This window comes from Archaeoglobaceae archaeon, from assembly GCA_038734275.1.
In the GTDB taxonomy this organism is placed as follows: Archaea; Halobacteriota; Archaeoglobi; order Archaeoglobales; family Archaeoglobaceae; genus WYZ-LMO2.
In genome coordinates this window covers 55,596-109,664 of record JAVYOO010000003.1, presented here as the reverse complement: position 1 = coordinate 109,664, position 54,069 = coordinate 55,596, and the positions used below count along the sequence as shown (strand labels likewise).

68 protein-coding genes, 3 tRNA genes and 1 pseudogene (2 of these 72 running past the window's edge) are annotated in these 54,069 nt (G+C 41.1%); 25 read left to right on the top strand and 47 right to left on the bottom strand.

What is annotated here, in order from left to right:
• The 6 genes from QXI54_05280 to QXI54_05255 all read right to left on the bottom strand — a co-directional run.
• Positions 1–627, bottom strand: the 5' end (the start) of a protein-coding gene (locus QXI54_05280) for a CoA transferase (protein ID MEM0302563.1). Its footprint begins 690 nt before the window's first position; only the first 627 of its 1,317 coding nucleotides appear in the window; the start codon lies at positions 625–627; its stop codon lies off the left edge, out of view.
• Entirely contained in the window at positions 624–1,328 is a 705-nt protein-coding gene (locus QXI54_05275) for an ABC transporter ATP-binding protein (GenBank protein ID MEM0302562.1), read from the bottom strand. Before QXI54_05275 ends, QXI54_05280 begins: the two co-directional genes overlap by 4 nt.
• On the bottom strand, positions 1,328–2,056 hold the full coding sequence (locus tag QXI54_05270; GenBank protein ID MEM0302561.1) for an ABC transporter ATP-binding protein: 729 nt from the start codon (positions 2,054–2,056) through the stop codon (positions 1,328–1,330). Before QXI54_05270 ends, QXI54_05275 begins: the two co-directional genes overlap by 1 nt.
• Positions 2,057–2,065: 9 nt before the next feature.
• A complete protein-coding gene (locus QXI54_05265) occupies positions 2,066–3,139 on the bottom strand; it encodes a branched-chain amino acid ABC transporter permease (GenBank protein ID MEM0302560.1) in 1,074 nt (357 codons plus the stop codon).
• A gap of 6 nt (positions 3,140–3,145) precedes the next feature.
• A complete protein-coding gene (locus QXI54_05260; GenBank protein ID MEM0302559.1) occupies positions 3,146–4,027 on the bottom strand; it encodes a branched-chain amino acid ABC transporter permease in 882 nt (293 codons plus the stop codon).
• A gap of 278 nt (positions 4,028–4,305) precedes the next feature.
• A complete protein-coding gene (locus QXI54_05255; protein ID MEM0302558.1) occupies positions 4,306–5,964 on the bottom strand; it encodes a long-chain-fatty-acid--CoA ligase in 1,659 nt (552 codons plus the stop codon).
• 124 nt (positions 5,965–6,088) lie between these two features.
• Between QXI54_05255 and gyrB the strand changes: the two genes are divergently transcribed.
• The 3 genes from gyrB to QXI54_05240 are packed head-to-tail and all read left to right on the top strand — an operon-like array spanning position 6,089 to position 11,253.
• Positions 6,089–7,978, top strand: a complete 1,890-nt coding sequence (gyrB, locus tag QXI54_05250; GenBank protein MEM0302557.1) for a DNA topoisomerase (ATP-hydrolyzing) subunit B — start codon at positions 6,089–6,091, stop codon at positions 7,976–7,978.
• The gene (locus QXI54_05245) at positions 7,971–8,735 is read left to right on the top strand and encodes a HesA/MoeB/ThiF family protein (protein MEM0302556.1); all 765 of its coding nucleotides are present in this window, start codon (positions 7,971–7,973) and stop codon (positions 8,733–8,735) included. Before gyrB ends, QXI54_05245 begins: the two co-directional genes overlap by 8 nt.
• Positions 8,736–8,754: 19 nt before the next feature.
• Positions 8,755–11,253, top strand: a complete 2,499-nt coding sequence (locus QXI54_05240; protein ID MEM0302555.1) for an HAD-IC family P-type ATPase — start codon at positions 8,755–8,757, stop codon at positions 11,251–11,253.
• Here the strand turns inward: QXI54_05240 and QXI54_05235 are convergent.
• Genes QXI54_05235 through QXI54_05225 form a run of 3 tightly spaced genes read right to left on the bottom strand, consistent with a single transcriptional unit; the run spans position 11,243 to position 14,695 of the window.
• The gene (locus QXI54_05235; GenBank protein MEM0302554.1) at positions 11,243–12,025 is read right to left on the bottom strand and encodes a sugar phosphate isomerase/epimerase; all 783 of its coding nucleotides are present in this window, start codon (positions 12,023–12,025) and stop codon (positions 11,243–11,245) included. The two genes, QXI54_05240 and QXI54_05235, sit on opposite strands and share 11 nt — an antisense overlap.
• A complete protein-coding gene (locus tag QXI54_05230; GenBank protein ID MEM0302553.1) occupies positions 12,022–13,857 on the bottom strand; it encodes a DUF460 domain-containing protein in 1,836 nt (611 codons plus the stop codon). Before QXI54_05230 ends, QXI54_05235 begins: the two co-directional genes overlap by 4 nt.
• Positions 13,841–14,695 carry an RIO1 family regulatory kinase/ATPase gene (locus QXI54_05225; protein MEM0302552.1) on the bottom strand — a complete coding sequence of 285 codons (855 nt, stop codon included), beginning with the start codon at positions 14,693–14,695 and terminating at the stop codon, positions 13,841–13,843. Before QXI54_05225 ends, QXI54_05230 begins: the two co-directional genes overlap by 17 nt.
• A gap of 70 nt (positions 14,696–14,765) precedes the next feature.
• Here QXI54_05225 and pyrF point away from each other — a divergent pair, with 70 nt between their 5' ends.
• Genes pyrF through QXI54_05210 form a run of 3 tightly spaced genes read left to right on the top strand, consistent with a single transcriptional unit; the run spans position 14,766 to position 16,714 of the window.
• Positions 14,766–15,404 carry an orotidine-5'-phosphate decarboxylase gene (gene pyrF, locus QXI54_05220; protein MEM0302551.1) on the top strand — a complete coding sequence of 213 codons (639 nt, stop codon included), beginning with the start codon at positions 14,766–14,768 and terminating at the stop codon, positions 15,402–15,404.
• Positions 15,382–15,996 (top strand): HAD family hydrolase, encoded by a 615-nt coding sequence (locus QXI54_05215; protein MEM0302550.1) that lies wholly within the window; start codon positions 15,382–15,384, stop codon positions 15,994–15,996. Before pyrF ends, QXI54_05215 begins: the two co-directional genes overlap by 23 nt.
• Entirely contained in the window at positions 15,968–16,714 is a 747-nt protein-coding gene (locus QXI54_05210; GenBank protein MEM0302549.1) for a 4-phosphopantoate--beta-alanine ligase, read from the top strand. Before QXI54_05215 ends, QXI54_05210 begins: the two co-directional genes overlap by 29 nt.
• Here the strand turns inward: QXI54_05210 and QXI54_05205 are convergent.
• A complete protein-coding gene (locus QXI54_05205; protein ID MEM0302548.1) occupies positions 16,706–17,281 on the bottom strand; it encodes a Kae1-associated kinase Bud32 in 576 nt (191 codons plus the stop codon). The genes QXI54_05210 and QXI54_05205 overlap by 9 nt on opposite strands.
• Positions 17,282–17,327: 46 nt before the next feature.
• Between QXI54_05205 and speE the strand changes: the two genes are divergently transcribed.
• Positions 17,328–18,137: a spermidine synthase gene (speE, locus tag QXI54_05200; GenBank protein MEM0302547.1), complete on the top strand. Its 810-nt coding sequence runs from the start codon at positions 17,328–17,330 to the stop codon at positions 18,135–18,137.
• Positions 18,127–19,236 carry an aconitase X catalytic domain-containing protein gene (locus QXI54_05195; GenBank protein ID MEM0302546.1) on the top strand — a complete coding sequence of 370 codons (1,110 nt, stop codon included), beginning with the start codon at positions 18,127–18,129 and terminating at the stop codon, positions 19,234–19,236. The genes speE and QXI54_05195 overlap by 11 nt, the downstream gene beginning before the upstream one ends.
• Here QXI54_05195 and QXI54_05190 read toward each other — a convergent pair whose 3' ends face one another.
• Genes QXI54_05190 through QXI54_05180 form a run of 3 tightly spaced genes read right to left on the bottom strand, consistent with a single transcriptional unit; the run spans position 19,237 to position 22,017 of the window.
• The gene (locus QXI54_05190) at positions 19,237–20,094 is read right to left on the bottom strand and encodes a hypothetical protein (GenBank protein MEM0302545.1); all 858 of its coding nucleotides are present in this window, start codon (positions 20,092–20,094) and stop codon (positions 19,237–19,239) included.
• Between the two features lie 37 nt (positions 20,095–20,131).
• Positions 20,132–21,121, bottom strand: coding sequence for a fumarylacetoacetate hydrolase family protein (locus QXI54_05185; protein MEM0302544.1), 990 nt, complete (start codon positions 21,119–21,121; stop codon positions 20,132–20,134).
• Positions 21,122–21,123: 2 nt separating this feature from the next.
• Positions 21,124–22,017, bottom strand: coding sequence for an MBL fold metallo-hydrolase (locus QXI54_05180; protein ID MEM0302543.1), 894 nt, complete (start codon positions 22,015–22,017; stop codon positions 21,124–21,126).
• Positions 22,018–22,109: 92 nt separating this feature from the next.
• Between QXI54_05180 and QXI54_05175 the strand changes: the two genes are divergently transcribed.
• Both QXI54_05175 and QXI54_05170 read left to right on the top strand, forming a co-directional pair.
• Complete coding sequence (locus QXI54_05175) at positions 22,110–22,532, top strand: hypothetical protein (GenBank protein MEM0302542.1); 423 nt, start codon at positions 22,110–22,112, stop codon at positions 22,530–22,532.
• A gap of 281 nt (positions 22,533–22,813) precedes the next feature.
• Positions 22,814–23,536 (top strand): potassium channel family protein, encoded by a 723-nt coding sequence (locus QXI54_05170; protein MEM0302541.1) that lies wholly within the window; start codon positions 22,814–22,816, stop codon positions 23,534–23,536.
• 4 nt (positions 23,537–23,540) lie between these two features.
• On the opposite strand, the gene QXI54_05165 is transcribed toward QXI54_05170, so the two are convergent.
• The 5 genes from QXI54_05165 to QXI54_05145 form a co-directional block, all read right to left on the bottom strand.
• Positions 23,541–24,125: a DUF655 domain-containing protein gene (locus QXI54_05165; GenBank protein ID MEM0302540.1), complete on the bottom strand. Its 585-nt coding sequence runs from the start codon at positions 24,123–24,125 to the stop codon at positions 23,541–23,543.
• Between the two features lie 53 nt (positions 24,126–24,178).
• The gene (locus QXI54_05160) at positions 24,179–24,523 is read right to left on the bottom strand and encodes an RNA polymerase Rpb4 family protein (GenBank protein MEM0302539.1); all 345 of its coding nucleotides are present in this window, start codon (positions 24,521–24,523) and stop codon (positions 24,179–24,181) included.
• Positions 24,524–24,535: 12 nt separating this feature from the next.
• Positions 24,536–24,823 (bottom strand): 50S ribosomal protein L21e, encoded by a 288-nt coding sequence (locus QXI54_05155; GenBank protein MEM0302538.1) that lies wholly within the window; start codon positions 24,821–24,823, stop codon positions 24,536–24,538.
• 96 nt (positions 24,824–24,919) lie between these two features.
• Positions 24,920–25,960, bottom strand: coding sequence for a sn-glycerol-1-phosphate dehydrogenase (locus tag QXI54_05150; GenBank protein ID MEM0302537.1), 1,041 nt, complete (start codon positions 25,958–25,960; stop codon positions 24,920–24,922).
• Positions 25,960–26,343 carry a thioredoxin family protein gene (locus tag QXI54_05145; GenBank protein MEM0302536.1) on the bottom strand — a complete coding sequence of 128 codons (384 nt, stop codon included), beginning with the start codon at positions 26,341–26,343 and terminating at the stop codon, positions 25,960–25,962. The genes QXI54_05150 and QXI54_05145 overlap by 1 nt, the downstream gene beginning before the upstream one ends.
• A 138-nt stretch (positions 26,344–26,481) precedes the next feature.
• On the opposite strand from QXI54_05145, the gene QXI54_05140 reads away from it, so the two are divergent.
• Complete coding sequence (locus tag QXI54_05140) at positions 26,482–27,807, top strand: NCS2 family permease (GenBank protein ID MEM0302535.1); 1,326 nt, start codon at positions 26,482–26,484, stop codon at positions 27,805–27,807.
• A 49-nt stretch (positions 27,808–27,856) separates the two neighbouring features.
• Here the strand turns inward: QXI54_05140 and QXI54_05135 are convergent.
• The 16 genes and pseudogenes from QXI54_05135 to QXI54_05060 form a co-directional block, all read right to left on the bottom strand.
• A pseudogene (locus tag QXI54_05135) lies at positions 27,857–28,303 on the bottom strand (PIN domain-containing protein).
• Complete coding sequence (locus QXI54_05130; protein MEM0302534.1) at positions 28,300–28,494, bottom strand: antitoxin family protein; 195 nt, start codon at positions 28,492–28,494, stop codon at positions 28,300–28,302. The pseudogene QXI54_05135 and the gene QXI54_05130 overlap by 4 nt, the downstream one beginning before the upstream one ends.
• 186 nt (positions 28,495–28,680) lie before the next feature.
• Complete coding sequence (locus QXI54_05125; protein ID MEM0302533.1) at positions 28,681–29,115, bottom strand: type II toxin-antitoxin system VapC family toxin; 435 nt, start codon at positions 29,113–29,115, stop codon at positions 28,681–28,683.
• Positions 29,112–29,291 (bottom strand): antitoxin family protein, encoded by a 180-nt coding sequence (locus QXI54_05120; protein MEM0302532.1) that lies wholly within the window; start codon positions 29,289–29,291, stop codon positions 29,112–29,114. The genes QXI54_05125 and QXI54_05120 overlap by 4 nt, the downstream gene beginning before the upstream one ends.
• A 134-nt stretch (positions 29,292–29,425) precedes the next feature.
• Positions 29,426–29,857: a type II toxin-antitoxin system VapC family toxin gene (locus QXI54_05115; GenBank protein ID MEM0302531.1), complete on the bottom strand. Its 432-nt coding sequence runs from the start codon at positions 29,855–29,857 to the stop codon at positions 29,426–29,428.
• Positions 29,835–30,029 (bottom strand): antitoxin family protein, encoded by a 195-nt coding sequence (locus tag QXI54_05110; GenBank protein MEM0302530.1) that lies wholly within the window; start codon positions 30,027–30,029, stop codon positions 29,835–29,837. Before QXI54_05110 ends, QXI54_05115 begins: the two co-directional genes overlap by 23 nt.
• 154 nt (positions 30,030–30,183) lie before the next feature.
• Entirely contained in the window at positions 30,184–30,603 is a 420-nt protein-coding gene (locus tag QXI54_05105; GenBank protein MEM0302529.1) for a type II toxin-antitoxin system VapC family toxin, read from the bottom strand.
• Entirely contained in the window at positions 30,587–30,772 is a 186-nt protein-coding gene (locus tag QXI54_05100) for an antitoxin family protein (protein MEM0302528.1), read from the bottom strand. Before QXI54_05100 ends, QXI54_05105 begins: the two co-directional genes overlap by 17 nt.
• Before the next feature lie 119 nt (positions 30,773–30,891).
• Complete coding sequence (locus QXI54_05095) at positions 30,892–31,320, bottom strand: type II toxin-antitoxin system VapC family toxin (GenBank protein ID MEM0302527.1); 429 nt, start codon at positions 31,318–31,320, stop codon at positions 30,892–30,894.
• Complete coding sequence (locus QXI54_05090; GenBank protein ID MEM0302526.1) at positions 31,301–31,495, bottom strand: antitoxin family protein; 195 nt, start codon at positions 31,493–31,495, stop codon at positions 31,301–31,303. The genes QXI54_05095 and QXI54_05090 overlap by 20 nt, the downstream gene beginning before the upstream one ends.
• Before the next feature lie 442 nt (positions 31,496–31,937).
• Positions 31,938–32,297 carry a hypothetical protein gene (locus tag QXI54_05085; GenBank protein ID MEM0302525.1) on the bottom strand — a complete coding sequence of 120 codons (360 nt, stop codon included), beginning with the start codon at positions 32,295–32,297 and terminating at the stop codon, positions 31,938–31,940.
• A 123-nt stretch (positions 32,298–32,420) separates the two neighbouring features.
• Positions 32,421–33,950, bottom strand: a complete 1,530-nt coding sequence (locus tag QXI54_05080; protein MEM0302524.1) for a glycosyltransferase family 39 protein — start codon at positions 33,948–33,950, stop codon at positions 32,421–32,423.
• Between the two features lies 1 nt (position 33,951).
• A complete protein-coding gene (locus QXI54_05075) occupies positions 33,952–34,275 on the bottom strand; it encodes a hypothetical protein (GenBank protein ID MEM0302523.1) in 324 nt (107 codons plus the stop codon).
• 45 nt (positions 34,276–34,320) lie between these two features.
• Complete coding sequence (locus QXI54_05070; GenBank protein MEM0302522.1) at positions 34,321–34,680, bottom strand: type IV pilin; 360 nt, start codon at positions 34,678–34,680, stop codon at positions 34,321–34,323.
• A gap of 78 nt (positions 34,681–34,758) precedes the next feature.
• Complete coding sequence (locus QXI54_05065) at positions 34,759–35,139, bottom strand: type IV pilin N-terminal domain-containing protein (protein ID MEM0302521.1); 381 nt, start codon at positions 35,137–35,139, stop codon at positions 34,759–34,761.
• 226 nt (positions 35,140–35,365) lie between these two features.
• Positions 35,366–35,986 carry an acylphosphatase gene (locus tag QXI54_05060; protein MEM0302520.1) on the bottom strand — a complete coding sequence of 207 codons (621 nt, stop codon included), beginning with the start codon at positions 35,984–35,986 and terminating at the stop codon, positions 35,366–35,368.
• 256 nt (positions 35,987–36,242) lie between these two features.
• Here QXI54_05060 and QXI54_05055 point away from each other — a divergent pair.
• Positions 36,243–36,317: transfer RNA gene (locus QXI54_05055), tRNA-Glu, on the top strand.
• A gap of 5 nt (positions 36,318–36,322) precedes the next feature.
• On the opposite strand, the gene QXI54_05050 is transcribed toward QXI54_05055, so the two are convergent.
• From QXI54_05050 to glyA, 3 genes are read right to left on the bottom strand one after another with little or no spacing between them, the layout of a single operon-like run.
• Positions 36,323–36,718, bottom strand: coding sequence for a hypothetical protein (locus QXI54_05050; protein ID MEM0302519.1), 396 nt, complete (start codon positions 36,716–36,718; stop codon positions 36,323–36,325).
• Positions 36,715–37,617, bottom strand: coding sequence for an NOL1/NOP2/sun family putative RNA methylase (locus tag QXI54_05045; GenBank protein MEM0302518.1), 903 nt, complete (start codon positions 37,615–37,617; stop codon positions 36,715–36,717). The genes QXI54_05050 and QXI54_05045 overlap by 4 nt, the downstream gene beginning before the upstream one ends.
• Complete coding sequence (gene glyA, locus QXI54_05040) at positions 37,611–38,867, bottom strand: serine hydroxymethyltransferase (protein ID MEM0302517.1); 1,257 nt, start codon at positions 38,865–38,867, stop codon at positions 37,611–37,613. The genes QXI54_05045 and glyA overlap by 7 nt, the downstream gene beginning before the upstream one ends.
• An 86-nt stretch (positions 38,868–38,953) precedes the next feature.
• On the opposite strand from glyA, the gene QXI54_05035 reads away from it, so the two are divergent.
• On the top strand, positions 38,954–39,502 hold the full coding sequence (locus QXI54_05035) for a metal-dependent transcriptional regulator (protein ID MEM0302516.1): 549 nt from the start codon (positions 38,954–38,956) through the stop codon (positions 39,500–39,502).
• Here the strand turns inward: QXI54_05035 and QXI54_05030 are convergent.
• From QXI54_05030 to QXI54_05000, 7 genes are read right to left on the bottom strand one after another with little or no spacing between them, the layout of a single operon-like run.
• On the bottom strand, positions 39,456–40,013 hold the full coding sequence (locus QXI54_05030) for a methyltransferase (protein ID MEM0302515.1): 558 nt from the start codon (positions 40,011–40,013) through the stop codon (positions 39,456–39,458). The genes QXI54_05035 and QXI54_05030 overlap by 47 nt on opposite strands.
• Positions 39,994–40,725: a 16S rRNA (adenine(1518)-N(6)/adenine(1519)-N(6))-dimethyltransferase RsmA gene (gene rsmA, locus QXI54_05025; GenBank protein ID MEM0302514.1), complete on the bottom strand. Its 732-nt coding sequence runs from the start codon at positions 40,723–40,725 to the stop codon at positions 39,994–39,996. Before rsmA ends, QXI54_05030 begins: the two co-directional genes overlap by 20 nt.
• A complete protein-coding gene (locus QXI54_05020) occupies positions 40,694–40,924 on the bottom strand; it encodes a DUF357 domain-containing protein (GenBank protein MEM0302513.1) in 231 nt (76 codons plus the stop codon). Before QXI54_05020 ends, rsmA begins: the two co-directional genes overlap by 32 nt.
• Positions 40,881–42,176: a nodulation protein NfeD gene (locus QXI54_05015; GenBank protein MEM0302512.1), complete on the bottom strand. Its 1,296-nt coding sequence runs from the start codon at positions 42,174–42,176 to the stop codon at positions 40,881–40,883. The genes QXI54_05020 and QXI54_05015 overlap by 44 nt, the downstream gene beginning before the upstream one ends.
• Before the next feature lie 48 nt (positions 42,177–42,224).
• Entirely contained in the window at positions 42,225–42,707 is a 483-nt protein-coding gene (locus QXI54_05010) for an adenosine-specific kinase (protein ID MEM0302511.1), read from the bottom strand.
• A 10-nt stretch (positions 42,708–42,717) separates the two neighbouring features.
• Complete coding sequence (locus QXI54_05005) at positions 42,718–43,431, bottom strand: hypothetical protein (protein ID MEM0302510.1); 714 nt, start codon at positions 43,429–43,431, stop codon at positions 42,718–42,720.
• The gene (locus tag QXI54_05000) at positions 43,428–44,717 is read right to left on the bottom strand and encodes a DUF22 domain-containing protein (protein ID MEM0302509.1); all 1,290 of its coding nucleotides are present in this window, start codon (positions 44,715–44,717) and stop codon (positions 43,428–43,430) included. Before QXI54_05000 ends, QXI54_05005 begins: the two co-directional genes overlap by 4 nt.
• Positions 44,718–44,813: 96 nt before the next feature.
• Here QXI54_05000 and yciH point away from each other — a divergent pair, with 96 nt between their 5' ends.
• The 6 genes from yciH to QXI54_04970 are packed head-to-tail and all read left to right on the top strand — an operon-like array spanning position 44,814 to position 49,427.
• Positions 44,814–45,119: a stress response translation initiation inhibitor YciH gene (gene yciH / locus QXI54_04995; GenBank protein ID MEM0302508.1), complete on the top strand. Its 306-nt coding sequence runs from the start codon at positions 44,814–44,816 to the stop codon at positions 45,117–45,119.
• Positions 45,119–46,015: an adenosylcobinamide-phosphate synthase CbiB gene (gene cbiB / locus QXI54_04990; GenBank protein ID MEM0302507.1), complete on the top strand. Its 897-nt coding sequence runs from the start codon at positions 45,119–45,121 to the stop codon at positions 46,013–46,015. Before yciH ends, cbiB begins: the two co-directional genes overlap by 1 nt.
• The gene (locus QXI54_04985; GenBank protein ID MEM0302506.1) at positions 46,012–48,048 is read left to right on the top strand and encodes a DHH family phosphoesterase; all 2,037 of its coding nucleotides are present in this window, start codon (positions 46,012–46,014) and stop codon (positions 48,046–48,048) included. The genes cbiB and QXI54_04985 overlap by 4 nt, the downstream gene beginning before the upstream one ends.
• On the top strand, positions 48,045–48,653 hold the full coding sequence (locus tag QXI54_04980; protein ID MEM0302505.1) for an METTL5 family protein: 609 nt from the start codon (positions 48,045–48,047) through the stop codon (positions 48,651–48,653). The genes QXI54_04985 and QXI54_04980 overlap by 4 nt, the downstream gene beginning before the upstream one ends.
• On the top strand, positions 48,631–49,164 hold the full coding sequence (locus tag QXI54_04975; protein ID MEM0302504.1) for an exosome complex RNA-binding protein Csl4: 534 nt from the start codon (positions 48,631–48,633) through the stop codon (positions 49,162–49,164). Before QXI54_04980 ends, QXI54_04975 begins: the two co-directional genes overlap by 23 nt.
• Entirely contained in the window at positions 49,164–49,427 is a 264-nt protein-coding gene (locus QXI54_04970; protein ID MEM0302503.1) for an RpoL/Rpb11 RNA polymerase subunit family protein, read from the top strand. The genes QXI54_04975 and QXI54_04970 overlap by 1 nt, the downstream gene beginning before the upstream one ends.
• Here QXI54_04970 and QXI54_04965 read toward each other — a convergent pair.
• Entirely contained in the window at positions 49,418–49,777 is a 360-nt protein-coding gene (locus tag QXI54_04965; protein MEM0302502.1) for a hotdog fold thioesterase, read from the bottom strand. The genes QXI54_04970 and QXI54_04965 overlap by 10 nt on opposite strands.
• A gap of 77 nt (positions 49,778–49,854) precedes the next feature.
• Here QXI54_04965 and QXI54_04960 point away from each other — a divergent pair.
• Positions 49,855–49,929: transfer RNA gene (locus QXI54_04960), tRNA-Pro, on the top strand.
• A 294-nt stretch (positions 49,930–50,223) separates the two neighbouring features.
• Here the strand turns inward: QXI54_04960 and QXI54_04955 are convergent.
• Positions 50,224–50,297: transfer RNA gene (locus tag QXI54_04955), tRNA-Phe, on the bottom strand.
• A 343-nt stretch (positions 50,298–50,640) separates the two neighbouring features.
• Between QXI54_04955 and QXI54_04950 the strand changes: the two genes are divergently transcribed.
• Positions 50,641–50,973, top strand: a complete 333-nt coding sequence (locus tag QXI54_04950; GenBank protein MEM0302501.1) for a nascent polypeptide-associated complex protein — start codon at positions 50,641–50,643, stop codon at positions 50,971–50,973.
• On the top strand, positions 50,974–51,714 hold the full coding sequence (locus QXI54_04945) for a tRNA (adenine-N1)-methyltransferase (protein ID MEM0302500.1): 741 nt from the start codon (positions 50,974–50,976) through the stop codon (positions 51,712–51,714). It begins immediately after the preceding gene.
• Here the strand turns inward: QXI54_04945 and QXI54_04940 are convergent.
• A complete protein-coding gene (locus QXI54_04940; protein ID MEM0302499.1) occupies positions 51,711–52,142 on the bottom strand; it encodes a hypothetical protein in 432 nt (143 codons plus the stop codon). The genes QXI54_04945 and QXI54_04940 overlap by 4 nt on opposite strands.
• A gap of 49 nt (positions 52,143–52,191) precedes the next feature.
• Here QXI54_04940 and ala point away from each other — a divergent pair, with 49 nt between their 5' ends.
• The 3 genes in view from ala to queC are tightly spaced (at most 18 nt apart) and all read left to right on the top strand, a layout consistent with a single transcriptional unit that may run on beyond the window.
• A complete protein-coding gene (gene ala, locus QXI54_04935) occupies positions 52,192–53,160 on the top strand; it encodes an alanine dehydrogenase (protein ID MEM0302498.1) in 969 nt (322 codons plus the stop codon).
• Positions 53,157–53,843: a TIGR00289 family protein gene (locus QXI54_04930; protein MEM0302497.1), complete on the top strand. Its 687-nt coding sequence runs from the start codon at positions 53,157–53,159 to the stop codon at positions 53,841–53,843. Before ala ends, QXI54_04930 begins: the two co-directional genes overlap by 4 nt.
• An 18-nt stretch (positions 53,844–53,861) precedes the next feature.
• Positions 53,862–54,069 carry the 5' end (the start) of a 7-cyano-7-deazaguanine synthase QueC gene (gene queC, locus QXI54_04925; protein MEM0302496.1) on the top strand. It continues 518 nt past the right edge of the window, so 208 of the gene's 726 nt are visible here — the first part of the coding sequence; its start codon is at positions 53,862–53,864; the stop codon falls past the right edge of the window.

The window sequence follows — 54,069 nt, the reverse complement described above, 5'->3', positions numbered from 1 at the left end:
CTTCTCTCTGTAGTAAAGGGCATTGAGCACTGCAAAAACGACCATCATCGATGGAAGATAATCCCCAAAGTAGTCCGGCAGTTTGTAAAACTCGTCTACGTCTTCCCAGCCGGTTTTCACAGCTAAGGAAGCGACTCCCTGCGCTGCAACATCAAAACTCGGTGACCTGCTCAATGGTCCAAATTGTCCAAAACCGGAACAGCTTACATAGATAATTCTTGGGTTCACTTTACTTATCTGTCCATACCCAACACCCATTAAGTCTGCCAGACCTGCTCTAAAGTTCTCTACAAAAACATCTGCCCTTTTTGCAAGCTCAAAGATTATTTGCCTCGCCTTTGGATTTCTCGCATCTGCAGCTATGAAATACTTGTTCGCATTCTGGATTCCATAAACCAGATTTGTTCTGTTGTAGTATCTTCCAAATACTGCTGCAAGCCTGTAACGTTCTCCTTCCCCTGGTGTCTCTATTTTAACTACTTCTGCGCCGAACTGGGCTAAAATTCTGCCTACGTTAGGTCCAAAGACGAAGTGCGTAAGCTCAACAACTTTAAGTCCCTTAAGAGGTGGTTCTCTTTTCTCTCCTTCCCTAAATAAAGATTCCACATAACTGAAATAGTCCCTCATAGGCCCAAATACACCCTCCTAACTTCCTCATTCTTTGCCAACTCCTCACTTGCCCCTTCCATCCTTATTTTTCCGTTCTCTATGATATAAGCACGATCGCTTATCTGGAGAACTCTCCTCGCATTTTGATCTGAAAGAAGTATTGTTATCTTGTTTTCGTCTCTAAGAGACTTTATAAGCCTATATACTTCCATAGAAATCTTTGGAGCCAAACCTAAACTTGGTTCATCGATTAATAGGAGTTTTGGAGATGACATCAAAGCTCTGGCTATCGTGAGCATCTGCTGCTCCCCACCACTTAGTGTTCCAGCCATTTGCATTCTTCTTTCCTTTAATCTTGGGAATTTTGAATATATAAATTCCAAAGAACTCTTTCTTTTCTTCCAAGCTTCACCATTTATTGCTCCCATCAACAGATTCTCTTCAACCGTAAGATACGGAAAGAGCTTTCTACCTTCAGGTGCTATAGTAACACCCTTTTTTATAATTTCGTAGGTAGGTAAATTCATTATATTCTCCCCATTCAGTGTTATCTTTCCCTTTTTTGGCCTTACAGCGCCAATTATAGAATTCATTATCGTGCTCTTTCCTGCCCCGTTTGGCCCTATGAGTCCAACTATTTCTCTTTTTTCAACTTTGATCGATATTCCATCCACAGCCAGTATTTTTCCATACCAAACCTGTAGGTCTTCAACGCTCATCATACTTCTTCCTCTCCTATATAAGCCTCAATAACCTCAGGCTTTCTAACAACTTCTTCCGGCTTTCCATCAGCTATGAGCTTTCCATAGTGCATCACAAGAACTCTTTCCGCGGATCTCATTAAGACTTTGAGCACGTGCTCGATCCATATAATCGTAAGATCAAATTCGTTTCTTATTCTGTTTATGAGCTTCGAAACGCTCTCAGCCTCCGCAGGGTTTAATCCTGCCATTGCCTCATCTATAAGCAAAAGTTTTGGTTTTAAAGCAAGAGCTCTCGCAAGCTCGAGTAGTCTCAGCTCGTAAATTGCTAAGTCCGCAGCTAAAACGTCTCTTTTCTTCAGCAATCCAAAAAGATCAAGATAATAGATTGCTTCAGCTCCCGCTTCAGTCATCGTGAGCTTTTTACCCTCTTTGCTCCCGAGGATTGCGTAAAGAACGTTCATGTGAGCGGTCATGTTTGGAATCAATCTCGGATTCTGGAACGTTCTTGCTATTCCCAGTTTTGCTCTCTCGTGCATCTTCTTCTTTGTTATGTCTAACCCGTTGAATTCGATTTTTCCGCTATCCGGGGAATAAAATCCAGAAATAAGATTAACCAATGTGCTCTTTCCTGCCCCGTTTGGCCCTATGAGTCCAACTATTTCTCCTTTTTCGATTTTAAAACTCACATCGTTTACTGCGATAATTCCTCCAAACCTCTTTGTTAAATTTGACACCCTAAGCATTTGACCACCTCAGACCTGCCTCCTAACCCTAATGCTTGGCTCGTATTCTCTATACCTTCTCTTTCTGTAAAGACCCCAGAATCCCTCTCTAAGGAAGTAAAGTAGCAGTAGCAGAATTAAGAACAGGGCCACGACTGATAGCTCGCCAAAAGTCACTCTCGTCACTTCTCTTAGAGTTGCAACTATGTATGCGCTAATAACAACTCCATAAATTGCACCCTTGCCCGCCAGCGTTGCGGTCAGAAGCACCATGATAAGAAAAGACGGAGTTAGCCATGCTGCTCCTGTGAACGAACCCTGATAATGGGCCAAAAACCATCCTGAAATCGCCATCGCTCCACTTGTAAGTGTAAATATTATGATTTTTATTTGATTGACGTTTATTCCGTATGATCTGGCAACGTCCTCGTCCTCGTTTATAACACCCATCATGAAGCCGTATCTCGATCTGAGGGTTCTATCCACAAAGAACACCAAGGCCAAGGCGATTGCAAGCGAAATGTAAACAAAGATCATAACATCGAGAGTAACGTTGCCCGTTGTCGGAAACATGAGTCCAACGTTTGGAATTCCCGTTTCAGCACCGAAAATGTCGGAACGCCAGTAAGTAATCTCCGCCAAGATGAATGGTAAGAGCAATGTTATCAGGACGTAGTAAACTCCCCTCGAAATTATCGTTATTGGGCTTATCGCCAAGGCGATCAATGCACCCAAAAAGAATGCAGCTGGAAATGTCAATGCTGGGCTGAGTCCATAATCTCTGCTCAAAAGTGCCGCAGTATAACCACCCACCGCCAAGAAGAAGTGCGGGCCAAAGCTTAGACGGCCAGTGCCAATGGTTTGAAGATTAAACGGCACGGCCATCATGATCAACAGGTTTGCAAAGATTAAAGTCGATAGCAGAGCAATTGGCTGGTAGTTAAAAACCTCTGTTGCCAGCACGTAAATGATAAAGGGTATAGAAAGCCATATAATTAGCCCTATTATCGGGTTTCTCCAGTATCTGGGTTCTACTGTCCATTCGTATTTTCTTCCAAATGTATGAATAATTATTCTACCCCTTCTCGCCTCAAACTTTACCATTACGCATCACCATATAGTTTCTGCTCTTGCCAATCCCTTCGGACGAATGACCAGCACAATCATAACCACAACCAACGCAACCAGAAGCATTAACCTTGGATCCAGCAAGAAGCCCACTATAGCCTGGATGAAACCTATGATGTAAGCTGCCATAATGCTTCCCTTAAGGTTTCCAAGCCCACCAAGAACCGCAACGAGTATTGCTATTGTGAAAACTGTCCACCCAATGTATGGATTCAGTGCCCATATTGGGGAGATTAGCAGCATTACGATCGCTGGAGGTATGGAAGCGATTACCATTGCTAGTGCAAAAGTCCTGTTAAAGTTTACTCCAACGAGCTTCGAAGCAAACATGTCCTGACTTATGGCTCTCATGATGAAACCATTCTTCGTCTTTGTGAAAAATATCAGGTATATTGCCAGCAGACCAAGCGATACCAGAGCGGTGACTACATACTGCCCCGGAACATTTGCCTCACCGAATGGGACAAGCTCATTGTAAATCGTCGTTGGTATATATACCCCTACGATTTCTGGATAAGCATAACCAATGAGTTCTTCAACTATCACAAAAACCGCTACGAGTGCTGCAAGCATGTAATCCTCAAGTGCGGCAAACTTCAGTATTACTGCTCTATAAACAACGTAAGTGAAGGCCGCCACAAGAACTATGGACAACAAGATAGATTCCAATAGCCCAAGACCGATGTCGTTCCAAAACATCCATGTCCCGTAGACTGCGATTAGAAAAATCGCTCCGTATGCCAAGTTGAATACTCTGAGAACTCCTGTAGTTATTGTAAATCCCAGCGCCATCCCCAAATACATGGATCCGTTTACGAAAGTATATGCCAATATGAGAGACAGGACATCCAACACCCTAACCACCCTCCTCTATTCCTTTAATCACACCGAATCTCTTATCTGAATCTGATTTCAGCAACACGAATATTTGGTTTTGGAGTAGTATTTAAAAATTATGCTTTTTTCATGTTTATTTATTTTTTTATACTGGATTTGGAGTGAGATTTTGCCATTTCAGGCTCTCTGCGGGCACCTTACTGGAGATTACAATTCTAAGTATGTCTAATATTTATCAAATAGCCTACCATGTCCCTGTTTATTATTATAAACATTATCATCATCTTATGCCATCCAAATTAAAATTATTTTATGTAGATGTCTCTATATTTTTCTCGAAGAACTCGCTTGTTTATTTTTCCGACACTTGTTTTGGGAATTTCTTCTACAAAAAGAATCTTATCTGGCAGTTGCCATCTTGCAAACCTCTTAAGCATGTGCTCCCGGAGTTCAGTTTCAATCTGATCTTTCGCCTTGTTTCTGTATGGGCTCTTTAGAACTACCAGCGCAAGAGGTCTTTCTCCCCACCGAGGATGCGGTATGCCTATAACCACTGCCTCATAGACATATGGATGACTCATAAGAGTTTTCTCGAGATCCACACTTGGAATCCACTCCCCACCGCTCTTTATTATGTCCTTTAGCCTATCCACTATGTGGAAATAACCCAATTCGTCTATAGTTCCGGCATCTCCACTCTTCCACCATCCGTCTTCAGTCACACTTTCCTTTGTCCTTGGATCATTATAATACTCCTTTATAATCCATGGCCCGCGAAGCCAAAGTTCTCCAACACTCCTACCATCCCATGGGAGTTCTTTTCCCGTGCCAGGTTCAACAAGCTTCGCCTCAACTCCAAAAACGAACAATCCCTGCTTTTTCATGTGATTAAATCGTTCCTCTTCACTCCTCATCATTATATGGGGCTTTGGAATGTTTGCAGTTGCAAGTGGTGATGTCTCGGTTGCACCGTAAGCGTGGATAACTTTCGCCCCAAGCTCCGCATAGCTTCTGATCATTTCCAGCGGAGGTTCTGTTGATCCGCTAATCAGCCTAAGCTTTTCGAGTCTTGTGCTTGGAGCAATTCTTTTTAGAACTTCCAGAATTGGAGAGAGAATTGCTGGAGCTCCGGAGGCTATTGTGACTTTTTCATTGAGTAATATGTTTGTTAAATGCACGGGATTATATAAACCCGGGAGGATTAACTTTGCACCAACCATTGGACATGCAAGGTGAGAAGTCCAGCCGTTAACGTGGTAGAATGGCACAATTTGAAGGTAGACGTCCAGTGAGTTTAAATTAAAGATGGCGGCAGATGTGAGTGCCTGCAAAATAAGAGCTCTATGTGAATAAAAAACACCTTTTGGATTTCCCGCTGTTCCAGCGGTGTAGCATGCGGTGGCTGCGGATTTCTCTTCGATGTCTTCCCACTCTCTCCTCTTTGGATGCTTGGCAATGAGTTCCTCATAATGGTAAAGAGGTTTCAGTTTGGTTTTGATCTCCTCCAAACTCTTATCGCTCATGAGCACGTAGAGATCGAATTTATGCTTCTCTGCAAGTCTTTCTGCCAGCTCCACAAGAGTATCGTCGAAAAACAGCGCTTTCGCACCAGCATGATCCACGATGTATGCTAGCTCGTTTAAATGAAGTCTGATATTTAACTGCACCAAAACCGCTCCAATTCCAGAAACACTGAAATAACTCTCAAAGTATCTATGGTCGTTCCATCCCAAAATTGCAACCCTGTCCCCAGGCTTAATTCCAAGCTCCTGAAGTGCGTTTGCCATTGCACAGACCCGCTCATATATTTGCATATAGTTGAAAGTGTGAACCTTTCCGTTCTGGAGAGTTCTATAAGAGACCACCTCAACTTCATCGTGAACTTTTGCAGCATGCTGAAGAATCTTATGTAAATTAAGCTGGTATTCATCATTCATCGTGGAAGGAAGACCTTTCAGCACCATGTTTTAACTTAAATTATAAGTATTAAAAAATTTCTCTTTGCTTGATCTTCGCAAGTCCTAATTTAAAAAAACTGAAATCCTCAAAAACCTTATTAATCGAAAAACTACATTTTTTGTGGATAAAATGGATGCTGAAACTTTAAACAGAAGCAATTACTCTGCAAAAGACATTACGGTTCTTGCAGATCTCGAAGCTGTTCGAAAGAGGCCCGGAATGTATATTGGGAACACAGGAGTCAGGGGTCTGCATCACTTGCTATGGGAAGTTGTGGATAACAGTGTTGATGAGGCAATGGCTGGATTTTGTAAAAATATAAAGGTCACACTTCACAAAGACGGCTCTGCGAGTGTTGAAGACGATGGAAGAGGAATTCCAGTAGATCTCCATGAAACAGGAAAGCCCGCTCTTGAAGTTGTAATGACAAAACTCCATGCAGGTGGCAAATTCGGAAACAAAGTTTACAGAGTTTCCGGTGGACTTCATGGTGTGGGTGTTTCAGTTGTAAATGCCCTTTCAGAATGGCTCGACGTTTGGGTTAAACGAGACGGCAAGATATATTACCAGAGATACGAAAGGGGAAATCCCAAAACTGAGATTAAAGTTGTGGGAGAGAGCAGTGATACAGGAACAATTGTCAGATTCAAGCCAGATGAGGAAATATTCGAAGTGACAGAATTTAACTACGAGATCGTTTCTCAGAGGTTGAAGGAGATTGCGTATCTCTGCAAAGGTCTTAGAATAACACTTATAGATGAACGCACTGGGAAACAGGAAGAATATCACTTTGATGACGGTATTTTGGGGCTTATAAGACACATGAACAGAAAGAAAAAGACTTTTCATGAGCCAATTTATATCGAGAACTCAAAAAACGGGATACTGATTGAAGTGGCAATCCAATTTGTTGATTCTGAGATTGAGACCATAATGGCTTTTGCCAACAATATAAAAAATGAGGAGGGGGGAACGCACGTAATTGGGTTCCGTGCAGGCTTAACACGAGCGATCAACGAGTATGGTAGAAAGAACATTAAAAAATTCGAAACCATAGCTGGGGCTGAGATCAGAGAGGGCTTAACTGCAGTTATAAGTGTTAAAGTCCCAAATCCACAGTTTGAAGGTCAGACGAAGAATAAACTCACAAATGCAGAAGTCAAAACAGCAGTTGAATCCACTGTTTATGCCGGGATGCTCAAGTGGCTTGAAGAGAACACAAAAGAAGCTGAAAGTTTAATTAATAGATTTTTAATTATAAAAAGAGCCAGAGAAGCAGCAAAAAGAGCAAAAGAACTTGTAAAGAAAAGAGAGGACGTTTCCATCACCTTGCCAGGTAAACTTGCAGATTGCTCATCAAAGAACATAGAAGAGAGAGAGATTTTCATTGTAGAGGGTGAGAGTGCTGGTGGTTCAGCCAAACAGGCGAGAGATAGGAGGTTCCAGGCAATACTACCAATAAGGGGTAAGATCATAAATGTTGAAAAAGCTGGAATGGTCAAAATACTTAAGAATGAGGAGATTAAAGCTATAATTTCTGCAATAGGTGCGGGAATCGATAAGAACTTTGATCTGAGCAAGATGAGATACAGCAGGGTTATTATAATGAGCGATGCGGATGTCGATGGACTGCACATAAGAACCTTGCTTCTTGCTTTCTTCTACCGCCACATGAGGCCTCTTATTGAAGCTGGCAGATTATACATTGCACAGCCTCCGCTTTACGGTGTAAAGAAGGGAAACAAGACCTATTACGCTTACAATGAGTTGGAGCTTAACAGACTACTCGAAAAGCTTGGAAATGCGGAAGTTCAAAGATACAAGGGTCTTGGAGAGATGAATCCAGAACAGCTATGGGAAACTACAATGGATCCGCAAAGGAGAATAATGATTCAGGTAAAAATTGAAGATGCTAAAAGAGCGGATGAGCTTTTCAGAATATTGATGGGAGAAGACGTTGAAAGCAGAAAGAATTTCATAATTGCCCACTCGAAAGAGGTGAAGAACCTCGATGTTTAGCTTTGAGAGATATTCAAGGCAGATCGAGATCTTCGGTATTGAGGGTCAGGAGAGGTTGGCGAAGGCTTCTGTTCTTGTTGTGGGTGCGGGTGGTTTGGGGAGTGCGGTTATTCAGTATTTAGCTTCCGCGGGCATTGGAAGGCTCGGAATAGTTGATGGCGACATAGTTGAGGACTCAAACTTGCAGAGGCAAACGATACACGCGGGAAACGTTGGAATGAACAAAGCAAAATCTGCTGGAGCTTTTGTAAAAAAGCTAAATCCTGATGTCGCAGTTGATATATATCCCTTTGATTTAACTCCTAAAAATGCAATCGAGCTTTTAAAAAACTATGATGTTGTAGTCGGCTGCCCTGACAGCTTTAAAGTAAGATACATTTTAAATGATGCTTGCTTTTTGCTGAAAAAGCCATTTGTTCATTCTGCAGTTTATGCTTTTGAGGGAGAGCTGTCCACATTCCATGGAAGCCCATGTTATCGCTGTTATTTGCCAAAAATGCCACCTGCAACTGGTAGAGCAATAATAGGAGCGGTAGCAGGAGTTTTTGGATGCCTTCAGGCTTTGGAGACCATAAAGCTCATAACTGGTTATGGAGACATTTTGAAAGGTAGAATTCTGAGACTCGATGCTTCTACTATGAGCTTTTTTGAATTCAACTTGCAGAAAAGAAAAGAATGCCCTGTGTGCAACGAAGAGCTTAAAGGAATTTTCGAAGAGAACTACATTGGAGATTGTGAAATCGTAAGACTTAAATAAGCAATCATAAAACCCAGTATTGGGATTTAAGATGAACTTCTGGGCTTTAGAGGTTGAAGACGTCATTAAAAGGCTGGAAACCAGTTTAAACGGTTTAAGTCAAGCTGAGAGGGAAAAAAGGCTCAGAATTTACGGTTTAAACGAAATAAAGGTTAAGGAAAAGAAGCCATTTGAAGTTTTCATCAAGCAGTTCCGAAATCCGCTTGTGCTCGTTCTAATAGTTTCGATGTTTCTTCTCAGCTATTTGGAGCACCATCTTGAAGCTTTCATAGTCTTTGCAATTGTCATCCTTGGAGCAATCGTCGGGTTCCTTCAGGAATGGAAAGCGGAGAGTATAATGAAAGAGCTTAAGAAGTTCCTGATTCCAAAGGCTCTCGTTGTTTCTGAAGGAAAAATAACCGAAATTGAGTCAAATTTAATCGTTCCGGGCGATGTAATAATAGTTGAAGCGGGAATGAAGGTTCCCGCAGATGCAAGAATTGTTGAAAGCAGAGAACTCAGCGTTGACGAGTCAATGCTAACAGGGGAGTCTTTTCCAGTTGAGAAGAACAACAAAAAGGTTTCTGAAGACGCGATTGTGCCTGAAAGAACCTGCATGCTCTACGCTGGCACCGTTGTGACTTCTGGCTGGGGAAAGGCGGTTGTTGTTGCAACGGGCGAGAGAACAGAGATGGGTAAAATTGGCAAAGGACTTGAAGAAAGCGTCGAGACACCGCTGCTTGCAAAAATGCGTGTATTTGCGAAACAGCTCACAATCGGAATCATTTTGGTCTCGGTTGCAATATTCTTGCTCGGGCTTTACAGAGGCTACGAGAGCACGTATGCATTTCTTTCCGCAATAAGCTTTGCGGTCGCTGTGATTCCTGAGATACTTCCCGCAACTATAACGTTGGCTCTTGCCTTTGGCGTGAGAGAGATGGCTAAAAGAAAAGCTCTGGTTAAATCTCTGCCCGCAGTAGAAACATTGGGCAGTGTCACAGTAATTTGCTCGGATAAAACTGGAACTTTGACTCAAAACAAGCTTAAAGTCGTCAAGCTGGTCACTCCAGAAGGCGAATACGAAATTCAAGATGACGGATTCTACAAAAATGGTGAAAAGGTTCTTGGAGAGGACATAAGAAAATTAGTTCTTGCGGGATACATATGCAACAGAGCAGTCTGCGAAGGCGGGAACTGCAGAGGGGATCCGCTTGAAATAGCACTGCTCGAGCTTGCTTTAAAGTCTGGAATCACAGAAGACTACGAAATACTCGACGAGATTCCATTCGACTCGAAGAGAAAGTTCATGGCGGTTTCAGCAAAGACAAAGGACGGGATATATGTTATTGTTAAGGGAGCTCCCGAAGTCGTAGAGGGCATGGTTCAAAGCAAAATTCCAGAGACGTGCACTCAGAACGGGATGAGAACGTTAGCTTTTGCATTCAAGAAGGTTGAAGAATTCAATGGTTTCGAGCTCAAAAATCTTGAATTTCTCGGCTATCAGTGTTTGATCGACCCGCTAAGAGAAGAAAGCAAGGAGGCTGTTGAAAAATGCAAATCCGCTGGAATAAGGGTTCTAATGATCACTGGCGATCATCCAACAACCGCATTGAAGATCGCAAGAGACGCTGGCATCGAAGGAGAGGTTATTACTGGCAAAGAGCTTGAAAAAATTGACTTGCGTGAAGCGGTTGCGAAATACAGCATTTTTGCAAGAACAACACCTGATCAAAAGCTTGAAATTGTTAAGGCTTTACAAGAAAACAAGGAAGTTGTTGCGGTAACTGGCGATGGCGTCAATGATGCTCCCGCACTGAAAAGAGCTGAAATTGGTGTAGCAATGGGAAGTGGTAGCGATATAGCTAAGGAAGCAGGTGACATGGTTTTACTTGATGACAGCTTTTCCACGATCGTTAAGGCAATAGAAGAAGGTAGAAACGTTTTCCGAAAGATTCAGAGGATCATTTCTTGGATGCTTCCGACAAATGGAGGCCAAGGACTGATCGTGCTCGTTGCCTTTGCCCTCGGAATTTCAATGCCAATGCTACCGCTCCACATACTCTGGATCAACACCGTCACTTCTGGACTGCTTGGAATGATGCTCGTCTTTGAGCCAATGGAGAGAGGATTGCTTAAGCTAAAGCCCACGAGGGGAGAGCTGATAAACAATCGCATCATATTCAGGATCTTTTACATCTCCATACTAAGCGTTCTGCTTGCTTACGTCCTTTACTTCGACACGGGGAAGATGTCTTCTGCGGTGAATGCAATAATTGCAGTCGGGATCTGGTATCTGCTTACTCCTCATGTCGAGAAAAGCTTCTTTGAAGTTGGACTGAGAAACAAATTTGCAATCCTCGGGATCTTTTTAACGCTTGCAATTCAGCTTTACGTTACAAACTTCAGCACTGCACTTCTACTTGAGCCGATGAGCCTTGAAGAATGGATCAAGACTTTGGGTTTGACTTCTTCAGTCTTCTTCATAGTGGAACTTGAGAAATTAATATTTAGGCTCTTCAGAAAAGAAGCTATTTCTTGAAAAATTTTCTTACGAAATTCGCTTCTTCTCTTAGGATCTCAACCTTTTTTCCAAAATCCAAGCTCCCAATACCAAGATCGTCAAGCTCAACCGTTATAAAGCCATCATAGCCAAGCTCGGATAGATCCTTGAGTATTTTTGCAACTCTTTCGCTCTTGCTTGCCTGCACGTGTCTTCGCTTCTCATCTGAGTTGCTAACATGAACATTGCGAACTCTATTTATAAGGCTGTAAAAGTCTTCTGCATTCTCCAATGAGTGTTTTATGTCAAAGGTGATCGAGAGATCGTAAAAATCTGCAAACTTCTTAATTTCTTCCGGTTTCTTGCATAGGTTGTTTATACTTTGCTCAGAATTTTCCAAACACAGATTTACGCCCTTAAGCCTTGCAAATTTCGAAGAAACTCGTAAATATTTATGCAGGGAGTTGTAGTCTGCCCAGACTGGCTCTCTGTAGGCACTTCTTTTGCCTGCATGAATTGTAACGAGCTCAGCTTTTGTTTTCGAAGCCAAGGAGATCGTGTATAAAGTCTCTTTAAGTGTAAGCTCGCAAAGATCGTTGTTAACCGAAACTGGATTTAGATCGAGAACTGGAGCATGAAATTCCAATTTCATGCCTGAAAAGCAATCAAGCTTCTCTAAAGATCGATCGACCCAGAAATAAGGCGTTTCAACCCAAAACTCAATTCCCTCATAGCCAGCAACCTCGCATGCCTTAGCGATCATGTCCGTGGAATACTCATAAAGGAACATTGATGAGAACAAAAGATTCATAACCTTCGCATTCTTCTGTATTCTTCAAATAGCTTTTCTATATTTTCTATTTTTCTCTTTCTGAGCTCTTCAAACTTTCTTCGATAAACTTCCTCAAATTTGGGACTTACGAAGGCGAAGCCTTCTCCTCCAATGATTTCAACCTCCTCAGCCCTGATTCTTGGAATGTTGTAAGAATCAAAGACTTCCTGAGCTAGATGCGACATCTCTCCGATCGTTACTATCGCCTTAATTTTCTTTTCACACAGCATTTCTGCAACGCTCTTACTTCCTCCACTCGAGTCGAGAATTAAGACTACATCACCCTCTCCGATATCTTTACTCTGCTCTATTTCGTCTTTTGTAAACTTTTTAAGCACCTTTATTTCTTTCCAGCCCATGAATTCTCCAAACTTTATTTTTTTGAGCAATTCGATCTGATCTTTTAGTTTCGAGATTTCTGAATCCTTCTCCTTTATTTCAGCCAAAAGCTCAGAAATCCTAAACTCAAGGTTCCTTATGTATGTTTCTTTCCTTATCTTCTCCTTCTCTTCACTCGAAAAACTCGCTATCCTCGCTCTTAGTCTTTCTATCTCTTCTTTTAATTCTGAAAGCTGCTTCCTCAAAATCTCGTTCTCTTCAAGTAGCTCTTTTATCTTTTTATCCCTTCTGTCTATCTCAGAAATTAAATCTAAATCAATAGACTCCTTTTTTTCAATTTTTTCGACTTTTCTTTCCTCAAAAAGACTTTTTAGTGGCGTTCCTTTGATTATTTCCGCTTTTATTTTTTCTGTGTCGATCCCCGCAGGAACTCGTCTCTCAATGTTTCTGAACTTGCTTCGATAAAAGTTCAGAGCATCTATTGCTGCTGCGAGGGCATCGCGTTCGTGATCGTTTAAAACTTTATAATTAGATGTCAGTTCTCTTTTCTTTTCAACATTCAGATCCTCCCTTGGAGTGTAAAGCACAGCATTGAAAGAAGCCCTGATCTTAGAAACAAAGTCTGGCGGATTTTTTTTGTCAGTTGCAATTATAACTGGCTTTCCATGCTCGGTTATGAATTGCACGACATCTGAGGTGTTCCACTCTTTCTTGCTTCTGATCGAGATCAGATTTCCAGCCAAGTCCATAATCGCAACCGCAGTTGTTGTTCCAGGATCTATGCCTGCTATCAAATATCTTTTGGATCTTGAAAGAGGTATCAGTTCAATTCTCTCCTTTTCCACAGAGCTAACTTTTACCTGAACATCCTTCGTCTTAAAAGAACTAACTGGCACATCTCTTCTCGGAGCATTAATCAGTATTTCCCCTCTTGAAATGCCTCCAAATCTCTCCCTAACATTTTCAGTATATTCAAAGCCAAGCTCATCCAAAATCGACTTTATCTCTCTATAGATACTCCTCACCGCATCATGCACTTTCCTCCCATATCTCTTTTGCCTCCATCCTCCCTTTCCCAGGCTTCTGTTCCTCGAAACCACGATCTGGGTTTTGTCGGTGAAGACCGATACCTCATATCCAATTTCAAAGCTTGCAAGATATGCACAGGTTCTTGCCTCATCGAATGGATCTCTTGGGTTCATTTTTATGCCAAATCTTCGCGCGAGGACTGGTAGAGATGCGTCCACAGCAACCTGCACAAGCCTTGTGTTTGTATTCTTCAAAAACTCTATAATTTCCTCTTTTGATTTGAAAATCTCGCTAATGCTGTCAATTGCAACTATTTCTGGCTTCATTTCTTTTATTGTTCTGAAAAGCTTATTTTTAGAGATAACTCTCCTGATTTCCTCTTCTCCATTCAGAGCTACAAAGGCAAATTTTCTGTGTCCGAGGACATCAATTCCCACGATCACTGATTATTTTCTCGATCACAGAATTCATATCTCTTTCTATCCGATAGGTTCTGCTAAAATACTTCAGCAAATTCTCGAGATCTCTCAAAAGAATCTCCTTCCAGTTGTCTTCTCCAACCTCCAAGCTCTGTGGAAAGTCTATTATCCAGAAACCGCTTTGGTTAACAAGAACGTTGAAGGGGCTAAGATCTCCATGAACAACACCTCTGCGGTAAAACTTGGCCACCTCCTCGAGTATAGAGTCAAGAAGTTCTTCAGGATTATCAACCTTTACCTTATACAGCTCTTTTGCATCTATCAACTGCATGAGCACCGCATTTCCCTCCCAAGCGTAGGCTTCTGGCACAGCTAATCCCCGAAGCTTCCTCAAAGCACTGAATTCCCTTTTTGCAGATCTGATCGAGAGAACGAGGAAGTTCAGGTTACCATAATCTCTTTTCTCAACTACTTTCTTGAAACTCTGATAACCGAGCTTGTGAAACTTTATAACCGCCTCCCCCTGCTTTGAAATGCAGTTGTAAACCAAGCTTTCTTTCCCTTCACCCACCTTTTTGCCTATCGCCTTCACCTGTCCGCTCTCCGCAAGTAAATGCAGTGAGTAAAGGCTTAGCCCTGAAAAGGTCAGAGTTGCCCCCTCGTATTCTGTGAATTTGTTTAAAACAATGCCATCATCTCCCAATGCTTTTAAAATTCTCCTTGTCTTTTCCTCCTTTATCTTTGCTGAATCGCTTATGACATTAAGAGGAACATACTTATAATTCCAGAGATTTCTGAAAATTGCCCCCAGAATCCTCCACGAATTTTTTCCGATCTTTGAGTAAAGTGAAGAAAGATCCATAAGCTATGCTCTCCATGAAGTTAAAAATTATTTTGGAAACATTTAATTTTCGCCTCGCAAAGCTAATTCTGTGAAAGAACTTATTCTCGCTTTAGACGTGGAAGAGAGAAGAATTGCTTTGAAAATCGCAGAAGAACTCTGCGATCTTGTTGATCGGTTCAAAGTCAATTACCCGTTAGTTCTCTCATCAGGAATTAGGATAATTTCTGAGCTTTCGGAAATCAAGCCCGTAATCGCGGACTTAAAGATTGCAGATGTTCCACATATAAGTGCTAAGATTGCTGAAATAGCATTTCGAAACGATGCCAAAGCTGTAATAGCTCATGGATTTGCTGGAAGTGATTCTTTGAAGGCTATGCTAAGCGTTGCAAAGCGCTTTGGCGGAGAACTCTACATTGTAACCGAGCTGAGCAGTCCTGGAGGCGAAGAATTCATGAGCAAATTTTCGCTCGAAATTGTAAAAAAAGCAAAAGAAATTGGTTGTCAAGGCTTAATAGCTCCCGCAACAAGGATTGAGAGGCTCAAAGAAATTAAAGAGGTTGCGGGCGAAATGAAGATCCTCTGTCCAGGTATTGGAGCACAGGGCGGAAGTCTCGAAGCTCTTAGATTTGCGGACGGAATCATAGTTGGCAGGAGCATTTACGAGGCTGAAAATCCGAGAAAAGAAGCAAAGAAGCTTAGAGAGTATGTTCAGGCTTATAGCGTTTGATCTCGATGGGACTCTTGTTGAGTTCAACATTCCATTTGAGGAGATAAGAGCGGTGCTGGGCATCGGAGACAGGTTTGTCCTTGAAAGCATACTTTCAGAGAAAGATGAGAGCAGAAAGAGAGAGATGCTAAGAGTTCTTGAAAAATACGAACTTGAGAGTGCCAAAAATGCCAGACTTGCTTTTTATGCAAAAGAACTCCTTCAATTCCTCAGAGAAAAGAGAATCCCGCATGGCATAATCACAAGGAACAGCAAAAAGAGTGTTGAAATGATTTCAAAGAAATTTGGACTGGAATTTGATTTTGTGGTTACAAGAGAAGACGCAAATCCAAAACCGTCGCCAGAGCCTATAAATCTTGTCCTCAGAAGATTTGCTGTTCAACCCTCTTATGCTCTATTCGTTGGAGATTTTCTATTCGATCTGCTTTCGGGCAAAAACGCTGGAGTTAAGACAGCTCTGATTGTGCATGAAAGAAACAAAAATATGGTCGAAAGCTTTAAAATATATGCGGACTACATTTTTAGCTCGTTAAAAGAGCTTGCAGACTTCCTGAGGAGAGAGTATGATTCCGAGAGATCATCCGAGATATGAGTCTCTCATAACAAGGGAAAAGCTCGTCGAGGGCATGAAAGCGGGGATAACCGCAATCGAGGGGCTCATCGCCCATGGCAGAGGAGAAGCATTTGACTATATCTTGGGCGAGAAGACAAGAGATTTTGCCTTAAAAGCAGAGAAAGCTGCGACCGCAATGCTTTTGCTTGCAAAAAACCCAGTGATCAGTGTAAACGGAAACACCGCTGTTCTTGTTCCAAAAGAAATTGGAGAGCTTGCAAAACTCGTCAATGCAAAAGTAGAGGTAAATGTTTTCCATTACAGCGAAGAGAGAGTCAGGAAAATAGCGGATTACCTTTCAAAATTTGGAATTTCAGCTCTATTCGCTGGCGACGCTGTGCTTGAAGGTTTGAGCTCCTCAAGGAGAATTGTCGATAAAAGAGGCATTTACTCTGCTGACGTTGTCCTTGTGCCATTGGAAGATGGAGACAGATGCGAAATCCTGAAAAGGCATGGTAAGAAAGTAATTGCCATCGATTTAAACCCACTCTCAAGGACTTCGAGAATGGCAGACATTACCATAGTGGACAACATCACAAGAGCTATCGCCAAGATGTGCGAATTCGCAAAAGAGATGAGAAATCTGAGCAAAGAAGAGCTCGAGAAGATCGTTGCGGGCTACGATAACAAGAAAATCCTTGGCGAAGCGATTGAAGGAATAATAGAATATCTTGAAAATGCTAAAAAGCTACTGTAGTCTTCTTTCCACGTATCTTCCCCTCTCTTCGATTTCTTTAGCCCTTCTTATTACATCCTCGCTTCCAGATTCGAGATAGCCTTCAATAAAAGCATCTCTTAGTTTTTCCCAGTTCTCAAATCCTGCTTTTAGCGATTCGAAGTAAACATGAACGTCTACACCCTTGGCTTCGATTCTGCTGTCTATAAAAGCAAGTCCAAAGTCGACAAAGTAAATCTTGTCGTTGCTGAGGATCATGTTCATCGGTGTAATGTCTCCGTGGATAATGTTAGCGGAGTGTAGCTTTGCCACAAGCCTTCCAATCTCTCTGCTGATCTCTTCGTTCATGCAGTCTTTCACAGGGGTTCCGTAAATTCTTTCCATGACTATGGTGTCTTCCTCAAGATCAAGAATTATTGGTGTTGGAACTCCAATGCGTCTTGCCATCGAAATTAGCTTGGCTTCAGTTCTGGTTCGCTTAATTCTGAGCGACTCATCGATTTCTTTGAGCCTATAACGCTTTGGCTTTCTCTTTTTTACAACAACATCTTCTATTCTGACTTCCGCTTCACCACCCAGATAGATCACAAGAAGAGTGGGCAAACGTGTTATATATACCTCTCGAACTCTCCATATGGACTGGTTTGTCGAGAGATACAACGGCTCAGGGCTCATGATTGCGGTGAGGAAAAAGATTGCCAGTGCAGAAGGAATCCAGAAAGTGGAGCTCTTCGAAACTGAAAGTTTTGGAAAAATGCTCGTGATCGACGGCAAAATACAGCTCACGGAGTTTGATGAATTCCTTTATCATGAAATGCTCGTCCATGTGCCAATGAACAGCTGTAAAAAGGCAAAAAAGGTGCTCATCATCGGTGGCGGAGATGGAGGAGCACTTAGAGAGGTTTTAAAGCATCCAGTTGAAAAAGCTGTGCTTGTAGAGATAGATCGGAACGTAATAGAGCTTTGCAAAGAGCATCTAAAGATAGACAATGGAGCGTTCGAAGATCCAAGGGTTGAAGTTGTCATCGAAGACGGAAGGAAGTTTCTTGAGAACTGCGAAAGCTTTGACGTGATAATCGTTGACGGCACGGATCCAGTGGGAGTTAGCGATCCCCTATTTGGCAAGGACTTTTTCGAGCTCTGCAAAGAAAAATGCAGAGTTTTTTGCTCTCAATCTCAGTCTCCTTTAATTCAAAAGGAGTATTTTAGAAAGATGCTTTTGAATTCCTCCGTGCTTGATAATCGAAGAGTTTTCATTTCAACAATTCCGACATACCCCATGGCTCTCTGGAGTTTCATAATAGCTGGTGATCACGATTTCAGGTTTGTCAGAAGAAATTACAGGAAGATTGCGGGAAAAACGAAGCATTACAATCCTGAAGTTCACTTCTCCGCATTTATGCTCCCAGAGTGGCTGAAGAAAGAGGTGGAAAATGCTCAGTAGGGAAGAAGAGCTTCTACTTGAAAATGAAGAAACAAAGGACTGCATGAAAATCATAGCGGCATTAGCAAAAGTTTTCAATGCAGAAAAACTTGTAAAAATCTCTTCTGCACACATATCTGGAGTTAGCTACGACAACATCGGCGACGAAGGGCTTGAATGGTTGAAATCGATTAAAGGAAAAGTTGTTGTTCCAACCACACTAAATCCAGCGGGAATGGATCTGGAGCGTTGGAAAGAAATGGGAATCGGCGAGGACTTTTACAGGAAGCAAATGGAAATCATAGAGGTTTTTAAGAACCTTGGTGTTCAAATAACGCTCACTTGCTCCCCTTACTACATTCAAAAGCCAAAATTTGGTGAACATTTGGCATGGGCTGAAAGCTCCGCAGTGGTTTATGCAAACTCTGTTTTTGGAGCAAGAACAAACAGAGAAAGTGGCATAAGTGCTCTCGCCTCAGCGATCACTGGCAGAACACCCTATTACGGACTGCACATCAAGGAAAACAGGGCTCCGACGGTTGTTGTAAAGGCTAAAGGTGATCTGTCCTTGGTTGGCTACAAAGCTGGTTTAGAGCTTTCTGGAGAGATTCCATACTTCATTTTTGAGCGAAAACCATCGATGGACGAATTGAAGTTATTATCAGCTTCGATAGCTGCGAGTGGAAATGTTGCTATGTTTCATGCTGAAGGCATTACCCCCGAATGCAAGGATTTTGAGAAGCCAAAGGAAGTAGTTGAGATTGACGGTAAAATTGAAAAAGGCTGTGAAGCGGAGCTTGTGGCAATTGGATGTCCTCACTGCTCAAAAGAAGAACTCAAAGAGATTCTGAAACTGATTGCCGGAAGAAAAGTGAAAAAAGAGCTCTGGATATTCACCTCACGAAAGGTGGCTGAGGAGAGCAAAGAAGTCGTTGAAAAGCTTGAAAAACTCGGAGCAAAGGTTTTCAGAGACACATGCATGGTTGTCTCGCCCGCCACGGAGAAATTTAATTGCGTAATGGTAAACTCAGGAAAAGCTCTGGAGTATTTGCCAAAAAAGAGAAAACTTGAAGTCTCCTTTGGAGATCTAAAAGCTTGCGTTGAGAATGCGGTTCGCTGATCACTTGTATTTCTGATAAAGCTCCTTTCTTCTTGCTTCCAAAAGTTCTTCTGGTTTTCCAAGAAACTGTGAAGCGGACTGAATTTTGGTTCCAAATTGCTCAGCGTAGCTAAAAAGCTCCGAAAGGTTCTCTCTCCATTTTAAGTCTCTTAGCAAATGGTGGTCAAGAACGACGGTTTTTGAGACTTCAATGATCTTCTTTATGTTTCCAACCGCCTTCTCAAGGGATTCTCGGGAAAAGCGGTAGCCAAGCATATAAGTCATGGGACCGTCAATGAACACGACTTCGGGCTTCTTTTCAAGAATAAAGGCGGTTTGATCCTCATGGATTGGTCCCTCAACGTCTGAAGAAAACAAAAAGCTTTCTTTGCCATCTGAAATAAAAACTTCGACCACAAAGCCAAGTTTTTGATTTGCACCATGAAAAACTGGCTTTGAGAACTCAACAACCGTATTTCCGAATTCATAGCTTTTTCCATCGCAGAAGTCGATTTCAGCTTTAATTTGTTTCAGCCCTTCAAGAAAATAACCCGCTCTCCCAATCTGGCTTCTGTTGATCTTTTCCTTTGGATGCTTTAAAAAAATCTTTTTTTCATTCAGGATCTCAACTTCTTCGGGGTTGTGGTGGTCGTAATGGTAGTGCGTTATCGCAACCACATCGCTTTTCTCTACAAAGCTCTTGATTTCCTGCCATTTCTGGTTCATCCGCTCGATCTCAAGCCTGTGCGGTGGCAAGCCATATCTTGAAGGTGCTAAACTGACACTCGGATCGATCACTATTGCTAAATCTTTTGTTTTAACAAATGTAGCCATGCTTCTGACTCCCATCGAGTCGTAGGCGATTGGAATTACTTCCATGATTAAAATTTGTGGCAGTTTTTATAAGCTTCCATGTTCAGGCTATCTTTACAACCCTGTTTCTCAGAACTCCGATCTTTTCAATCTCAAGTTCAACCACGTCGCCAGGATTCAGAAATCTGCCGATGTGCAGTCCACATCCGTGTCCGGGGGTTCCTGAAAGCAATATCATTCCAGGATAAATCGTTTGCTCCCGAGAAAAATGCTCAATCAGATCTGGGATCTTCCAATACATGTCCTTTGTGCTCGCTTCCGACCAGATTTCTCCATTAACCCGAGCCTGCATTTTCAGATTGTGCGGATCATTGATTTCGTCTTTTGTGACAATCCAAGGACCCATAGGTGTTGCGGAGTCGAAATCCTTGCTCTTCAAAGGTCCTAAAGGCATAGCTCTGAGTTCGATGTATTCAACGTCTCTTGCACTGACATCGTTTACAATTGTATAGCCGAAAACAAAATCGTATGCTTTCTCCTTGGGTATATTTTTGCCCTTCTTTCCAATCACCACAGCAAACTCAAGCTCGTAGTCAAGGAGTTGGGTATAGCTTGGATAAACGATTGGCTCTTCGGGACCTATGACTGAGTAGGGATTCATCTTGTAGCCAACAGGCATCACATACCATTCCGCTGGCACATTCTGACCCATTTTCTCAAAAGACATCTTTACGTGCTCTTCGAAGGTTGAAAAGTCAATCATGAGTCTTGGAATCGGAATTGGAGCTCTCAATTTTACATCATTAAGATCATAAATAACTTTATCGCCATTTAGTGATTCCAATGTCTTACCACTATCGATTTTTTCGCAAACGAAGTCATAAACGTTCTTTGCAATTTTCATTGACTGATCCTCGCGATCGAGAAAATCGACCATATTTGATGGTATTGTAGCGTATGCTTGCTTTAGTGGTGTGCTTTCTTTTTCAATTTCCTTCAAATAGCTTGCATAAGCTAATCTCAAGTCAACAACCTTGCCACCAACGACGAAGCCAATTCTGTCTCCATTAGCCCAAAAAGTTACGAATTTCATGATTATAGGTGTTGTCCACTATTTAATTTTTTAGCCAGATCAAACATTATTCTCGTAGCTTCGAGCAAATCAAATGGCGTGCCACTTAATTCACTGTAAGCTCTTGCCAGATTTCCAGCAATTCTTTCTGCATTAGACCATTCAGCGAACTTTCCAAGTTCTACATTTTTTATGGCTTCGTTTAGATCTAATCCCTTTTCCAGACACTTCTTTGCCTCTTCCTGAACAAAGCGGTAGTAATCGATATTTACAAGAATTTCATCTCTCTCAGCGACATCTCCATGTCCGGGCACAAAAATCTCAGCATTAAGATTGTAAAGCTTTTTCAAAGCTTCGATAATTCCTGAAATGCTACCGAACATTACGAATGGTGTGCATGGTCTTGAAAAAAGTAAATCTCCGCAAAATACAATTTTCTTTTTTGGTAAATAAACACATACATCTCCAGTTGTGTGTGCGGTGCCAAAATGCAAAAGCTCCAATTCTTCGTGTTCAAGGTGTATTTTCATTCTACTGCTCAAAGTGATATCCTGCAGAGTTACTTTTGCTCCACTAAAGTCAAAATCTGGAAAAAGAGCTGAGTAAATTTCTGGAAAAGCGTTTAATGCGTCTTCTCTGCAATTCTCGTGGCATATCGTTGTTGCTCCAAAGAGATGGTTTGTCCAAATATGATCTCCATGCCAGTGGGTGTTTATAAGATATCTTATAGGCTTATTTGTCACTTCCCTTATTTTCTCAATAAAATCTTTCGCCATATTTTCGTTTGTTAGACTATCAACAACCACCGCAAACTTTTCTCCGACTATCAGCCCAGCATTGCTTACAAACCATCCCCCGTGCTGTAGAAACGCATAAACCCCATCAGAGACTTCCTTTAGTTCTGCCTTAATTTTCATAATCTTCGTGCTTCTTTCACATTAAATCTTTTAAGTTAGTTATATGGTAGCTAAAAGCATAAAATTTTTAAACTCCTTGACTTGCTAACATTATGCGTGCAAAATTGGGGGTTGTTTTGTTCTATCTGATCTTGATCGCCGTAGGGATTGGCGCAACCATATATTTCAACATCAAAGGGAGCGTTGAAGTCCTCGAGAGCAACATAACGGTATCTCCGCAAAGCTTTAGCGTTGATCTGGCTAAAGGAGTCGAATACGTAAAGAAGATTACGGTTAAGAATTTCGGCCCCGAAATCTGCGTTTACTTCGAAGACGTGGTCGAAGGGCCTTCGCCTGACAAAATCGATGTAAGCTATAAGGATGCTTATGGAAACAGCATTTACTCCACCAAGAAGCTCTGCCTGCCAGAAGGCTCAAAAGATAATCCGTCAAATACTACGGTAAATGTTCATTTAGACGTGGGCAAGAATGCGGAGACAGGAAAATACTCGGTTTATATATTTGTCAGGAGCTAATTTTAAGTTTTTTATTTTTATCCAAGAATTTAAAAACTTAAAAAGAAATTGTAAATAATTTAAATTTCAATCTTGGAAAGCAGAACTTCAAACCTGCAAGAACTGCGTAACTCACAGTTGTCGCAATCGCAGTTTGGACTTCCGAAGCAGTCGCTCAATGTTTCACCCAGTGTTTAGGATTATTGCTAATATATAAATTTTTTCAAAAATTTATGCTTTGCAATGTCTCAGCAAATTGGGACGGCATAGCAAACATTTTTATTTTCAAACGAATTTGCTTCATGAAACTCAGCGAGATCGTAGCATTGGTTCTTGTCGTTTTTTCGATTGCTATAATACTCCTGATAGAAATAAGCGAGGGGGCGATTCTTTATCTTCTTTACACTTTAGACTTTGCGATCGCCTTAGCACTTTTCTATGACTATGCAATAAGGATCAGGAATAACGGGTTGAGCTACGCTTTACTCAACAGCTACGAAATCGTTGCCTACATTCCCGCAATCGTTCTCGCTCTCTTTGTTCCACCATACTACGGTGCAATTCTCAGAGCTCTTAGAATTTTGAGATTTATAGCTCTCGGAGTAAGACTAATGCGTGAAATCCAGTCAAGATCCGCAAAGCTTCTCGGCTCTGCGTTGCTCTTGTTATTCTTAGCCATTTTCCTTGGGGCTACAAGCTTTTACTTTGCAGAAGCAGAAGAACAGAATTTGAACTTCTTCGAGTGCCTATACTGGGCGGTTATAACGATTACAACTGCTGGCTATGGCGATATTGTGCCCAAGACTGTTATTGGGAAATTGATTGCCATGATAATCGTTTTAATGGGTGTTGCAGTCGTCTCACTTTTCACAGCAAGTATAGTAAGCATTGCTTTGACTGAAAAAGAGACAGACTTACGAAAAGATCTCGAAAATCTTATCAAAAAATACGAAAAAAGAGCGTTAAAAGAGAACGAAATCGTGATCATAACAGGGCTTAAAGATTTGCTTGAAAAGCATAAATAAAATTTCAAGGCTGGACAAATATGTGATACTTAGCCGTAGGATTTTCTATTTCATAAATTATTCGGCTAACTATAAGTTTTAGGGGCTGAACTCCCTTAACTCTTTTTGCAATGTCCTCAAAACTCTTAAAGGGTTCTTTTTTTCTTTCTTCGAGGATCGCCCACATAGTTTTTTTGCCAACCCCCGGCAAGAGCTCTAACTGATGCATCTTCGTGGTTATCGGTTCTGCCTTATTAAAGAATTCAACAAATTCCGATTCTCTCTGCTTCACAATATTTTCGATCACAAACGGAAGTTCTTTCTTTGCAGAAGGTGTGAGCTCTTGGAACTGAAGCTTCCTCTTTATTCTATTCACCACATCTCTTTCGCCCTTGCCTATATAGAGGCGATCCATGACGAGCGGATTCTTGTCTTTCTTAATGCTAACTTCAAGCAAGGTAAAATATTTCTCTCCAACCACTTGAGCCAAAGGTTCACGCTTGTGAATCGGTCGTTTGTCATCTACATGTCCATAGGGGAGAAAGTCGAGAACGTAGGCATAATCCTCGAATTTTTCCGTCCTCTCCGATTTTTCCCTTAATTTCTCCATACTACCCGCCCGTTCACTAAAAATGTATCAACTAATATTAATAATTTTTCCTACTATCTGAATTTCTCAACAACTTCGAGAATCTGCTCGATTTCCTCGTTGGTTAACGTTCTCTCTTTTATGTAAATCGCCCTGACCTCATCCGCGACTTTTGGCATTATGTCGGCTATCTTTACCGCAAGTTCACGCTTGCCAACTTGTGGAAGCTTTAAAAGCTCATCTACAAGCTTTTTAGCGTTCTCGGCACTCAACTTGGAAAAGGTCCTAACATGTTTTAAGGCTCTTCTCGTCTCAAATAAAAGGTCTGCCTTTTCTTGCCTTTTCTTTGCTATTTCTTCCAAGATTTCCTTAGCTTCGGCAATCGTTATGTATTCAAAACTTTTAACTTCTTTAAACATTATTTCAGACCTCTACGCACTCTTTAGATGTTCAGGTCGAGAGATCAGCGTTTTAAGCTTACTTCCATCTTTTATCTGCACAAGAAATGCCCTGCCTCTCTTACCCACCACCACTCCGCTTCTCCCCTGATATCGTGGATGTGGCATTCCTTTTTGTGATGCTGGCTCTATGTCAATTACTACTTTTTGACCTATTTCAAAATCCTGCAAAAACTTTCTTAAGCTAATTCCCCTCTCTCTGACCTTCTTTTTCAGTTTTCTACCAGACTTGAATCTAAAACCATGAGACTTCCAGCTCATTTAAACCCCCATCAATCCAATTGCTATTTGTATTTTAACTTTTTCCTGCAAAACTAAAACACTCCCAAAAGATTTTGATCACTTGCTCTCAGCAGATCAATCAACTACTTCCGTTTCCCTTAAAGCTTTTTCAAAGTCCTCTTTAGACGGATTAAGAGCTTCAATAATCGTAAATCTTTTTCTTCTAATCTTCTTTGCATAGCTTAGGGCTTCAAGCACTTGCCCCTTGCTCAATCCGATCTCCTCAGCTTTTGTTGGTGCGCCTACCGCTTTGAGAGATTCTCTAATTAGCCCCCAGTCCCCATCATTGTATGCTTTTTCGTAAAAATACTCAAAAACGATCGTTCCAAGCCCAACCTGCTCACCATGAGTCCCAGAACCAAAGCCCAAGTAGTCTAAAGCGTGGCTGAACTTGTGCTCCGCCCCGCTTGCGGGTCTACTGCTTCCCGCAATCGCTATGGCAACTCCGCTCATAATCAATCCTCTAAGCAAAGTCTCTATGTCGTCTTCAAGTCTGAAACCTTGCTCCTTTGCCTTTTTAACCATTAAGTGTGCGGGCATGCTTGCAATTGCCACCGCAACTTCGTTGTAGCTCTCACCAGTCAGGTCTCTTGCCAATCTCCAGTCCTTCACCGCAGTGATGTTCGAGATTAGATCTCCAAAGCCAGAGTGAATTAGTCTCTTCGGACAGCTTTTTATGAGCTCAGTGTCTGCAATGACCGCTATAGGGGGCTTTGTAGATATCGAAATTGGCTTTCCGTTCTCTTTAAAGCTTGCAACTGGCGAAGCTATGCCGTCATGCGAAGCAGTGGTGGGAACGCTTACAAATTCCGCATTCAGCTCTGTAGCAACTACCTTTGCCACATCGAGCACTTTTCCACCACCTATCCCAACAACCGCATCCACATCGCCATAGCCAACTTTAAGAACTATGTCCCTCGCTTCAAGCATTGTGGCTTTTTCAACAAGGTGGATTCCAATAAAGGAAATATTCCCGACCTTTTCAGCCACCAGTTCTTTAACGATCGAATCCGTTAGCATTATTGGGTTCTCAGAATCCAACCTATCGAGAACCTTGCTCAGCTTGTTGATCGCATTTTTCTGAATGTAAACGTAAGAAGGTATTTTGACTTCCATCAGCTCACCCCAAGTCTCTTCAGCAAATTCTCACCAGAAGAAGAATAGAAGCAGTCCAAATCGTTTGGATAGCCAACGCAAAATGTCGGAAATGCTGTCACGGGCACAGGGGAGTGAGCAGGGTCTTTAATGTATACTGGCAAAAACTTGCTCGAAATTTTATCCATTACGCCTTCTTGTGAGAAAAACTCCCTGAATTTTGCGCAAGTGGGACATGTGGGGGAGCTAATAAAAATGAAGAGCATTTTTCCAGTTTCATTTGATTTTTTTACAGCATCTTCATAACTTAACCAAGCCGAATTCATGTCTTCAGCTGAATTCTGAAGGGCAAGCACAAGGATTCCAAGTCCCGCAACCAATAGAAGGAAGTAAACATATCGCACGAATCACATAATCCTCGAAAGATATAAAATTATCGTAATGCGTAAATTTTACCTATTAACCGCAAATATAGCCCTTTGAGAGCAATGGGCAAGCATTTTTTGGCAAAATTTTTAATATTCGAATTCTTTTCACAATTCATGTCTCTTGCGGGCTATTTCAAATTTGAGGAATACAAGACGAACATGAGAACAGAAGTGTTTGCAGGCCTGACGACTTTTATGACGATGGCTTATATTATCTTCGTAAATCCAGCAATTCTAAGCGATGCAATCGGCAAAGAAGCAATTCCGAGCCTTGTAACCGCAACAGCTCTCGCCGCGGGAATTGCAACAATAATAATGGCTTTATACGCAAACAAACCCTTTGCCTTGGCACCGGGCATGGGGCTTAACGCCTACTTTGCCTATGGCGTGGTTATAGGCATGGGCTATCCGTGGCAAGTCGCTTTGGCTGCTGTGTTCGTCGAAGGAATTATATTCATGATCCTGACTTTGACGAAGTTCAGAACCGCGGTGATAAACGCTATTCCAGTCTCGCAGAAATACGCAATAGGCGCTGGAATAGGGCTGTTCCTCACGCTTATTGGCTTGAAAGCTGCGGGAATCGTTGTATACAATCCCGCAACACTCGTTGCTCTTGGAACTGAGAATTTTACCAAAGCAGAGTTCTGGATTGCAATCCTTGGCTTGTTGATCGCAGCGGGGATGATGGTTCGTAGAATTCCAGGAGCATTGCTCGTAGCAATTCTCGTTGCAACCGCTGTTGCTGTAGTAATAGGCGTTGCTCCCGCGCCAGAAAGCCTTGTAGCACCACCAACGCTTGACAAAACATTCCTTCAGCTCGACTTTGCTGGTTTGCTGAGCATTGGTGCGATTGGTGTTGTATTTGCATTCTTCATGGTGGACTTCTTCGACACCCTTGGCACAGTCTCGGGATTGAGTGCAAAGGCGGGATTCATGAGAAAAGACGGGAGCATTCCAGACAGCGAAAAGATCCTGATGACCGACGCATTTGGCACAAGCTTTGGAGCATTGCTCGGAACTTCAACTGTCACCACCTACATTGAGAGCGCAGCGGGTATTGAGGAGGGCGGAAGAACAGGAATGACCGCTCTGGTTGTAGGGCTTCTGTTTATATTAGTGGGCTTATTCGTTTCGCCAATCGCAGCAATAATTCCTTCTGCAGCAACCGCTCCCGCATTGATTCTCGTTGGTTTTCTTATGCTAACCGTCATTCGGGACATAGACTTCAGCGATTTGACTGAAGCTCTGCCAGCATTTGCAGTTCTCGTGACAATTCCGTTCACATACTCAATTGCAGACGGTATTGGCGTGGGTTTCATAAGCTACGTGGCTTTAAAGATTCTCTCAGGCAGATTCAGAGAAATCCATCCGCTGATGCTCGCTCTCGCCATCGTATTTGCGATTTACTTCCTCTATCTTGGTGGATTGATTAAGTTCTGAATTATTTATATTTTTTAAAAATTTTAATATTAAACTGGAGCTAAAGAATTTAAAGCTCTAAAACCTCGAGGAAATCAACCTTCTTGAAGTCTTCGTCGAAGGTTGCTATTTTCCTTATTCCGTAATGCTTGCATGTCGCAGCGATTAAAGCGTCATTAGGCAGTAATCGATAGCGATCCATTAGCTCCTGCAATTCTGAAATGTTTTGATAGTCCTTTAGGATAGCAATTTCAAACTCCTGTATGAGCTTTTCGAAATCTCCGAGCTCTTTTTTGCATTAACCGTAGCCTTGTTTTGCTATCAACTCTCTGAAGTTCGTGTAGGATCTTATACCAAATTTCTTTTCTGCGATTTTCCTTGAAATAATATAAGTGGTCTCGTTCCAAATGGTGAAAGTTATGAACAACGGTTCTTCAGTTTCAAAGACTTTTTCAGCTCTGTCTGTTAAATCCGTTTCAAATAGAAAATTGTAGAAAATATTTGTGTCGATTATCAAAGGATCGCTTCCTCCTCGTAATTTTTCAACTCTCCAGCATCAGCCCTTCCAAGCAGACCTCTGTATTTTCTTATAATCTCCTTCTTATCTCCATGAATTACAATCTTTATCCTCTGCCCCCTTCTCAAATCAACTTTCTCCAATGGCTTGAATACTCCATCTTCGTAGATAGCTTCAATTATTTTAGGCATAGATTTGGTTAGCTTTGGAAATAGAAATAAGTTTCGATTGAAATTTTTGCTTCTGTTAGAGCATTATAGCAAACAGAAAAAATAAATTGGCGTTCGCTACTCTGCAACTTCTTGGATTGCTCATTTCTTAGCGCGGATTAGCTCAAAATAGTTCGTTATAGGGAAAAATTGCTTCAATTCTCGATTTTATAAGCTTTTAAACCCGGAAATCCTTTCAATCGCCTTATCGAATTCTTCTAGCAAATAATAAGCTTCAATTCCATACTTTTTAGCATTCTGCGCCATGATTCTGTCGTTCGTGATGAGAATTGAATTTGTTAGCTTTGCAGTTGCGATGAAGTAAGCGTCGATTGCTCTACAGCCAGTATTCAGCGCTATTTGATAAGCGATTTCATCGGGATTGTCGAATAATGCTATCTCATATAGAATTTCAGAAATTATCTTTTCGACCTTCTCTGAATGAAATCTTCTTGCAAGAATACATGCCAGCTCGACTTTGAACAACTTTGGATTTAAAATTTCCTTGGCTATTTCAAGTATCTTTTCAGCTTTTTTGGTTCTTTTCTCGTCGAATTCAAGGATGAAATCCGCAAAAACCGAAGTATCGATCGTTAGTTTCATCTTCTCTCTGAAATAAATTCTAAAACCAAGTCCTTATCTACCTTTGTTCTATATCTTTTTAGCCTTCCAACCAAATCTCCAGCTATAACCTTCACCTTCTCGCCTTCCTTCAATTCCACCTTTTCCAATGGCTTGAACACTCCATCTTCGTAGATCGCTTCAATTATTTTTGGCATGAATTTAGTTTGCTTTAAGAATAGAAATAGATTTCGATTGGTTTGTCTTCTAAACTTTGAAATTCTAAACTTCGTTGAGCTTACTTAAACGAATAGTAGAATTTGGTCTTCACTACCTTGTAGCATGCAATAACTCAAAGTTCTAAAACCTCGAGGAAATCTACTCTTTTAAAATCCTCGTCGAAGGTAGCTATTTTCCTTATTCCATAATGCTCGCAAGTTGCAGCTATTAAAGCGTCGTTGGGAAGTAAACCGTAAATATTTACAATTCTGGAAATTTCCTCGTTCGAAATTGAATCGATTGGAAGGATCTCCATGATTTCAAAGACTTCCAGTATCGGGGAGAGTGAAACCTCTTTGATAAATCCGCGGTTTTTTCTTAGCTCTTTTGGACCTTTTCCGGTTTTGAGTATCAAATACACATGAATTGTTTCCAAAAATACGATCTTGTTTGTAAAACCAACGATCTCTTCAGAATCTATTAGCTCAAAAAAGTTCACAACTTTATCCTTTCCCCTCAGAAGATCTATTATTACGTTCGAGTCAATAAATACTCTTATGCTCAACCATTTCGAACGCTTTTTTTACTTCTTCATCTGTAGCTTTTAAAATCCCCGCTACTTTTCTGGCTACACCTTTACTTATCTTTAGCTTCACCTTCTCTCCATTCTTCAAGTCAACCTTCTCCAATGGCTTGAATACTCCGTTTTCGTAAATTGCTTCGATTATTTTAGGCATAGATTTAGTTTGTTTTAAGAATAGAAATAGGTTTCGCTTAACTTTTCATTCTTTCTGGGTGGTCTAAAGGATAGAATTACAAGAAGTTGCGTTCGCCGCTTCGCTATCCTTCAGATTGCTCACTTCGTAGCACGTGGATTAATGAAAATAAATTCTAAAGCTCCAAAACCTCGAGGAAATCTACCCTCTTGAAGTCTTCGTCGAAAGTAGCGATCTTTTTTATCCCATAATGCTTGCAAGTCGCAGCGATTAAGGCGTCATTCGGGAGCAGCTTGTATTTCTCGACGATTTCAGCAACTTCCACACCGAAACTGCAGGAAAGAACTCGAAACAAACTGAGCAAGTCCTTAATGGGGCTGAGATCGAAATCAATTTTGCATAGTTTTGATTGAAGCTGATGAGGCTTTAAATTCGTTAAGGCACGCAGATATCCATAAATGACCTCAGAAACTACTACGTCGTTGATAAATCCAGTAATCTTGCCGTTTTCAACGTCTTCAAGCAATTTGCTCGCAACTTCACGAGTGTTGGCTAAATGGTGCAGAAAAACATTTGAATCAAAGAAAACTTCCATTTTCAACCTCCTTTATTATTTTATCCACATCACACCCTTTGATTATCCCTTTTGTTCTTTCTACGACATTTCCAATCCTTATTTTAACTCTTTCCCCTTCCTTCAAATCAACCTTCTCCAGTGGCTTGAACACTCCGTCTTCGTAGATCGCTTCGATGATTTTTGGCATAGATTTAGTTTGCTTTGAAAATAGAAATAGGTTTCGCTTAACTTTTCAGCCTTCGCTGAGCGATTAAAAAGAGAAACTTAGGAATTGCAAGAGTTCATTGATGGGTCGAGCTAAAGAAATTAAAGCTCCAAAACCTCGAGGAAATCTACTCTTTTAAAATCCTCGTCGAAGGTGGCTATTTTCCTGATTCCATAATGCCTGCAGGTTGCAGCTATTAAAGCGTCGTTTGGAAGAAGCCCATACTTCATAATGAGCTCCTTTGAAACCCTTGAAATAATTTCCGAAGAACTCAACTCATTGAAAATATTCAAAAGATCATAAACTGGTTCCAAGTTTACAGCCTTTATCACTTCTGGATTCTTTTTAAGATAAGCCGAATTTCTTCCGGTAAATAACCTCAAATACACATGTATGAGCTCGGAAACAACCACTTGATTTATATAGCCGTCTATTTCACCCATTTCAACCTTCTCAACAACTTTTTTAGCTCTTTTGTCTCCTGAGAGATGTCTAATCAGCACATTCGTATCAACAAAAACCCCATTCATTTTCTAATTCCTCTAATGCTCTCTCTATATCTTCTTCGCTTGCCTTGAGAATGCCAAATGTTCTTTCCGCTATGGAACCTAAGATGATTTTTGCTTTCTCACCATCCTTTAGCTCAACCTTCTCCAATGGTTTGAATACTCCGTCTTCGTAGATTGCTTCAATTATTTTAGGCATAGATTTAGTTTGCTTTGAAAATAGAAATAGGTTTCGCTTAACTTTTTATTCTTTCTTGGGTTAAGTCTAAAGGGTAGGAAATTACGAATTTGGCGTTCGCTCCTTCGTGGCTCTCTGCGAGTTCCTCACTTCGTAGCACGCGGTTTATAACTCGATTTCTATTCTCTTTGACTGAAAAACTTTAGCCATCAAAAATTGGCGTTCGCATGTGCATACAGCGTAGCAAGCTTACGCTTGCATACGCATGTAGCACAGCACGCGTTTTCTTTTTAGCTCCACCAATTCAATTTAGCAAAAATGGAAAAGTAATTTGTTCAATTTGGAGAATTTTTAACTTTAAACAATATTTTAGCTCAGATTTCCAATTCGCCAAAATCCGATTTATCTCTTTAGACTAAGGCTATTCAGGATTGGGATTAGATTTCTCAGCTATTGATAAATATTATCCTTTAAGCCAGAGAAGAAGCTCAACGAATCTGTCAAGCAGTGGATTGAGAAAGTGGATGTCGTATGGGCTGAAGTAGGCTTTGGTGACGTCTGAAACAATGAAAATGATTGGAAGAATCGACAAAGAGCAGATCTCTGCTTTGTTTTTGAATTTCTCCGCGAGAAGGAAAGTCAAAGCCAATGCGGTAGAGACTGCAAGATAAGCAAAGCTTAGCAATTCGTGGATATTTAAAAGAGAAACGAGCAGAATTGCGGGAATTGCAAAGCAGAGAGCGATAATTGGCAGTGAGCGAAGCTCTATTTCGAATTTAGCCTTTGCAAGAAAATAGGCAACTGGAATGTAGATCGGGAGCAAAAATCAGTAGTCACGAACTCCTGTTTTGACAACGCCATCGCTTAGGAAGGGGAGGTAGATCAGGAAGGTAGAGAGCAGAAAAAATAAGTTGAAAATTTTCCAGCTTAAATTTTAACCTTATCCTTAGCCTAAGAGTAAAATAACCCTGATCCAGAATAATAATTCTGAAAAGCGATCCAAAACCGGTAAAATGAAGTGAACGTCGTAAGGACCGAAGTATCCATTCAACTGGTCTGATATCATGAAAACCACTGGAAGAATTGCCAGAGGTATAACTTCAGGTTTCGATTTCCCAAACTTCTCATAAAGAATGAAAACGAGGATTAAAAAACAAGAGACTCCAAAATAAACGTATATTATGTAGGAAATGTAGTCCCGAAATATTGAAACCAGAACGGAAGTGACAGCTGAATAACAGAAGATAGTGGTTATAAGCACTGAGAAATCGATTTCTGGTCTGATTTTTGTTGAGATTATATAGATTAGCGGAAAATATAGTGGTAGGTAAAAGCGATAATCCCTGACTTTTGTGTCTATCACGCCGGAACTTATAAAAGGCAGGTATAACACAAAGAATACAAACCCAAATACAAGCAGAAACTTTTCGAAGCTTGAAAGTGAGATCCGCTTGCTCTTGATCGCTCGATAGGTTGGCAATATCAAAATAGCAAGAATTGGCGAAAAATTCATCATTCCAAGAGTTTTGAAGTTTATTCCAAAGAGGATTAGCGGTATCATCGGGATTAAATCCAGAATATTCGAGCTTCTCACAAATTTCTGTTCTGAAAAGAGATTTCCGATGATTTCAACAGGCAAAGGGATACCAAAAACAGCGTAGCCGAAAATTGCACATGGAATATAACCAACCGAAAAACCGGCAATTGAGTATGGAACCCTTGATTTCTGGTAGATTAGTATAAAGATCAAAATTGACATAAATATCGCAATACCATCGATAGAACGTATTGAAACGCTGAGACCAGCGATCACCGACGATAAAAACACATAGCGTGCTTTATTTGACTTACAATAAAGATCGATGCAGTAAGCAGATAAAACTACCATTAGCAATGATAGGGCATGAGCCTTGGCTGAAATAGTCCAGTATGCTATCGGAGTTGCGAATACGAAGAGAAAAGCTCCAGATGTGGCAACTTTTTCATCAACTTTTTCTCTCAGAATCTTGTATAAAATTATTGTGGCAATTGTTATGAATACGATGTTTAAAAATTTTACAGAGTATACTGCACTCCAGTCTTCAAATCTATAGATGGGTTTAAAAAGAATTAAATTCAGTAAAAAGAAGGCGATTGCAGGAATTCTAAGCTTTCTGTATTCTAATGATAAAAAAAGGAATCCCGCTGGGGCTATTAAGGCTAAAATCAGATCTGGATATCCGAAATAGTTCAAGAAAAGCAGAAACTTGTTTATTGGATATGCAAAAATCGGAAGTAGATACGTAAACGGGGCATATACGTTTCCGTTAAATTCAAAGCCGGGAATAGCTTGATAAATTATGAGCTTATCTGTAGCCAGAGAGAAGTTGGATTCTATGCTCTGAACCTGAAGGGCTACCACAACTTCATCGTTAAGAAAGTAGTGGTTGCTCAAAAAGGCTATCAGAGTAAAAGAAATGATTAACAAATGCTTCATTTTAAACCCTCAGAGTCTCGTTTCTAAGTTCGATCTGAACTACGCTGAACCACGTCTGCTTTCCGTATAGCGATAATAACCATATTGCATTTTCAGTATCGATGCAAACAGAATCAAGTTTGACATCTGAAAGAAGCCTTTTTGCTGTGCAGTTAGCATTTAATGGTTCTTTTGATATAACACAGCTTGAAATCACGTTTTCGATGCCCAATTGCCTGATCTTTACATGGACTTCTGGAGAACAGTTATTGGTTTGATTGAAAAACTCTAATTCAACTTCTGTGTGTTTTAGCGGGTAGATTGATCTCGAAAAGGTAAAAAGCACAAATAAAAATGCAATTATAAGCATTGAGACTTTTAGGTTCATGCTTCAGATAAAGGCGTTCAAAACCACTTGTCCCTTATCATCAACTTTGCAAACGAAAACAAGCGATTTAGAACCGGGACCACAATCATTGCAGTATAGCTGACTGCCAACACCCTCAAAGCTGTCTGTGGGCACGACTTGTTTATCTTCTCCTCCATACTTCACAGTGCAGTCGTGCACTCTCTGTGCCCCGCCAAGGTCGTAAAGTGTGAACTCGACAACAGTGTATCCAGTTCTTTTTATCTGGATGTTGGGAACCTTTGTCTGCGGAATTGCAGACGGAAAGCCGTAAAAATAGGACACAACTACCCCAGCAATCACAACAACAATTGCCACCATCAGTATTGTTCCGATCTCTTCCATGCAGTTTTTATGTATCACCCATATAAATAATTTATGGCGTTTCCAAAAATAATAATAACGATAAAAAATAAAAAACCTTTACATGTTCGTGTTCAGTATGATCTGCGGTGCTGCATCGACATCGCATGTGAGTATCAGCGATTTCAATCCGGGACCGCAGTCAGTGCATTGAATCTGCGATCCAACTCCAGTGAAATCACTTGAATCGAGTGTTGCGTCCGTTCCTCCATATTTAATACTACAATTACCTACACTCATGGCTCCTCCAAGATCGTAGAGTGTAAACTCAATCGTGCTCTGATCGATTCTCTTTGCCTGAACGCTTGGAGTCTTTGTTGGCTTCACGGTTCCGCTCAAGCCAAACACGAAACTCGCTATCACTGCCGCGAGTATCACTGTTATTGCCACCATCAGGATCACGCCAATAACTGGCGAGACGCCTTTCTCATCCTTTCTCATCTTATCACCTCCTTCGTCATTATTATTGTAGTTATGAGCTGTATATAAATTTTTCGCTATGAGCCCCATAGGTGAAAATTTTTTACCTTGACTTTTGCTAACTCGGTTAATAAATCTTGTGGTTTTAAACATGAACTATTAGATTCAGGTAAGGTTTAGAAGCTTTACATCAGCCCCGCTTTCCTCAAAGCCTCTTCGATCCTTAAGATCCTTGCATTCAGCTCTTTCATGTTTTTTCAAGGTAATCTCTGAGATCTGAGCGGAGAAGCTCAAGCTTGGCATTTGTTTCGTCAAGTCGTTCAGCTAGATCTTCCCTTGTTTGATCGATCTTACTCCCAAGCTCTTGTTTTGTCTCATCAAGCTTGTTGATCACCAGATCCTGTTTTTCGAGCATCTTGTCTTGCTTCTCAAGCATCAAATCTTGCTTTTCGAGCATCAGATCCATTTTTTCGAGCATCAGATCCTGTTTTTCAAGCATTTTGTCCTGCTTTTCAAGCATCAAATCCTGTTTTTCAAGCATGTTGAGCATTATAGGAATTGCCTTACCCCAGTGCTCGATCTGAAATGCCTGCATACTTCTCTCAATCGGCGGAACGCTAAAGCGACATTCCAGAAATTCTACGGACTCAACAATTGCCTTTTCGGGTTTTTCAGCCTTTATTCTTTCCTTTAAAAGCTCTAAAATCTCTTCAGGAGCGTCAACCAAAATCATAACTGCTTCTTTACCATTCGTAAATGTGTTAAAAACTGCAAATCTGTCAATTCCGTATTCTAAAGCCATATTTATGAGCTTTACCCTGTAGCCAACTCCGTGAACTTTGCCCTTTATTATGATCTTGAGAGCCATATAAAACCCCTGGCATGGCATTAATAAGTGTTTCTATGAGATCGAAATTCGGATACTAAAAAATAAAAATGTTAACTTACTTTTTTGTCTTTTTCTCTTTTTCAGTGGTCTTTTCTTCCTTCTTCTCTGCCTTCTTCTTTCCCGCTCCACACTTTGCCATGTAATAAATCCGATTATCCATTTAAAACTTTTTCGCCTTAAGCCTTAGGAAGTCTTCAGCGAAAGAGATTTAAATCTATACATAGCGAAGATATAAGCTCCGGTGGTGTAGCCCGGTCAAACATCCAGGCCTTTCGAGCCTGAGCCCCGGGTTCAAATCCCGGCCGGAGCATAATTTTAACATTCGGATTGGTAAATTTTCAATCTTCTATCCTTTGGCACATAATTCTTGATAATCTTGCCATTTCCCTTTCCACTGCCAAGAAAGTATTGACCCCACTTAAGAATGCAGAAACCCTCAAACTTTGCTTCGATGTCCTCACCACTTAACCATTTCAAAGCTTGCTCTTCATTCAACTCAACTATACCTTTTTTGGCAACTCTACCAACTATAAAGCTACCTTCAATTGAAAGCCTTAGCCCCTGCTTCTCAATTTTCCCAAAGTAAATTCCCCTGCTTTTACCTCTCAGAGGACAATCAAAGTCCTTGTAAGCGTAAACTCTTCTCTTCCCACTAATGATGAACTTCAGATCTACTTCTGCATCGAACTGCTCTTTCAAAAGCTTCTTCACTTCGTCAGTTTCGCTACAAAAAATCCTTCTGTGTCGTTCATCTGCGGATGAATTCGAAGACATTTTCTCACCTCGTGAAGGTATTCTTTGCCATCAAACTCAGTAAAACCGCCTATTGCGTTTATTGGAAGTTTTATCTCCTCTATTTTTGCTTCCGTGTTCCTCAATAGATAATCAACGACTTCCTCATTCTCCAAGGGCTCGAACGTGCAGGTTGAGTAAACGAGAATGCCACCCGGTTTTAGAGCTCTGTAGCCCGCCATAATCAGCTCCTTCTGCAGTTTTGACAAATCAAGGCTTTTCTTCAGACTCCATCCCTTTGCGTGCGTGAAGTTCTTCCTTATCATTCCGAGATTACTGCAAGGTGCATCAACGAGCACAGCATCGAATTTTTTCTCAAATTTTGCGAACTTTCTGCCATCCATCATCGTTACCCTTGCTATTAAAACCCCGCATTTCTGTAGATTTGATACAAGCATGTTTATCCTGTCAAGTTTAACGTCGTTCGCAATAATGCAGCCTTCGTTCGCCATATATTGTGCTATTTGTGTTGTCTTCGCTCCAGGAGATGCACAGAGATCAAGAACAATCATCCCGGGCTTGAGATCCATCAAAAGTGGAGGAATCATCGAGACTGCGGATTGCGAAAAAACAACTCCAAGCTGGTGCTCAGGAATTGAAGCAAGATCTTCGGTTTTAACATAAACCCCCTCTTTGCACCACGGAATCTTCTCTTCTATTAAATCTGAAAGTCTATTTAAAACAAAATCCAAATCAGCCTTAAGGGTGTTTATCCTTAGGCTCTTTCTTAAAGGCTTTTCGAGATATTCAAAAAATTCTTTTGAGCCATCAATCCTCGAAAGCCTCTCAAACAAAACCGGATTTATTTCTCTCAGCATAAATCGGAATATGCATCGCACTCTTCAAAGGTATACTTAACAGTCTGAAAATCTCTTCTGAATTCTGAAATTTCTTTTCTTATACTCTCAACGCTTTTCTTACCCTTTAGCGTCGAATCTATGAATTCTGCGATCACCTTCATTTCACTCTCCTTCATCCCGAGTCTTGTTACTTCCTGAACACCTATTCTAATTCCTGAAGGGTTCGCAGTCTGCTCCAAGCTATCCCATGGAAGGAGATTCTTGTTTAAAATTATTCCAACGGTTTCAAGCTTTCTTGCAACCGCTTCACCGCCACCCAAAGCACGAACATCTACCGCAACCTGATGCGTTTCAGTAAAGCCATGCTTCTCTCCAAGAACTTTGTACCCAAGCTCGTGCAAAGTTTCCGCAAGAACTTTGGCATTTCTAACGATCTGTCTTGCATATTCTTCGCCGAATTCAAGCATTTCCATGACCGCAATAACGTAGCCAGCGAGGGAGTGTAGATGGTGGTTGCTTACAACTCCGGGGAAAACAGCTCTATCTACCTTTTTTGAAATTTCCTTTTTGCTCATTATAAGCCCTCGCTGAGGACCAAAGAACGTTTTATGGGTTGAAGCGGTGAGCAAGTCCGCCCCCTCTTTGAGTGGGTTAGGATAAACTTTCCCAGCAATCAGACCAAGAACGTGACTTGCGTCAAACATCACTCTTGCTCCAATTTTTTCAGCAATCTCTGCGATTTCCTTAACTGGCTGTCTAAATAGTATAAGACTTGAGCCAAGAATGAATAACTTCGGTTTTGCCTCTTTTGCCATCTTTTCGGTTGCTGAAATATCTATGTTCATACTTTCTATGTCGAAAGGGTAGTAGACAACCCTTAAACCCCTTAGACCAACCGCGGACATTTTGTCATGACTTATATGCCCCCCACATGGAACAGAGATGCTGAAAACAACGTCATCTGGATTAGTAAGTGCAAAAAGGCCTGCAAGATTTGCCACCACACCTGAGATCGGCTGAACATTTACGTGTTCAGCATCGAATAGCTTTTTTGTGAGTTCTATGGCAAGAGACTCGATTTCATCGATGAACTTGCAACCAGCGTAATATCTCTCCCCCACCTTACCCTCTGCGTATCTGTGCCCGAAGTCTGACATATAGCACTTTCTTACAAGCTGGGATGTCAGATTTTCGCTTGCGATCAGCGGAATTGAATTTCTCATCATTTCATTGTGCTTTCGAATTATACTGAAGACTTCCGAATACATATCCAAACCCCAAGGACAAAAATATTTAAGTTTTCCTCGTTAGGCGACGACCGAAACATCTTTTAATTTTAAACTCAATTTTCTATGTGGAAAGAGAGGAGGAGTATCTTGAAGCCATCTATGACATACAGAGAAGGGGAAAGGTTGCAAAGACTGGGGATATTGCAAAAATTTTGAAGGTTAGGCCGTCAAGTGTGACGGAAATGTTGATAAAACTCAAAGAAAGAGGATACATAGATTACAGCCCATATAGAGGTGCAATACTAACGAAAAGCGGTGAGGAGATAGCAGAAAGGATAAAAAAAAATTATCAAATAGCTTCAAGCTTCTTTAGATATATAGGAGTGGATGAGGATGTTGCAGAAAAGCTTGGCTGTGAACTCGAACACCATTTAAGCGATGAGGTTGCGAGAAGATTGAATTCCGTTTTAGCTCACGGATGTGGAGGTTGCGAGAGAGAAGTGAAGAGACTGTCATGTGTTTCAGATGGAATTTACGAAGTGGTTTCAGCTCCTGAAGGTGATTTAAAACCCGGCGATATAGTAATAGTCGAAAAAGGCGACAGAACTCGAAAAGATGGATCAAAAATTAATGAGAACGTCTGGGAGCTGATTCTTGTTCGAAGATCTTTATAGCGAAAAGTTGTTCAAAGAAAAGTCTCTTTACTGCTAAAATCTCGTAATCAAATCCTCTAAGCTTAATCTCTTCGAAAAATTTTGGAATGTTCAGTGAAGACACCACAACTATCGCTCTACCATCTTTCTCCATGAAATCACGCAGTGTATCGAGAAATCGACATAAAACTTCAATCCCACCCTTTCCACCATTAATCGAGCAATCTTCCCAGAAATCACGCTTCAGCTCATCTTCAAGTTCCAGATAAGGAGGATTAAATAGAACGAGTGAAAACTTCTTTTTGATTCCCTGAGCGATGTCAGTCCTTACGACGTCCAATCCTTTCTTCTTAAGCAATTTAACTGCAAAAGGCGAAATGTCTGTAACTACCACCCATCTGCATTTTCCAACCAGTTTTTCTGCTACAAAACCGCTACCAGCCCCTATTTCGATTACTTCATCCTCCGACTTTACTTCTTTCAAAGCGGATTCCAGTAAAAGCTCACTGTCCTCAGCTGGTTCGTATACCATCGACGATCTCCACGAATTTTTCAGCTCCAATCTCTTCTGGCCTCCTGTTAGCCAAAGAAGCTTCCAGTTCAATTTTTAAGCCGAATCTTTTTTCAAACTCCTTAGCAATTTTTCCGAGTTTTTTTCTTCTCATAGAAAAGGCAAAAGTCACAAAGTGCTCAAATAGTTCTATATCACGAACTCTGATCTTTGGAACGGGCAAAATCCTAACTATCGCAGATTCGACCTTTGGTTTTGGTTTAAAACTATCTCTTCCAACAATTTCAAGCAATTCTGGATTGCAGTAGGCCTTTGATATTACACCGAGTCTGCTATCTTCTCTGCAAAGTCTCTCTGCAAACTCTTTTTGAAGCATCAAAACTGCAGAATCAAATCTGTATTTGAAAAGTTTGAAAAGAAGCGGAGAAGAGATCTGGTAGGGTATATTTGATACAATTTTTGTGAACGATGGAAATTCCACTTCTAAAGCATCCCCGTGGATTAGAATGAATCTACCCGATTTTATTTCATCTTCGAATTTAGTTTCAAGCATTCTTACGAACTTTACATCCTTCTCAATTCCGATAACTTTGCAATGTTTAAGAAGCTCAGAAGTTAGATTTCCAGTTCCACAGCCTATTTCGAGGACATGATCATCACTTTTGAGCTCTGAGTAATCAACGATTCTGCGTATCAGCGATTTATCCACCACCATGTGCTGTCCGAGTCTCATACAACTTGCCGATTTCAACTCCTATCTCCAGCCACGCCCAAGCCCAAATAACACATTCAAAAGCTCTTATGTAATCAAACTTTTCCATAAAATATTCAGAGTCTTTTATATAGGCTTTTATATTTTCTATGAATCTCTTATCTCCCTCTATCAAACTAACTCTCTTCTTTATCCTCTCCAGCCACTTCTCGGTCTCCATCCTCAGCTCTATCAACTCTTCTCACCTTCAACTTCAATCCATCTCTTTCCAAAACCACTATTTCATCTCCTTTTTTGAGCTTCTCATTTGATTCAACACTCCAAATCTCCCCCCTAACCTTTGCAAATCCTCTGCCGTTCTTGAACTCCACGATTTCACCTCTAAGTCCAACCACTTCTCCAACTTGGCTTCTCTTTCTTCTAACTTTCAAAATTTTTACAAGTGCAAAAGTCATGAAAGTGCCTATTCCGATTCCAATACCAATTGCAAATTTTGGAAAGAACTCGTAGAACTCTTTTGGCATCATCGGTTCTTCAAAAATCATTAAAGCACCAAGAGTTATGGATATTACGGATGCGGTTCCGAGAACCCCATACGTTGGAGTCATCAATTCCGCTATTAGGAAGATTATTCCGAGAATTATCAAAAATAGCCCTGCATAATTCACGTTGATAACTCCCAGTCCTGCAAACACCAGAATAAGCATTATCGCCCCCAAAACTTCAGCCATCATGCCGGGTGAGGTTAAACCAAAAATCAGGAGATAAATTCCGAGTAATAGGAGAATCAGAGCGATTTGCGGGCTTGAGATCAACTCATAGATCTTTGCCTGAGCAGGTTTTTCAACCTCAACTACTCTGTAGCTCTTGGTATCGAGAACAATTTCTTTGCCGTTTAGCGACACTTTTATCCCGTCGAGTTTCTTGAGGAGTTCTTCTCTGTTCTCTGCAAGAACATCGATTAATTTAAGCTCATAGGCTTTTCTTGCTTCCAGACTAAGGGCTTCTGTCACGAAGCGTTCAGCAACTTCTGCGTTTCTCCCCCTTGCATTAGCTATACTCTTAACGTAGCTTGCTATGTAGTTAATAGTCTTGTTTTCAGCAGGGGAAGCCATGCCAACAGGAGTTGCAGCTCCTATTGCAGTCTCATTCGCTGCAGCTGCGATGTGCGCAGACAAAAGTATTACTGTTCCCGCAGAAGCACACATCGCTCCCTTGTTAACAAAAACAACAATTGGTATCTCGCTGTTCATGAAAAGAGAAACTATTTTTTGGGTAGAAGAGAGCAGACCACCAGGAGTGTCGATTTCAACCAATATTAGATCCATGTCTCTTGATTTAGCAAATTGATAAGCGTGTTCGAGTGTAATATACGTCCCCTCATTGATTTCGCCCTGTATATTAACAAGTGCAATCTCAAGAGCACTTGCATTCACAACCAGCAGACTTAGAATCAATAGTATCGATCTCACAAATTGATTAGAAAATAGGGATTATAATTCTATCGTTAAAGAAACGAATCAGAGTTTGTAGCCTATTTTCCTCAGGAACTCCTTTCTTGCTTTTATGTCCTCGTCTTTCTCGATTCCCCTACTCCTGAATCCATCAACAACACCAATTATTCCTCTTCCCTGCTCGGTCTCCACTACTATGACTTCTAAGGGATTTGCAGTTGCAGCATGTATACTGCAAACCTCTGGCACATCCTTTATCTTTCCGAGAACGTTTATTGGATATGCATTCCTAATGAAGATTATAAAGCTGTGTCCACATGAGAGTTCAAGGGCCTTCTTTGCTGCGAGTTCCCTAAGCTCCGGATCGTTGCCTTCATGCCTTACAAGACAGTGCCCTGAAGCTTCGCAGAATGCTAATCCAAATTTTATATTAGGAACTGAATTTACAAGAGCCTCGTATAGATCTTCAACAGTCTTGATAAAATGAGCTGAACCAAGTATGACGTTGCAATCCTTTGGAACCTCGATTTTAACGATTTCGAATTTCACGAGCCTCACCTCATACAAAGATCACGTTTTTCTCTACCTTCTCCAGAATCTCCCTTATTTTTTCTATTCCTGCTTTTTTGCTGAGTATCAGAAGACTTGGATTTAGCTCCTCTACCAGTCTTCTTACTTCTTCAACGAGATTTCCAATTAAAATCGACTTTTTAATAATAGAATTTCCTGTTATCTGACTTATCTCTTTGTTGATTCTTTCTTGGCACTCTTTCATTCTCTTAGCATGGGTTTCCGGCGGTAGCATTGGCTCGACAATTCCTACTACGATTACTTCCCTTCCCTTCGCAATCCACTTTTTAGCGGCATCAACGTTTCCACTCTCAATGTGGACATACAATATTCGGTCAAAAGCAATTTTTTCGCGGTAGAAGAGAATTGCGGAATCATAACTCAATATATTCTGAGTTAAAGGCATAGATCTGCCAGCAATCAATAAATCAGGCTTATAAGCATCCATAACGCTTTCTATCTCTTCTTCATAATCCTTGAATACTACACTCATCCCCATTACGTCATAAATCTTCTCAAGTTTCTCAACTATGTTTTCTGCCTTCTTTATAAGCGGTAATTTGCTCTGTGCGAGCTCTATTGTTTCACTCATTTCAGAAACCGTAATACTTCCTTTAACTCCCTTTGCAAATATCAGGTAAACTTCTTTGAGCTCAAGCCCGCTAAGATCGAGGTCTTTGTTCGTAAAGATGACCGCCCTCATGTTTCACCTCCAGCTTTTTTCATTTCATCAACCCACTCGCTCAGCCACTTGCTAAGAACTTCATAGGATTCAACTTCCACATTGTAAACGTTAACAACTCCTATCAGCTGTCCTTTTCGTATTTCTCCATCAAAAACAGGCATGAAAAGAACTTTTCTAATCATTTTGGGACTTTCAACCTTTGCAGGTTTAGCTTCAATTAGGTCAACAACCGTTCCGAGAGCATGTCTCATGATATAAAGCGGGTAAACTATCGTATTCTCTTCCAGTCTTAATGGTTCAATTTCAACTTCTGCAACTTCTCCCTTTCTTAGGGAAACATTTTCATTTGCTATTAGCGGTTCCCATCTCGCAATTGGCTTCCTTCTATAAGCAAAGGGCTTTATTAACATTCCATCCCTTATAATCCTCCCGGATTTTTCGTATACAAGTCTCGCAAACTTTTCCTCTCTAAGGCTCATCTTGGGTTTGAAATCTCCAATTGCAGTGTAGTAAATATTCAAAACACCGAGAAGGTCTCCTTTCTGTATCTTTCCATCTCTAATGGGAAGAAAGATAGCTTCGGTTATCCTCTTATCTTCCTCAACCTTTGAAAGCTTTCCTTCTTGCACGACTTCAACAACAGTGCCGTAGGCATTTCTCATTATGTGCAAAGGAGTTACCACGGTGTTTGGCTGAAGAGTTATGTCTTTAATTCTTATTCGGGTCAGCATACCCTTTTTTATTTCTACGTTTTCTGCAGAGATTATTGGTTCCCACTCTGCAACATAGCTCTTGAAGTATCCAAAAAACCTGGTTCTTATTTTTTCTCTTCTAATCTCACCATTTTGCTTGTAAACAAGATTCGCATCCACAATCTCTTCTCGGATTTTTATATCTGATGCTGAAAAACCAAATCTGCGATCTATCATTCCAGTCTTAACAAAGAAGACTTTTAGAACGCCAACTATATCCCCCTTCTCAATAAAACCGTCCTCAACGGGTAAAAAGACTGAGTGAGTTATTGTTTTCTCATCTTCTACTCTCGAGATTCCCTTTTCGATGACGTCAATTGTTGTGCCAAGAGCGTGTCTCATGATGGACAGGGGGGCGAGTATCGTGTTTTCGGGAATTTTAACATCCTTAATTTTTAAAATTACTGGTTCGCTTTTCTTTACATGGATGCCTTCATCCGCGACCAAAACCTTCCACTGAACAAAGGGGGCTATTCTGTATTTTACGCTCTCCTTTTTTACTTCGAGTTTTGCAATATCTTTACCGATCTCCTTCCAGTAGACAATCTCCATGATGGGGCTAATATTCAATTTTAGTTTAAAAATTTAACGCTCATAACCGAAAGTTTTAAAATTCTATCCGTGCAACCTTCAAAAAAGGAGGGTGGAATGTCGGAGATATGCTCTAAGTGTGGGTTACCAAAAGATCTCTGCGTCTGTGAGGAGGTTGCAAAAGAACAGCAGTATATATTCATAAAGGTCGGCAAAAGGAGATATGGCAAAGAAGTAACAACAATCGAAGGGCTTGATGGTAGCGAGATAAATCTGGAAGAACTTGCCAAGTTTTTAAAGTCAAAGCTTGCATGCGGTGGAACAATAAAGAATGGAGTAATTGAACTCCAAGGAAACCATGTGAGTAAGGTAAAGGAGTTGCTGATCAAAAAGGGTTTCAACCCAAATAGAATCAAAAGCTGATGCAAGAACCTTGCTTTGAGCTTTCATTGTTGATTTTAGCTGTCTTTTTGGATCTTATTTTTGCAGAACCACCAATTATTCTGCACCCCGTTGTCTGGTTTGGCAAAATCCTGGACCTATTTAAAAGTAAATTCTATGTAATTGAAAAAAGAGGAAATTTAATTCAATTTTTGTATGGCTTCGTTGCAGTTCTCACAGTTCTAACCTTTGCCTTTGTTCTCGTGAGTCTCCCTCTTCCGAAACCACTTCAGTTTGCTTGGCATCTCTACTTATTGTTTTCGGCAATATCAATAAAAAGTATGATTCAGCATGCAGAGAAATGTCTGAAAAGCGATTTTGATCCTCGGGAAGTCCAAAAGATCGTAAGCAGAGACACCACAAAACTTAATAAGCCACAGCTCAGATCTGCCGTGATTGAATCAACAGCTGAAAACTACGTGGATGGGGTTCTCTCACCATTGTTTTATTTCTCATTGTTTGGAGTCTTGGGAGCAATGATTTACAGAGCCATAAATCTCTGCGACTCCATGATTGGTTATCATGGCAGATATGAGTTCTTTGGGAAATTTGCTGCTCGACTCGATGATCTGGCGAATTTTATCCCAGCAAGAATTGCTCTAATCTTTTTTGAAGTTTTCAGAAGAGGGGCATTCTCATACGGTATTAAATATAAAGTAAAACTAAATGGTTGCACGATCACAGCTATGTCTTACGTTCTTGGAGTCAAGCTTGAAAAGCCGGGCTACTATACTCTACCTGGCAGAGATGCAACGGATGAGGACGTTATTACCGCCATAAAAATCTTCAAAAGACTTAGTGCAATGGCAATTCTCTTTGCAATTGTAATTTCCTCCCTCAGAATATTTTTATTAACACAAATCCCATTTGGCCTATGAATTGTCAGAAGTGCGGAGGAAAGGGGTTCAACGAGATAGAGAAAATCTGCGAAACCTGTAGCGGAACAGGAAAGGCCAAAAGCTTCGATCTGAAGACTGTGAACGTTTCTGAAGACCAGCTCAAGTTGTTCATGAAGGGAATTTGTGGTGTTTGTGGTGGAAGTGGTAAACGCAGGATTGTGGAAGTTTGCAAGAATTGCAACGGAACAGGAAAGGTAAAGAGGTGTCAGATCTGCGGTAGAGAGACCGATCAAGAGCTGTGTTTTGAGTGTAGGAAGAAACCCCATGCATTTAAGATAGGTAATAGCTGTGGAATTGAAGATTTAAGAATTGGAAAGTTTTATGTCGGATCGATTTCATCCATCACAGATATTGGAGCCTTTGTTAATCTTAACAGAAGGTTGAGAGGTTTGATACCAAAGAAATTGGTGCAAAATCTTCGCGAAGGGGATGAAGTAATCGTGAAGATTACAAACATAACTGTTAGCGGAGAAATCGATTTAGCTCCAGTTGAACTTCAAAATTACACCGTTGTTGAAGTCTCGAAAGATCTCGAGGTCATTCCGATATCTTCTGCTTCGAAATTCCTTGGAAGGATGGTTAAAGTTCGTGGTATCGTTACTCACACAAAGGAGACAGCAATAGCCAAGGTTTTCACAATACTCGATGGCACCGGGAGTGTGAACTGCACAGTTTTTGATGACTTCGATGCTGAAGTCGATGAAGCCATTGAGGTCATTGGAACTGTTAGAAGAAACGGTATAGATGCGCTTGAGGTTGAGAAAATTCTTGGCGAAGATGCTTACGAGATTAGAAAGAGAATTGAAGCTGAAATTGAGAGAGCTTGCGAACCAGATTTTAAAGGTTTTCTGATAAAAAGCGAGGTTCTCGAAAAACTGAAAGATGAGATGATTGCGGTTGCAAGAGAATTGAAAAAAGCTGTTTATAAATCGAGACCTATAATAATAAGACACCATTGGGATGCAGATGGAACCTGCGGAGGAGTTGCCCTTGAAATTGCTCTCCAAGAGCTTGTTGAAAAGATTTATAGAGACAAGGAGACAAAGTATTATCTTGTAAAGAGAAGGGTCTCGAGAGCTCCCTTTTATGAATTAGAGGATCTCGTAAGAGATCTCGATGAAAGTTTAGAAGATGCAGAAAGATATGGAGATAGAATTCCCCTCGTTGTGCTTGTAGACAACGGCTCAGGGCATGAAGATCTGCCAGCAATTCAGCAATTCATCCTTTTTGGTGCGGATGTGATCACAATAGATCACCATTTTCCGGATGAGGGTGTTGATAAATATCTGCTCTACCACATAAATCCCTATAAAGTTGGTGGGGATAGCAACATTACCTCCGGAGTCCTTTGCGTGGAGATTGCAAGAATGATATCCGACTTAGATCTGACACATCTCGCTGCGATCTCTGTTGTTGGAGATCGGGCAGAGGGAAACGTTGAGGAATACATAAGGCTTTCAAATCTAAGTAAAGAAGAACTAAAAGATCTTGCCTTGGCAGTGGAATTCGAAGGGTTTTACCTTCGCTTTAAATCCGCAAGCACAATAGTCCATGAAATACTCGGATTTGGTAGAAAGGATCGACAAAAAAGACTTGTTTATGTCCTTTCGAATTATGCAAAATCTGCGATAGAAGAACAATTGAAAACAGCATTGGAAAATGTAAAGGTTCAAATATTGCCAAATGGTGTCGCTCTTGCTGCGTTCGATGTAGAAAATTACTCGAAAAAGTTCACTTTTCCACCTCCAGGGAAATTAACCGGAGAAATTCACGATCGCCTGAAGGTTAAATACAAGAGGATTGTCACAATTGGCTATGGTCCAGATTTTGCGATTATCAGAAGTGAAGGGGTAAATCTGGATATTCCAAGACTGGTTGAAGAACTAAAAAGAGAGATAAACGCCTGCATTGACGGTGGAGGGCATCTTGTTGTCGGTTCAATAAAGTTCGTAGAAGGAAAGAGAAAGGAAGTCCTTGCAAAACTTGCGAGTAAGATTGGTGAGATAAGTTGAAAAGAGAGCTGGAAATTTTATTGGAAAACCTTGAAGGATTTAAAAATCCAAAAATTCAGCTCGAGCAGTATGTGACTCCTCCAAACCTTGCGGCCTTTATTCTTACAAATGCAAGACTGCATGGAGATCTTGACAAAGTCGTGGATCTCGGTTGTGGAACCGGAATTCTTGCTATAGGTTCTGCTTTACTTGGGGCCTATGCGGTTGGGGTTGAGATAGATCTGGAAGCTCTAAAAATTGCAAAAGCCAATGCTGAAAGAGTTGGTGTGCAGGTTGATTTTATTGCCTGTGATGTTCGAGATTTAAATCTTAAAAGCAGGATTACGGTTATAATGAACCCACCCTTCGGTATTCAGCGAAAGCATGCTGATAGAGTTTTTCTCGAGAAGGCATATGAGATAGCCAATGTGATCTACTCGATTCACTCCGCTGGAAGCGAAATATTTGTAAATAAAAGATCTGAAGAGAACGGTTTTAAGATCACACATGTATGGAAATTTATGGTCCCGTTACGCAAAAGTTATTCATTCCACGAAAAGGAATTTAAGTTCATACCCGTAGAGGTATTCAGGATTGAGAGAAATGATCGTGTTTCCAGGAGATAAATTGGGTAGTGTTGAGGAATTTAAGGCAGGTGACGGAGTTTACGAGGAAAATGGAGAACTTTTCGCTTCTGTAGCAGGGCTTTTAGAAAAGGATGACAAAACTATTAAAATCAAGAGCCTCAAAAGAATTCCAGAGCTTAAAAAAGGCGATATAGTTCTTGGCAGAGTTGTGGATATACGAAGCAACTTTGCCATGGTTGAAATTGCAAGGAAGTATGGCGAAGATAGGGGACTTGCTCATACGGGTCTTGCCTTGCTACACATCTCGAACGTGGGAGAAAAAATTGACAATATTGGAAATGCGATAAGCTACTTCGATATTTTAAAAGCCAGAGTTCTTGACACCTCACCAAAGATATCTATAAAGGAGCCAGAAATGGGAGTTCTCAAAGCATACTGCGGTAATTGTAAGAGCGATCTCGTCTTTGAAGAAGGAAAGCTTAAATGTCCAAATTGTGGAAGGGAAGAAAAAAGGAAGGTTTCAAAATCCTATGGGAAAGGTGAGTGGTGATGTTGAAGATCGTAGAACTTGGGAAGAATTACGTTAAGCTAATCGTTAGAGGAGAAGATCACACCTACTTGAACCTGCTACAGCATTATCTTTCTCAAGACAAGAGAACCGTGATCGTAAGATACAACATTCCCCATCCGCTCGTGGGGGAACCGGAACTGTATCTAAGGACTGACGGAACAAATCCGATTGAAGTGCTAAAAAAGGCAAATGAAAACATTATTGGTGTGTGTGAAGATCTCCTAAGGCAGATTCAGCCATAGGCGATCGCTGAACCCTCTGCAATGAGTTCTCCATTTTTAAAAACCTTCAGCCTATAAAACCCTAGTCTTTTCCCCCTAACCTTCTCAGCCTCAGCTACGAGCGTATCTCCTTTATATGCAGGAGAGTAGAAGTTCATCGAAATCTTCACAGCCACTCTTTTAGCGTCTGTGTTTGCCGAAATTGCAAAGGCAAAATCTGCAAGAGCCATTATAAAACCTCCATGAGCCACACCGTGGATATTCAGAAACTCATCTCTTACAACACCTCTAACCCTCGCATAACCGTCTCTTATTTCCTCAACTTCACAGCCCAGCAATTTTCTGAATGGATCCAAAAGCAGATGCTCCATGATTAATCTTCAGCCGATTTTTAAAATTGTATCCCGCTGAGAAACATTTATTAGTTGAGAAAGATGCGAATTTCAGGGGGGCCGTGGGGTAGCCTGGTATATCCTTTTGGCTTTGGGAGCCAGAGACCCGAGTTCAAATCTCGGCGGCCCCATTTCAAAGCTGCTTTTTCGTTAGGTTTCAACTTAAAAAATGCCAAATTGTAATAGAGCTATCAAAGTATTAAATATTAAATATTGTCAGTTTAAAAGGTCAATTTCCCAAAATAGCTACCTAAAGTCTATTAAATTGCTTTTAGATTTGGAAACTAATAATGGCAGGTTCAATGCTGAAATCCACGACTGGCTAAAACAAAGCGTCTCCAATATCTCGTTTTTCATCGATCAGCTCGTAAAAAGCTTCAGAGACCAAATCCAGCCTGCGTTCGTTCTCGTTTCAAAATCTCTTATGCCCGGAGCCGGATTTGAACCGGCGACTATGCGGTCTTCAGCCGCACGCTCTCCCAAGCTGAGCTACCCGGGCTTAAGTTATGTCTGAGCTGAGTATTTTTATTTTTCGCTATCAGTCTCTTAAAAAGAAGACAGACTATTTTATAAATATTCGGGTTTGTAATCGAAATAATAAGCTCAAAATAGACTTCGGGAAGTTTGAGGAAGAGCTTATTGCGAAAGGAGAAGTTGATTTTACGAAAAAATATTAGCTAAGCTTATGTGCTAAAATGACTCAAAATTTTGGCGAGACGCTCGATGAAGATCTTATAAGGAGGTTCGAAGCGGTCAGAGAGAAGATTAAAGGTAAGGGGGCTTAACCATAGATCACCGCTCAACCATGCAAAGTATTTTAACTTCTCCGCAAAGCTAACTTCATGCTTCCGATAAACGCAAAGCAGATGAAGAAGATGATGAAGCAAATGGGCATAGAAATGGAAGAACTCGACGCAAAGGAAGTGATAATTAAAACAAGCACAGAGGAGCTAATCTTTAGAAATCCAAGTGTGACAAAGATCTCAGCAAAGGGAATGGAGACTTTTCAGGTCGCTGGGCAATACGAGGTTGTTAAGATTGCTCCAGAGATCAGCGAGGAAGACGTTAAGCTCGTGATGGAACAGGCAAATGTTGATGCCGAGACAGCAAGGAAAGCTTTAATCGAAGCGAACGGAGACATTGCTGAGGCTTTGCTAAAACTGCAGGCAAAGTAAATGAAGCCACCAGTCGTTCTTTCAAGGGGAAAGAATAGCTTTCTCGTTGAGAAGTTCGAAGGAAAGCTACACACCCACCACGGGGTCATAGAGCTCAGCGAATTGAAGGATAAATCTTTTGGGGATACAATAAAGACCCACCTCGGTGTTGAATACAGAATCGTGCCATTCAATCTTTCAGACTTTTTCAGACACTTCAAGCGGGGAGCAACGCCCTTGATGCCAAAGGACATTGGAGCCATAATTGCCTACACTGGGCTTTCTCCAGATTCGCTCATCTTCGACGCTGGAACAGGAAGCGGAATGCTCGCAGCTTATCTTGCTTACTTTAACAAATTCGGAGAAGTCGTTACCGTTGAGAAGAGAGAGGACTTTGCAAGGATTGCGAGAAAGAACTTCAAGCTTGCCGGACTTAAAAACGTGCACCAGATAATTGGCGACGCTTTAATGGTTGCAGATGGCTTCAAAAAGGAGTTTGATCTCGTTGTTTTGGACATGAAAGACGATGTCGCATTTATTCCGAAGGCAAGGCAAATTCTGAAGGTTGGTGGTCATCTCGCGGTTTACAATCCCTACATTGAGCCCGCTCGAGAGGTTTACGAAGTGATGAGCAAAAACGAATTCAAAGAACTTGAGGCATTCGAAATTCTTCGCGTAGACTTAGATATAAAGAGAGTTGGCACAAGAACCTCCACTGGAGTCTGGCATACTGGCTACATTGTGATCGGAAGAAAATATTAGGTAGCAACGACCATCTGCGATTGAATTATGTAGACCGGATTTCCGTAAGCATCATAGAACCCATCAAGCCTGAGAACTTTGGTAACAATCGTCTTTATCTTTATTCTGCTACCGTCTTCGAGCTCATACTCGTTCCAGTCATCTCCAACGATTGCTCTGATCTTAACTGCGGTCGGCCTTCTCTTCTTTGCAATTTCCTGAATTGGAGGGACAAATTCTGATGGAGTGCCCTTAAGCTCGTCTGGAGCCTTTGCGACAACTACATTCTGGCTGTCAATTCTGTAAATTGGTTCTCCAACAGGATCTCTTTGCCCTGTGTCGAAAACTCTCGTTAAGACTGACTTGAATCTGATAAGAGTCCCATCTTCGAGATGTATATGCATCCATTCTTCTCTTATCGTCTTGAAGTCGAGTTCCCTGAGTTGCATGACGATAATAATTCTGAAGATTTAAATATCTCCATCCTTGTGTTTAGTTATGGAGACTTTAATTCTATCCGCTGAGGAAGTAAAGAAGCTTATAACGATGAAAGAAGCGATTAATGTGGTTGAAAATGCATTCAGAGAATATTCATTATCAAAAGCTCTCATGCCCCCAAAGGTTTACCTCACATTTGAGCATGGCGACTTGAGGGCTATGCCCGCCTATCTCATGGGTTACGCTGGCGTTAAATGGGTTAACTCGCATCCAAAAAATCCCGAAAAGGGTTTGCCTTCCGTTATGGCTGTGCTGATTTTGAACAATCCCTCAAACGGATTTCCTTTAGCTGTTATGGATGCGACCTTTTTGACTTCATTGCGAACTGGCGCAGCTGGAGGAGTGGCGGTGAAGCATCTCGCAAGAAAAGACAGTAGAGTTTTCGGATTTATAGGCTGTGGAAAACAGGCTCGCTATCAACTGCTTGCAATCAAAGAACTATGCAAGATTGAGCTCGTAAAGGCTTTTGATGTGAGCAAGAGAGCTGAGGAGAATTTTAAAAAGTTCTGTGAGTCGCAAGGAGTGAACTGCGAGCTGAAAGAAGCAAAAGAGGTCTGCGATTGTGACGTTCTCATAACAACAACCCCCGCAACAAAGCCCGTAGTGAGAGATGAGTGGATAAAGAAGGGAACGCATATAAATGCAATTGGTGCAGATGCTCCAGGAAAGCAGGAACTTGAAATAGAGCTCTTGTTAAGGGCTAAAATAGTTGTTGATGATATGCATCAGGCTTTACATGGTGGGGAAGTGAACGTTGCGGTTTCTAAGGGCATAATCTCCGAGAAGGACATTCATGCAACTCTCGGCGAAGTCGTTGCGGGATTAAAGAAGGGTAGAGAGGGCAAAGAGATAACGATTTTCGACTCAACCGGGCTTGCAATTCAAGATATCGCTGTAGCAAAGCTTGTTTACGAGAAAGCTGTTGAGAGAAATGCTGGAAAGAGAATAAGACTTATTGATTTAGAATGAAAATCGCAGTTCTCACTTCTGGAGGCAAGGATTCGATTCTTGCTTTGCATAGAATTGTGAAAAGCGGAGTTGTGAGCCATAAAGACGTTGTTCTCGTAGGAGCATATCCAAAGAATCCAGAGTCTTTCATGTTCCACACAGTAAACCTGCACATGCTTGAAGCGATAGCAAAATGCCTCGATTTACCGCTGGAAAAAATATTTGTTTCTGGAGAGGAAGAAAAAGAAGTCTCTGAGCTTGAAAAGGGACTATCGGATTTGAAAATCGACGGGATTTGCGTTGGAGCAATCGCCTCGAAATATCAATACATGCGGGTTGAAAAAATATGCAAAAATCTTGGGCTAAGACTTTTTGCTCCACTCTGGGGGGAAGAGCCTGAAAAGATTTTGAATGAAATCGCTACGAATTTTGAAGCCATAATCGTCAGCGTATCTGCAATGGGTCTTGACGAGAGTTTTTTGGGCAGAAGAATTGATGAGAGGCTAATTGGAGACTTGAAAAAGGTGAGCAAAAGATATGGTGTGAATTTGGCGGGAGAAGGCGGAGAATACGAATCTCTTGTGTTAAATGCTCCTTTGTTTAAGAAGAGACTTGTTTTAAAGAGACTTGAGAAGTTCTGGCAAGGAAGTAGCGGAGTGGCAATCGTTAAGGATTACGAAATCGTAGATAGAGATATATTCTAAAGTTGCCAGTCTGTTCTTATGAAGGCGGTGCTAATTTTCAGCGGTGGCGTGGATTCCTCAACGCTTCTTTATTACCTACTCAGCAAAGGCTATGAGCTTTCCGCCCTTACATTTATCTACGGTCAGAGGCATTCAAAAGAAGTTGAATTCGCTAAAAAGCTTACTGAGAGGGCAAGATTGGTGAAGAATTTTGAGCATCGAATAGTTGACATAACTTCGATACACG

What these genes read in the sequence shown, in the direction of transcription:
- QXI54_05275 (MEM0302562.1), bottom strand. Translation starts at nt 1,328, where the DNA reads ATGAGCGTTGAAGACCTACAGGTTTGGTATGGAAAAATACTGGCTGTG.
- QXI54_05270 (MEM0302561.1), bottom strand. Translation starts at nt 2,056, where the DNA reads ATGCTTAGGGTGTCAAATTTAACAAAGAGGTTTGGAGGAATTATCGCA.
- QXI54_05265 (MEM0302560.1), bottom strand. Translation starts at nt 3,139, where the DNA reads ATGGTAAAGTTTGAGGCGAGAAGGGGTAGAATAATTATTCATACATTT.
- QXI54_05255 (MEM0302558.1), bottom strand. Translation starts at nt 5,964, where the DNA reads ATGGTGCTGAAAGGTCTTCCTTCCACGATGAATGATGAATACCAGCTT.
- gyrB (MEM0302557.1), top strand. Translation starts at nt 6,089, where the DNA reads ATGGATGCTGAAACTTTAAACAGAAGCAATTACTCTGCAAAAGACATT.
- QXI54_05245 (MEM0302556.1), top strand. Translation starts at nt 7,971, where the DNA reads ATGTTTAGCTTTGAGAGATATTCAAGGCAGATCGAGATCTTCGGTATT.
- QXI54_05235 (MEM0302554.1), bottom strand. Translation starts at nt 12,025, where the DNA reads ATGAATCTTTTGTTCTCATCAATGTTCCTTTATGAGTATTCCACGGAC.
- QXI54_05225 (MEM0302552.1), bottom strand. Translation starts at nt 14,695, where the DNA reads ATGGATCTTTCTTCACTTTACTCAAAGATCGGAAAAAATTCGTGGAGG.
- QXI54_05215 (MEM0302550.1), top strand. Translation starts at nt 15,382, where the DNA reads ATGTTCAGGCTTATAGCGTTTGATCTCGATGGGACTCTTGTTGAGTTC.
- QXI54_05210 (MEM0302549.1), top strand. Translation starts at nt 15,968, where the DNA reads ATGATTCCGAGAGATCATCCGAGATATGAGTCTCTCATAACAAGGGAA.
- speE (MEM0302547.1), top strand. Translation starts at nt 17,328, where the DNA reads ATGGACTGGTTTGTCGAGAGATACAACGGCTCAGGGCTCATGATTGCG.
- QXI54_05195 (MEM0302546.1), top strand. Translation starts at nt 18,127, where the DNA reads ATGCTCAGTAGGGAAGAAGAGCTTCTACTTGAAAATGAAGAAACAAAG.
- QXI54_05190 (MEM0302545.1), bottom strand. Translation starts at nt 20,094, where the DNA reads ATGGAAGTAATTCCAATCGCCTACGACTCGATGGGAGTCAGAAGCATG.
- QXI54_05185 (MEM0302544.1), bottom strand. Translation starts at nt 21,121, where the DNA reads ATGAAATTCGTAACTTTTTGGGCTAATGGAGACAGAATTGGCTTCGTC.
- QXI54_05180 (MEM0302543.1), bottom strand. Translation starts at nt 22,017, where the DNA reads ATGAAAATTAAGGCAGAACTAAAGGAAGTCTCTGATGGGGTTTATGCG.
- QXI54_05175 (MEM0302542.1), top strand. Translation starts at nt 22,110, where the DNA reads ATGCGTGCAAAATTGGGGGTTGTTTTGTTCTATCTGATCTTGATCGCC.
- QXI54_05170 (MEM0302541.1), top strand. Translation starts at nt 22,814, where the DNA reads ATGAAACTCAGCGAGATCGTAGCATTGGTTCTTGTCGTTTTTTCGATT.
- QXI54_05165 (MEM0302540.1), bottom strand. Translation starts at nt 24,125, where the DNA reads ATGGAGAAATTAAGGGAAAAATCGGAGAGGACGGAAAAATTCGAGGAT.
- QXI54_05160 (MEM0302539.1), bottom strand. Translation starts at nt 24,523, where the DNA reads ATGTTTAAAGAAGTTAAAAGTTTTGAATACATAACGATTGCCGAAGCT.
- QXI54_05155 (MEM0302538.1), bottom strand. Translation starts at nt 24,823, where the DNA reads ATGAGCTGGAAGTCTCATGGTTTTAGATTCAAGTCTGGTAGAAAACTG.
- QXI54_05150 (MEM0302537.1), bottom strand. Translation starts at nt 25,960, where the DNA reads ATGGAAGTCAAAATACCTTCTTACGTTTACATTCAGAAAAATGCGATC.
- QXI54_05140 (MEM0302535.1), top strand. Translation starts at nt 26,482, where the DNA reads ATGTCTCTTGCGGGCTATTTCAAATTTGAGGAATACAAGACGAACATG.
- QXI54_05130 (MEM0302534.1), bottom strand. Translation starts at nt 28,494, where the DNA reads ATGCCTAAAATAATTGAAGCTATCTACGAAGATGGAGTATTCAAGCCA.
- QXI54_05125 (MEM0302533.1), bottom strand. Translation starts at nt 29,115, where the DNA reads ATGAAACTAACGATCGATACTTCGGTTTTTGCGGATTTCATCCTTGAA.
- QXI54_05120 (MEM0302532.1), bottom strand. Translation starts at nt 29,291, where the DNA reads ATGCCAAAAATAATTGAAGCGATCTACGAAGATGGAGTGTTCAAGCCA.
- QXI54_05110 (MEM0302530.1), bottom strand. Translation starts at nt 30,029, where the DNA reads ATGCCTAAAATAATCGAAGCAATTTACGAAAACGGAGTATTCAAGCCA.
- QXI54_05105 (MEM0302529.1), bottom strand. Translation starts at nt 30,603, where the DNA reads ATGGAAGTTTTCTTTGATTCAAATGTTTTTCTGCACCATTTAGCCAAC.
- QXI54_05100 (MEM0302528.1), bottom strand. Translation starts at nt 30,772, where the DNA reads ATGCCAAAAATCATCGAAGCGATCTACGAAGACGGAGTGTTCAAGCCA.
- QXI54_05095 (MEM0302527.1), bottom strand. Translation starts at nt 31,320, where the DNA reads ATGAATGGGGTTTTTGTTGATACGAATGTGCTGATTAGACATCTCTCA.
- QXI54_05090 (MEM0302526.1), bottom strand. Translation starts at nt 31,495, where the DNA reads ATGCCTAAAATAATTGAAGCAATCTACGAAGACGGAGTATTCAAACCA.
- QXI54_05080 (MEM0302524.1), bottom strand. Translation starts at nt 33,950, where the DNA reads ATGAAGCATTTGTTAATCATTTCTTTTACTCTGATAGCCTTTTTGAGC.
- QXI54_05070 (MEM0302522.1), bottom strand. Translation starts at nt 34,680, where the DNA reads ATGGAAGAGATCGGAACAATACTGATGGTGGCAATTGTTGTTGTGATT.
- QXI54_05065 (MEM0302521.1), bottom strand. Translation starts at nt 35,139, where the DNA reads ATGAGAAAGGATGAGAAAGGCGTCTCGCCAGTTATTGGCGTGATCCTG.
- QXI54_05060 (MEM0302520.1), bottom strand. Translation starts at nt 35,986, where the DNA reads ATGGCTCTCAAGATCATAATAAAGGGCAAAGTTCACGGAGTTGGCTAC.
- QXI54_05045 (MEM0302518.1), bottom strand. Translation starts at nt 37,617, where the DNA reads ATGCTGAGAGAAATAAATCCGGTTTTGTTTGAGAGGCTTTCGAGGATT.
- glyA (MEM0302517.1), bottom strand. Translation starts at nt 38,867, where the DNA reads ATGTATTCGGAAGTCTTCAGTATAATTCGAAAGCACAATGAAATGATG.
- QXI54_05030 (MEM0302515.1), bottom strand. Translation starts at nt 40,013, where the DNA reads ATGGTATACGAACCAGCTGAGGACAGTGAGCTTTTACTGGAATCCGCT.
- rsmA (MEM0302514.1), bottom strand. Translation starts at nt 40,725, where the DNA reads ATGAGACTCGGACAGCACATGGTGGTGGATAAATCGCTGATACGCAGA.
- QXI54_05020 (MEM0302513.1), bottom strand. Translation starts at nt 40,924, where the DNA reads ATGGAGACCGAGAAGTGGCTGGAGAGGATAAAGAAGAGAGTTAGTTTG.
- QXI54_05005 (MEM0302510.1), bottom strand. Translation starts at nt 43,431, where the DNA reads ATGAGGGCGGTCATCTTTACGAACAAAGACCTCGATCTTAGCGGGCTT.
- QXI54_05000 (MEM0302509.1), bottom strand. Translation starts at nt 44,717, where the DNA reads ATGGAGATTGTCTACTGGAAGGAGATCGGTAAAGATATTGCAAAACTC.
- yciH (MEM0302508.1), top strand. Translation starts at nt 44,814, where the DNA reads ATGTCGGAGATATGCTCTAAGTGTGGGTTACCAAAAGATCTCTGCGTC.
- cbiB (MEM0302507.1), top strand. Translation starts at nt 45,119, where the DNA reads ATGCAAGAACCTTGCTTTGAGCTTTCATTGTTGATTTTAGCTGTCTTT.
- QXI54_04985 (MEM0302506.1), top strand. Translation starts at nt 46,012, where the DNA reads ATGAATTGTCAGAAGTGCGGAGGAAAGGGGTTCAACGAGATAGAGAAA.
- QXI54_04975 (MEM0302504.1), top strand. Translation starts at nt 48,631, where the DNA reads ATGATCGTGTTTCCAGGAGATAAATTGGGTAGTGTTGAGGAATTTAAG.
- QXI54_04970 (MEM0302503.1), top strand. Translation starts at nt 49,164, where the DNA reads ATGTTGAAGATCGTAGAACTTGGGAAGAATTACGTTAAGCTAATCGTT.
- QXI54_04965 (MEM0302502.1), bottom strand. Translation starts at nt 49,777, where the DNA reads ATGGAGCATCTGCTTTTGGATCCATTCAGAAAATTGCTGGGCTGTGAA.
- QXI54_04950 (MEM0302501.1), top strand. Translation starts at nt 50,641, where the DNA reads ATGCTTCCGATAAACGCAAAGCAGATGAAGAAGATGATGAAGCAAATG.
- QXI54_04945 (MEM0302500.1), top strand. Translation starts at nt 50,974, where the DNA reads ATGAAGCCACCAGTCGTTCTTTCAAGGGGAAAGAATAGCTTTCTCGTT.
- QXI54_04940 (MEM0302499.1), bottom strand. Translation starts at nt 52,142, where the DNA reads ATGCAACTCAGGGAACTCGACTTCAAGACGATAAGAGAAGAATGGATG.
- ala (MEM0302498.1), top strand. Translation starts at nt 52,192, where the DNA reads ATGGAGACTTTAATTCTATCCGCTGAGGAAGTAAAGAAGCTTATAACG.
- QXI54_04930 (MEM0302497.1), top strand. Translation starts at nt 53,157, where the DNA reads ATGAAAATCGCAGTTCTCACTTCTGGAGGCAAGGATTCGATTCTTGCT.